57 protein-coding genes and 1 tRNA gene (2 of these 58 cut by a window edge) are annotated in these 57671 nt (G+C 38.1%); 56 read left to right on the top strand and 2 right to left on the bottom strand.

What is annotated here, in order from left to right:
- The 17 genes from O3598_RS00265 to O3598_RS00345 form a co-directional block, all read left to right on the top strand.
- Positions 1-87 carry the end of a prepilin peptidase gene (locus O3598_RS00265; protein ID WP_329844789.1) on the top strand. Its footprint begins 417 nt before the window's first position, so the window shows 87 of its 504 coding nt (coding positions 418-504); the start codon falls outside the window, past its left edge; the stop codon is at positions 85-87.
- The gene (locus O3598_RS00270; protein WP_118353977.1) at positions 45-503 is read left to right on the top strand and encodes a hypothetical protein; all 459 of its coding nucleotides are present in this window, start codon (positions 45-47) and stop codon (positions 501-503) included. The genes O3598_RS00265 and O3598_RS00270 overlap by 43 nt, the downstream gene beginning before the upstream one ends.
- A gap of 2 nt (positions 504-505) precedes the next feature.
- Positions 506-931 (top strand): hypothetical protein, encoded by a 426-nt coding sequence (locus O3598_RS00275; RefSeq protein ID WP_371451662.1) that lies wholly within the window; start codon positions 506-508, stop codon positions 929-931.
- Between the two features lie 100 nt (positions 932-1031).
- Positions 1032-1481 (top strand): hypothetical protein, encoded by a 450-nt coding sequence (locus O3598_RS00280; protein WP_259334833.1) that lies wholly within the window; start codon positions 1032-1034, stop codon positions 1479-1481.
- Positions 1482-1596: 115 nt separating this feature from the next.
- A complete protein-coding gene (locus O3598_RS00285) occupies positions 1597-1869 on the top strand; it encodes a hypothetical protein (protein ID WP_371451366.1) in 273 nt (90 codons plus the stop codon).
- A gap of 13 nt (positions 1870-1882) precedes the next feature.
- A complete protein-coding gene (locus O3598_RS00290) occupies positions 1883-2737 on the top strand; it encodes a hypothetical protein (protein ID WP_371451368.1) in 855 nt (284 codons plus the stop codon).
- Between the two features lie 235 nt (positions 2738-2972).
- Positions 2973-3293: a hypothetical protein gene (locus O3598_RS00295; RefSeq protein ID WP_371451369.1), complete on the top strand. Its 321-nt coding sequence runs from the start codon at positions 2973-2975 to the stop codon at positions 3291-3293.
- A 519-nt stretch (positions 3294-3812) separates the two neighbouring features.
- On the top strand, positions 3813-4511 hold the full coding sequence (locus O3598_RS00300; RefSeq protein WP_005376271.1) for a shikimate kinase: 699 nt from the start codon (positions 3813-3815) through the stop codon (positions 4509-4511).
- Positions 4468-5382, top strand: coding sequence for an ATP-dependent 6-phosphofructokinase (locus O3598_RS00305; protein WP_005379222.1), 915 nt, complete (start codon positions 4468-4470; stop codon positions 5380-5382). Before O3598_RS00300 ends, O3598_RS00305 begins: the two co-directional genes overlap by 44 nt.
- 92 nt (positions 5383-5474) lie before the next feature.
- Positions 5475-6557: an efflux RND transporter periplasmic adaptor subunit gene (locus tag O3598_RS00310; RefSeq protein WP_118353972.1), complete on the top strand. Its 1083-nt coding sequence runs from the start codon at positions 5475-5477 to the stop codon at positions 6555-6557.
- A gap of 13 nt (positions 6558-6570) precedes the next feature.
- The gene (locus O3598_RS00315; protein WP_005375997.1) at positions 6571-7293 is read left to right on the top strand and encodes an ABC transporter ATP-binding protein; all 723 of its coding nucleotides are present in this window, start codon (positions 6571-6573) and stop codon (positions 7291-7293) included.
- Positions 7286-8497: an ABC transporter permease gene (locus O3598_RS00320; protein ID WP_060807774.1), complete on the top strand. Its 1212-nt coding sequence runs from the start codon at positions 7286-7288 to the stop codon at positions 8495-8497. Before O3598_RS00315 ends, O3598_RS00320 begins: the two co-directional genes overlap by 8 nt.
- A gap of 128 nt (positions 8498-8625) precedes the next feature.
- On the top strand, positions 8626-9090 hold the full coding sequence (locus O3598_RS00325) for a PaaI family thioesterase (RefSeq protein ID WP_005379184.1): 465 nt from the start codon (positions 8626-8628) through the stop codon (positions 9088-9090).
- Positions 9091-9126: 36 nt separating this feature from the next.
- Positions 9127-10149: a phenylalanine--tRNA ligase subunit alpha gene (gene pheS, locus O3598_RS00330; RefSeq protein ID WP_105084580.1), complete on the top strand. Its 1023-nt coding sequence runs from the start codon at positions 9127-9129 to the stop codon at positions 10147-10149.
- A gap of 9 nt (positions 10150-10158) precedes the next feature.
- Entirely contained in the window at positions 10159-12603 is a 2445-nt protein-coding gene (pheT, locus tag O3598_RS00335) for a phenylalanine--tRNA ligase subunit beta (protein ID WP_371451371.1), read from the top strand.
- Between the two features lie 79 nt (positions 12604-12682).
- Complete coding sequence (locus tag O3598_RS00340; RefSeq protein WP_287528306.1) at positions 12683-15130, top strand: U32 family peptidase; 2448 nt, start codon at positions 12683-12685, stop codon at positions 15128-15130.
- A gap of 14 nt (positions 15131-15144) precedes the next feature.
- The gene (locus tag O3598_RS00345) at positions 15145-17523 is read left to right on the top strand and encodes an endonuclease MutS2 (RefSeq protein ID WP_316705718.1); all 2379 of its coding nucleotides are present in this window, start codon (positions 15145-15147) and stop codon (positions 17521-17523) included.
- Between the two features lie 122 nt (positions 17524-17645).
- Here O3598_RS00345 and O3598_RS00350 read toward each other — a convergent pair whose 3' ends face one another.
- Positions 17646-19733: a transglycosylase domain-containing protein gene (locus O3598_RS00350; protein ID WP_005379154.1), complete on the bottom strand. Its 2088-nt coding sequence runs from the start codon at positions 19731-19733 to the stop codon at positions 17646-17648.
- A gap of 157 nt (positions 19734-19890) precedes the next feature.
- Between O3598_RS00350 and tyrS the strand changes: the two genes are divergently transcribed.
- From tyrS to O3598_RS00385, 7 genes are all read left to right on the top strand, one after another.
- Positions 19891-21099, top strand: a complete 1209-nt coding sequence (gene tyrS / locus O3598_RS00355; protein ID WP_227041500.1) for a tyrosine--tRNA ligase — start codon at positions 19891-19893, stop codon at positions 21097-21099.
- 169 nt (positions 21100-21268) lie between these two features.
- A complete protein-coding gene (locus O3598_RS00360) occupies positions 21269-21877 on the top strand; it encodes a hypothetical protein (protein ID WP_227041501.1) in 609 nt (202 codons plus the stop codon).
- Between the two features lie 22 nt (positions 21878-21899).
- Entirely contained in the window at positions 21900-22493 is a 594-nt protein-coding gene (locus tag O3598_RS00365) for a hypothetical protein (RefSeq protein WP_227041502.1), read from the top strand.
- Between the two features lie 165 nt (positions 22494-22658).
- Positions 22659-25040, top strand: a complete 2382-nt coding sequence (gene ppsA, locus O3598_RS00370) for a phosphoenolpyruvate synthase (RefSeq protein ID WP_287509889.1) — start codon at positions 22659-22661, stop codon at positions 25038-25040.
- Positions 25041-25146: 106 nt separating this feature from the next.
- The gene (locus O3598_RS00375) at positions 25147-25794 is read left to right on the top strand and encodes a helix-turn-helix transcriptional regulator (RefSeq protein WP_005379155.1); all 648 of its coding nucleotides are present in this window, start codon (positions 25147-25149) and stop codon (positions 25792-25794) included.
- A gap of 3 nt (positions 25795-25797) precedes the next feature.
- Complete coding sequence (locus O3598_RS00380) at positions 25798-26619, top strand: pyruvate, water dikinase regulatory protein (protein WP_156931333.1); 822 nt, start codon at positions 25798-25800, stop codon at positions 26617-26619.
- A gap of 66 nt (positions 26620-26685) precedes the next feature.
- Positions 26686-27675 (top strand): deoxyguanosinetriphosphate triphosphohydrolase, encoded by a 990-nt coding sequence (locus O3598_RS00385; RefSeq protein ID WP_156931332.1) that lies wholly within the window; start codon positions 26686-26688, stop codon positions 27673-27675.
- A 69-nt stretch (positions 27676-27744) separates the two neighbouring features.
- Here O3598_RS00385 and rpmB read toward each other — a convergent pair whose 3' ends face one another.
- Positions 27745-27933, bottom strand: coding sequence for a 50S ribosomal protein L28 (gene rpmB / locus O3598_RS00390; protein WP_005386334.1), 189 nt, complete (start codon positions 27931-27933; stop codon positions 27745-27747).
- 230 nt (positions 27934-28163) lie between these two features.
- Between rpmB and recG the strand changes: the two genes are divergently transcribed.
- From recG to O3598_RS00550, 32 genes are all read left to right on the top strand, one after another.
- On the top strand, positions 28164-30206 hold the full coding sequence (gene recG, locus O3598_RS00395; RefSeq protein ID WP_371451376.1) for an ATP-dependent DNA helicase RecG: 2043 nt from the start codon (positions 28164-28166) through the stop codon (positions 30204-30206).
- A 126-nt stretch (positions 30207-30332) separates the two neighbouring features.
- Positions 30333-30518 (top strand): 4-oxalocrotonate tautomerase, encoded by a 186-nt coding sequence (locus O3598_RS00400; RefSeq protein ID WP_005376374.1) that lies wholly within the window; start codon positions 30333-30335, stop codon positions 30516-30518.
- An 84-nt stretch (positions 30519-30602) separates the two neighbouring features.
- Positions 30603-32060 carry an IMP dehydrogenase gene (gene guaB, locus O3598_RS00405; RefSeq protein WP_005376173.1) on the top strand — a complete coding sequence of 486 codons (1458 nt, stop codon included), beginning with the start codon at positions 30603-30605 and terminating at the stop codon, positions 32058-32060.
- Between the two features lie 12 nt (positions 32061-32072).
- Positions 32073-32795: a WecB/TagA/CpsF family glycosyltransferase gene (locus O3598_RS00410; RefSeq protein WP_005376335.1), complete on the top strand. Its 723-nt coding sequence runs from the start codon at positions 32073-32075 to the stop codon at positions 32793-32795.
- Between the two features lie 12 nt (positions 32796-32807).
- The gene (locus O3598_RS00415; RefSeq protein ID WP_005376228.1) at positions 32808-33449 is read left to right on the top strand and encodes a phosphatidylserine decarboxylase family protein; all 642 of its coding nucleotides are present in this window, start codon (positions 32808-32810) and stop codon (positions 33447-33449) included.
- Positions 33442-34113 (top strand): CDP-diacylglycerol--serine O-phosphatidyltransferase, encoded by a 672-nt coding sequence (pssA, locus tag O3598_RS00420; protein ID WP_005376193.1) that lies wholly within the window; start codon positions 33442-33444, stop codon positions 34111-34113. Before O3598_RS00415 ends, pssA begins: the two co-directional genes overlap by 8 nt.
- An 18-nt stretch (positions 34114-34131) precedes the next feature.
- Complete coding sequence (locus O3598_RS00425) at positions 34132-35394, top strand: glycosyltransferase family 2 protein (RefSeq protein ID WP_009661087.1); 1263 nt, start codon at positions 34132-34134, stop codon at positions 35392-35394.
- Positions 35395-35411: 17 nt separating this feature from the next.
- On the top strand, positions 35412-36173 hold the full coding sequence (surE, locus tag O3598_RS00430) for a 5'/3'-nucleotidase SurE (protein ID WP_009661258.1): 762 nt from the start codon (positions 35412-35414) through the stop codon (positions 36171-36173).
- Positions 36174-36227: 54 nt separating this feature from the next.
- Positions 36228-36311, top strand: a tRNA-Leu gene (locus O3598_RS00435).
- A gap of 91 nt (positions 36312-36402) precedes the next feature.
- Positions 36403-37167: a hypothetical protein gene (locus O3598_RS00440; protein WP_316593637.1), complete on the top strand. Its 765-nt coding sequence runs from the start codon at positions 36403-36405 to the stop codon at positions 37165-37167.
- Between the two features lie 83 nt (positions 37168-37250).
- Positions 37251-37619 carry a holo-ACP synthase gene (gene acpS / locus O3598_RS00445; protein ID WP_303938539.1) on the top strand — a complete coding sequence of 123 codons (369 nt, stop codon included), beginning with the start codon at positions 37251-37253 and terminating at the stop codon, positions 37617-37619.
- 3 nt (positions 37620-37622) lie between these two features.
- Positions 37623-39191: an NAD(P)H-hydrate dehydratase gene (locus O3598_RS00450; RefSeq protein ID WP_371451379.1), complete on the top strand. Its 1569-nt coding sequence runs from the start codon at positions 37623-37625 to the stop codon at positions 39189-39191.
- A 4-nt stretch (positions 39192-39195) separates the two neighbouring features.
- Positions 39196-40134 (top strand): ComEC/Rec2 family competence protein, encoded by a 939-nt coding sequence (locus O3598_RS00455; RefSeq protein ID WP_302942928.1) that lies wholly within the window; start codon positions 39196-39198, stop codon positions 40132-40134.
- Positions 40135-40302: 168 nt separating this feature from the next.
- Positions 40303-41394 (top strand): N-acetylmuramoyl-L-alanine amidase family protein, encoded by a 1092-nt coding sequence (locus O3598_RS00460; RefSeq protein ID WP_005378716.1) that lies wholly within the window; start codon positions 40303-40305, stop codon positions 41392-41394.
- 2 nt (positions 41395-41396) lie between these two features.
- A complete protein-coding gene (locus O3598_RS00465; protein ID WP_005380484.1) occupies positions 41397-41957 on the top strand; it encodes a GerMN domain-containing protein in 561 nt (186 codons plus the stop codon).
- Positions 41958-42055: 98 nt separating this feature from the next.
- On the top strand, positions 42056-43033 hold the full coding sequence (gene thiL, locus O3598_RS00470; protein ID WP_371451381.1) for a thiamine-phosphate kinase: 978 nt from the start codon (positions 42056-42058) through the stop codon (positions 43031-43033).
- Entirely contained in the window at positions 43026-43517 is a 492-nt protein-coding gene (gene tsaE / locus O3598_RS00475) for a tRNA (adenosine(37)-N6)-threonylcarbamoyltransferase complex ATPase subunit type 1 TsaE (RefSeq protein WP_005378694.1), read from the top strand. The genes thiL and tsaE overlap by 8 nt, the downstream gene beginning before the upstream one ends.
- Positions 43501-44256, top strand: a complete 756-nt coding sequence (gene tsaB / locus O3598_RS00480; protein ID WP_281741411.1) for a tRNA (adenosine(37)-N6)-threonylcarbamoyltransferase complex dimerization subunit type 1 TsaB — start codon at positions 43501-43503, stop codon at positions 44254-44256. The genes tsaE and tsaB overlap by 17 nt, the downstream gene beginning before the upstream one ends.
- A gap of 2 nt (positions 44257-44258) precedes the next feature.
- The gene (rimI, locus tag O3598_RS00485; protein WP_005378736.1) at positions 44259-44708 is read left to right on the top strand and encodes a ribosomal protein S18-alanine N-acetyltransferase; all 450 of its coding nucleotides are present in this window, start codon (positions 44259-44261) and stop codon (positions 44706-44708) included.
- Entirely contained in the window at positions 44705-45739 is a 1035-nt protein-coding gene (tsaD, locus tag O3598_RS00490; RefSeq protein WP_016475649.1) for a tRNA (adenosine(37)-N6)-threonylcarbamoyltransferase complex transferase subunit TsaD, read from the top strand. Before rimI ends, tsaD begins: the two co-directional genes overlap by 4 nt.
- Position 45740: 1 nt before the next feature.
- A complete protein-coding gene (locus O3598_RS00495; protein WP_371451383.1) occupies positions 45741-47108 on the top strand; it encodes a sensor histidine kinase in 1368 nt (455 codons plus the stop codon).
- Complete coding sequence (locus O3598_RS00500; protein WP_371451384.1) at positions 47109-47678, top strand: ANTAR domain-containing response regulator; 570 nt, start codon at positions 47109-47111, stop codon at positions 47676-47678.
- A 227-nt stretch (positions 47679-47905) separates the two neighbouring features.
- A complete protein-coding gene (groES, locus tag O3598_RS00505; RefSeq protein WP_004696047.1) occupies positions 47906-48187 on the top strand; it encodes a co-chaperone GroES in 282 nt (93 codons plus the stop codon).
- Between the two features lie 99 nt (positions 48188-48286).
- A complete protein-coding gene (groL, locus tag O3598_RS00510) occupies positions 48287-49912 on the top strand; it encodes a chaperonin GroEL (RefSeq protein WP_005378685.1) in 1626 nt (541 codons plus the stop codon).
- Positions 49913-50141: 229 nt separating this feature from the next.
- Positions 50142-50561, top strand: a complete 420-nt coding sequence (locus O3598_RS00515) for a DoxX family protein (protein ID WP_105084559.1) — start codon at positions 50142-50144, stop codon at positions 50559-50561.
- 56 nt (positions 50562-50617) lie between these two features.
- Complete coding sequence (locus O3598_RS00520) at positions 50618-51874, top strand: diaminopimelate decarboxylase family protein (RefSeq protein ID WP_287516160.1); 1257 nt, start codon at positions 50618-50620, stop codon at positions 51872-51874.
- 273 nt (positions 51875-52147) lie between these two features.
- Positions 52148-52891, top strand: a complete 744-nt coding sequence (sufC, locus tag O3598_RS00525; protein ID WP_005378715.1) for a Fe-S cluster assembly ATPase SufC — start codon at positions 52148-52150, stop codon at positions 52889-52891.
- A gap of 8 nt (positions 52892-52899) precedes the next feature.
- A complete protein-coding gene (gene sufB / locus O3598_RS00530) occupies positions 52900-54309 on the top strand; it encodes a Fe-S cluster assembly protein SufB (protein ID WP_005379968.1) in 1410 nt (469 codons plus the stop codon).
- A gap of 9 nt (positions 54310-54318) precedes the next feature.
- Positions 54319-55365 carry a SufB/SufD family protein gene (locus O3598_RS00535; RefSeq protein ID WP_371451387.1) on the top strand — a complete coding sequence of 349 codons (1047 nt, stop codon included), beginning with the start codon at positions 54319-54321 and terminating at the stop codon, positions 55363-55365.
- 11 nt (positions 55366-55376) lie between these two features.
- Positions 55377-56606, top strand: coding sequence for a SufS family cysteine desulfurase (locus tag O3598_RS00540; RefSeq protein WP_285416390.1), 1230 nt, complete (start codon positions 55377-55379; stop codon positions 56604-56606).
- 11 nt (positions 56607-56617) lie between these two features.
- A complete protein-coding gene (gene sufU, locus O3598_RS00545) occupies positions 56618-57043 on the top strand; it encodes a Fe-S cluster assembly sulfur transfer protein SufU (RefSeq protein ID WP_005378700.1) in 426 nt (141 codons plus the stop codon).
- Positions 57044-57045: 2 nt separating this feature from the next.
- Positions 57046-57671: the 5' portion of an HAD hydrolase-like protein gene (locus tag O3598_RS00550; protein ID WP_285416387.1), read on the top strand. Its footprint extends 58 nt past the window's final position; 626 of the gene's 684 nt are visible here — the first part of the coding sequence; its start codon is at positions 57046-57048; its stop codon lies beyond the right edge, outside the window.

Below are 57671 nucleotides of genomic sequence, written 5' to 3' on the forward strand. Positions count from 1 at the left end.
GCATGGAGTGCTTTGCATTTTGCTAATGTATGGGAGGCGATATATTGGTCGGTGATAAAACACATTATTGTAATGGCTCTATATTAGTAGAGTGGCTTGTGGCGATTACCATTCTACTATCCTTGATTGGTATAGGCCTAAGTAGTATCGTTACCATACCATCACGTCATGAGTTGAATAGAAGTACTGAAGAAGTCGTATTAGCTATTAAGAAGGTTCAATTATGGGCTATGTTAGGCCACCGAGACGAGCGGATGGCACAAGGTGAATTTATTTTAAAGAAACATTCCTATTCAATTCAAGAAGGGCTTATGCAGCATCATGTAGAGATAGAATTACCAGAATATATAGAAAGTGCTCATACTATGAAGCGCGTTTATTTTTCTGCTTATGGATTGCCTTATGATGGGACAGAATTTATTTTACAAGACTTACAAACCGGTGCGACAAATCGCATATGGATCTCTGTACAAACAGGGCGTATTCGGTGGGAATCATTGTGATTATGACATGTGTACAAATAAGAACGTATCCAAACTACAAACATAGATTACGAACAGAACAATCTGGATTTTTATATGGTGATGCACTTATGGCAGTAACCTTAGTATTACTCATATTGCCAATCATACTTTATGTCTTGAGTAGTACCTTATCGATAGTAAAGACTACGTATACTCATGACTATATATTGCAGGATTCATTATCTTATATAGAAGCAGGGAAAGCGGTATATGATTCTGGTGGTGTACCAACAACAGGAACTATCTCATCATCGAATGGACATAATTTATCCAATATAACATTTAAACAAAGTGTTACAGAAGAAGTGGTAAATGGTGTATCTATACTACGATTTAGCGTACAAGCCGTTGATAATGGAGTTACTATTTATGAAATATCTACGTTTCTTGGACCGAGTTATCGTTGAAAAGCATAGGACAAAATCATTCAATGGATTTATATTACCATCTTTACTTATTAGCGTTTTGATTAGTTCTTTCGTGATTCTCGTAATCATGACAATATGTATGACGTGTTATATATGGACCGAGCGAATTGATGATAGCCTGGCCATGTTAGAGGATGGCCGTTATACAAGACGCGCTATCGTATCTCATATTATTTGGAATCATTCTATGGTATCCATCAATGATCAGGGAGACCTGTTATCTATCAATGATACAAGCCGTACTGCGTTTACCGTTACTAGAAGGGCCTTATATAGAAAATTAAGTGATGGTAGCTTACAACCCTTGAGTGGAAGCCGCATCATAGGTACTGATGATAAGCGTAAACTGGATGCTACCAAACCGTTTTCTATGAATCCTAATAGATTGGTTACTTTTAAATGGTCTATAAATAACCGGTTTAATAGTCAAACAGAGTATGCAAAAGGGTATGGAGGCATAGCACAGTATGAGGTGGCAACGGCGGTATCAACACATTCAGATTGGTTTAAAAAAACGAAGCATCTCTGACTATTCTTCTGGCATGGTTAGCTATGTAGCCATATATATTATGCTCATTTTATTAGTACTTATTTTAGGAATGAATAGGCTTGCGACCCTGTCACTAAGTAATACAACGGATGAAATGAGACTTATTGCATCTCATTATGCAGCAGAGCGTGGTGCACGATGGTTCTGTACGTATTGCAATAACGGTGGCCGTTGGGATTATAGCGAGGCTATTGATGTGGAAAAAAGCGATACTATCCATATATATATTAAGGCGGACCCAAAGGTTAGTAATCCTAAACATGTGATGAGCTGTGCTGTTTTAGATGGTGTATCAAGTCGTGTTCACATATATGTAAAAGAAAAAGAAAATCATACATTAGAGGTTATTAGTGTAAAACCATATTAAGGAGGACATCACTATGAAAGAGAAAAAACAGATACATACAGGGCTTTGTATTACGGATGATAGAATTGTTGCCACTACAGCACATATTGAAAATAAAACTATGATTATTACTGATGCAATGGAAATGAAACGGTCTAGTACAATTGATGAAGATATAGCTGAATTTATCAATACTTATAATTTAGAAGAGGGTGAATATAGTATTGTTGCTTGTATACCTACGGAAATGACGATGGCTAGTTTTGATCCTCATGATTTTGATGTAAAGGAATTTATAAAGTGGAATATAGAAGATACATTTAATTTTGGAGAACATGAATTTGAACTTGATGCTTGCCGTAGAGAGTATCCACGACATAATTATTATTTGTTTTTAGCCGCCGTAGACCGGCATGAACTTGAATTACTACGCCAAGGTATACGCGATACATGTGCACCTGTCGATACTATTGACTGTTGGCCATTACCAGTTACGTATGGATTGATGCATAGAACAGGAACGGTTACGGGTATCGTAGAACCAGCCGGTATGCATTTATGGGCTTGGTGGAAGGATACTTGTGTGAAGGAATGTATTGTAAAGATAAATGGTGCAGATATTAGTACCGCATTGATTGAAATGGAAGAAATGTTGCAGCGATTTGGCGTAGAAGAAATTCAAGGTATACATTTTTATAATACTGATGATTTAAATGAAGAGCTGCGTATCGATATAAGCGCATTACAAGAGGTATACGGAAATACCGAATATATACCTATGATGTTTCTTGGACGAGGTCGCACGCGTTGCACATTAGGTGAATTAGATTGGGATATGGCGATTGGAATGGCTACGCGGGGGTTACGGTGGATTGGACAAGGATGGTAATGAAAGATTAATAAATTTTATGCCCCGTTCATTACGATGGTATATTTGGCTATGTAAATATAAGTTGTATATATATGCTACTGCAGGAGTGATTATATTACTCAGTGCTTTTTGTCTTGGTATGGGGGTCTATTCTTATAAAACTTATACTGAACAGGTAGCGAAGTACGAACAAATACAGATGGATGAACATTCCAAGCATATACGAGATCAATATCATGCTATGGAGGATACCATGTCGCGGTTGTTACAACATGGCGCACAATTAGACAATCAATATTGTCTTGTTACATTATTGGATGGAGCTATGACAACAAGAGGAACCATTACGTTACGACATATAGAATTTTCTGATGGAGGATTTACTGTTGATGGTGATGCAACAAATGATGAAGCTTATCATTCGTATGTTCAATATATTCAAGCTCATATGAAACAGGTGATTTGTGATGGGAAACAACAAGTGGAAAAAGCAGATGGACCTTGTTCATTCCATTTGGATGGACATACAAAACAGCATGACACCAAACCTAAGGAGGATATTCCTAGCGTGTAGTATAAGCATTATAATTGCTTTTTCTTCGTTATGGATATATAGATATTATACAGAGCAATATGAAGCGGTGGTAGAGAACATTGAATATTACCAAGTGGAAACTACAGTAAAAGAGCAATTTTTATCTTCTAATACATATGAGTTGATTTCATCCTTATTGCTGCATGAATATTGGGTAGATGATATATATCAAAGTATAAATAGAGAACCTTTAATTATAACGAGTAGTTCTCATCATGATGATGCATTAGATCTGACTCTGGTTGGAACCAGTCAGTCCTTTTTATCTTGGTATAATATGGTGCAACAGAAGATAAAGTATTGTCATATACAGATTATGTCTATTGATACAAAAGGAAATAGTATATTTTTTACATGCAAGGTTACGCCATTAGTGATGTAAAGAAAATGAACATACAATAATGAGTAATAATTCTCATTATTGTATGTTCATTTTTGTTTTTATGCCAATTTTATAGTAAAATAAATTTTAACGTAAGAATAAGGGGCAATAGTAACATGATAGTAAAACGAAATATTATTCTCATTGGGTCCATGGGAAGTGGAAAAAGCCATTTTGGACGTAATCTGGCAGATTTAAAAGGATGGCAATTCGTGGATACCGATCGAGTATTAGAAGGTCGTTTTGGGTTGCCCATTGCAGAAATTTATAAAAAGATTGGTGAAAAAGCATTTCGTCGTGCTGAATTAGAGGTTCTAAAAAAAGTTTCCCTATATCACGAGGCGGTTATTAGTGTAGGTGGAAATTTTCCTATAGAGCATAGAACGCTTAGATCGCTTAAGAAATTTTCTTTTATTATAGGTATACGAGCGGCACAATACCGAATTGTAAGCCGCGTCAATCGTCGTGTGGGCAAACGACCAACGATGGATTATACCAATGTTTCTGCCTTTGTTCATAATATGATTCAGGCATGGAAGCCAGTATATAAACAGTGTGATTATGTATTGGATACGACTAATGGACGTACCTATGATTTTATGAAAGCAATTGAGCGTCAATTGGATGCTATAGGTGTTCAATTTAAGGCGCGAAGACAACCCAAAACAACTGAAATTGTGTCTAAAGACATACAAGCTGAACCAAAGCAGCAGAAGGGAAATAGACATGAAAAAAATAGCATTACTAACAAGCGGCGGAGACGCACCAGGAATGAACGCAGCCATTCGCGCCATCACAAGAAAAGCAATCCATGAGGGCTTTAGCGTATATGGTATAGAACGAGGATTTGAGGGCATTATTAATAGTGAAATAAGGCCTTTACACGCTCGTGATGTGGGCGGTATTATTACCACTGGCGGTACAATTCTTAGAACGGCTCGCTATCCAGAGTTTAAAAATTTAGATGTGCAGCAACGAGCCTATCGAATATTACAAGATTTTGGTATCGATCATTTAATCGTTATTGGCGGTGATGGATCACAAGCTGGTGCAGAGGCTTTGATGCGGCTCGGTCAATCTACGATAACCATTCCTTGTACCATTGATAACGATATGAATGGTACTCAATATACGATTGGTTTTGACACCGCACTTAATACTGTAGTTGATGCGGTAGGACGTATTCGGGATACATCAAACTCTCATGAACGAGTGGCTATAATCGAAGTTATGGGGCGTCATGCAGGACACATTGCATTGCAAGCTGGGTTGGCGAGTGGTGCAGAGCTTGTATTAGTACCTGAATACCCAATGCCATTAGATGAGGTATGTGAACATATTAATAAGACTCATCAGTTAGGTAAAGAATATAGTATTATACTCGTTGCTGAAGGGGCCTACTCTAGTGGTGAGGTTAAAGAGTATATTAAACAACATACATACTTTGATCCAAGTTTAACAGTTCTTGGATATTTACAACGCGGCGGTGCACCATCTGCATTAGATGCCATTTTAGCTGCTCGTATGAGTGAGTTGGCAGTGGATTGCTTAGTACGTGGAGAGCATAATTGTATTACTGGGTATGTTGATGGTCAGATTCGAGCTATACCCTATGAAAACGCTAAAACAATGAAGTTTGGCATTGATAAAAGTCAGTATGAATTAATCTCTATATTGAGTCATTAAAATGAATTCGTAAAATTATATTGTATAATCGGTAAAATTCTAGTACAATATGGTAAATAATAATGAAATGACTCATTTATTAAGGAGTATATATGAAAGAATTATTTCAGAAGCACCGTAAACGTATTATTGGTGGTGTTATTGCTATCTGTTTATTAGGTGGTGGTGGCTATTATTATGTTCATACAAATGATAGTGCACAGACCCAGCAGAAATATACAACCGGCAAGGTTGAAAAGGGCGATGTAAAGACTAGTATTAGTGCTACGGGTACTATTAACCCTGTTAATTATGTAGACGTATCCACAAATGTGGCTGGTAAACTTGAAAAAGTATTGGTCAAGGAAAATGATCATGTTACGCAAGGTCAAGTGATCGCCTATATAGATACAAGACAATTACAAGCACAAGTTGATAATGCAAAGGCTGCTCTCGATAAAGCGCGTTTAGATATGAATCGCTATAAAGCGCTAATCGATCAAAATGCTGTAGCAGCGCAAACTTATGATGATGCTGTGACTGCATATGAACAAGCTCAGTCAACTTATGATAGAGTATCTGCTGATTTAAATGATGCTACTATCACTGCTCCTATGTCGGGTACAGTAGTAGGGACACCTCTTAAGGCCGGGCAAACGATTAGTACAGGCATTTCGACACAAATGATCATTGCGACCATTGCGGATTTATCTGATTTAGAAATTTATTTGACAGTTGATGAAACTGATATTGGCAATGTAAAAAATGGCTCTAAGGTAGAATTTACTGTTGACTCTAAGCCAGGTCAAACTTTCACAGGCTATGTATCTGAAATTGCAAAAGGTACTAAAGGGAATATGGGTGTTACAAGTAATAGCGTAGTGTACTATACTGTGAAAGTATCGATTCCAGCTGATATTTCCTCGAATTTCTTGCCATCTATGACCGCACGTGCCACAATCTTTGGCGATGATATTAAGAATACCCTTGTTGTACCATTAACAGCGGTACGTACTGATAAACAAGGTGAATATGTATATGTCATCAAAGATGGTCAACCTGTTAGAACTGCTGTATCTACAGGTGTAACGGGTGATACAAATGTTCAAATCTTAAGCGGCGTTTCCGAAGGTGATGAAATTATTGTTAGTGGTGATGTAACGGGCCCTAAGAATAACTCTCATGGACCATTTTAAGCGTAGGTGAACTATGAATCAGTCAGTTATTGATATTCAAGGTATTACAAAGACCTATGTAAATGGTAAGTTAACGGTTCCCGTTCTACATGGTATAGATTTACAGGTACAAAAAGGTGATTTCGTGTCTATCATGGGGCCTTCTGGTTCTGGTAAGTCTACCTTTATGAACATTTTAGGTTGCTTAGATAGACCTACATCTGGATCCTATCGCTTGAATGGTAATGAAGTAGCTAATCTCAGTGATGATGAATTAGCGTATGTACGTAATAAAGAAATAGGCTTTGTATTTCAAAGCTTCAATCTATTAACGAAACTAACGGCTATTGAAAATGTGGCGTTGCCCATGGTTTATGCAGGCATCGATAAAAAAACACGTACTGCTCGTGCAGAGGCTTTGCTTACATCTGTAGGCTTGGGTGACCGTATGGATCATTTACCAGCAGAACTATCCGGTGGTCAACGTCAACGTGTGGCGATTGCCCGTGCATTGGCCAATGACCCTGCTATCATCATGGCCGATGAACCGACAGGGAATTTGGATTCTAAATCGACTATAGATGTTATGAATATCTTTAGAGGCCTCTATGACGAAGGGCGTACCATAATTCTTGTTACCCATGAACCTGAAATTGCAACCTATGCAAGTCGAAACGTTGTATTGCGTGATGGCTTAATTGTGGAGGATAAGAAAAATGTAAATATGACTCCTGTTCAGGAGGTGACACATGTATAAAGAAAGTTTCTTAATGGCCTGGGCATCGTTGATTGCCAATAAAATGAGATCTATTTTAACGATGCTAGGTATTATTATTGGTGTAGCTGCTGTTATTGCCCTTGTGTCAATCGGTAATGGTGTTAAACAAGATATTCAGAATTCCATTTCTAGTTTAGGTTCCAATCTATTGATGGTTATGCCTGGTGCTCCACGTACACCGGGTGTGCGTCCATCACAGGGATCTATGAAATCTTTGAAGGTTTCTGATTATCAAGCTATTAGCAAATTAGATGGCGTCAAGGCAGCAAGTCCATATACAGCTAATTCTTATGTAACTATATACCAAAGTAAGAACTGGACTACTACTGTTAGTGGTGTAAGTAGTAATTTTCAAGATGTAAATAATTGGACCATGGCTGAAGGTCGATTTATCTCTAGCAAGAATGTAGAAAATCGTGAACGCGTAGCTGTTGTGGGACAAACCGTAGTTAAGAATTTATTTGCTGGTGAGGACCCAGTGGGTAAGGAAATTCGTGTTAAAAATATTCCGTTCCGCGTTATAGGTGTTCTTAACAGTAAAGGGAATGGTACTATGGGGAATGACCAAGATGATACTATCTTCATTCCTTACACGACGGCTATGGAGCGGGTAGAAGGTGTTGACTATCTTCGTATGGTCTACGTTGTTGCTAATGATGATAACGGTATTGACCGTTTGCAATCGGATATAGAAAATCTATTGCGTGTACGTCATAGCATTAAGGACACAAACCTTGATGATTTCAACATTCAGAATATGAAATCGATTATGGAAACGATGGAGCAGACGACAGGAACCTTGACCTTGTTCTTAGGTGCTGTAGCTGCTATTTCTCTTGTTGTAGGTGGTATTGGGATTATGAATATCATGCTCGTTTCCGTTACCGAACGGACTCGTGAAATTGGTATTCGTAAGGCCTTAGGTGCTACATACTTTGTCATTGTTACACAATTCTTAATCGAAGCTGTTGTAATCAGTCTTATGGGCGGTCTCATAGGCATTGCTCTCGGTATAGGTGCGTCAAAATTGATAGGATTGGCATCTGGTATGAGTACGGTTATTTCGGTACCTACTATCGTGTTATCCTTTGCATTCTCCATGGCCATCGGTTTGGTATTCGGTATTTATCCTGCGCGAAAAGCGGCTAAATTAAATCCAATTGATGCGTTACACTATGAATAGTATTGGTAGATGCGGATATTTGAGAGATCTCACATTCATATAATGTAATAGACATATTCGCATACAGTGCGTTGCATGATACAATTAAGTATGATGTAACGCACTATTTTTAATTTAGTGAGGAAATTATGGCAACAACATTATTGGAATATTTTAATGAATTACGTACACAGAATCCTTTTTCCTGGGTAAAAGATTCTGAGGTGACAACTGTAGAACCTGGTCATGCAGAAATGACGTTGCAAACAAATGAAACGGAGTACTGCAATTTTAGAGGGCACTTGCATGGTGCTGTTTGTATTGGCTTTGCAGATAGCTTGATGGGAACGGCATGCTTTACACTAGGAAAATCGGTGAGTACCATTGATATTAATGGTAACTATTTGAAAGCTGTCAAAGGTGGCACAGTATTGCGTGGTGTAGCGAATGTGGAACACAGTGGTAAAACTACGATGGTGGCTACTGCGCGTATTTATAATGAGTTAGGTGAAGTGGTACATATAGCAAGAGGTACGTTTTTTGTGGTAGAAGAGCGTCCTTTACCGGATTTACCTTGGAGATTCATTGAAGAAGATGACCCAAATTTGGTATAATGGGGGTTGAACTTTGTAATTTAGGAGGACGGTTGTATGGAACAAGAATTACAACGCATTAAAGAAGAAGCGTTATCTGCTATTAAAAGCGCTTCTGATGAACAAGCGTTGCAAGACGTACGCGTAAAATATTTAGGTAAAAAAGGTGAAGTAACGGCATTGCTAAAAGGGTTGGGTAAACTTTCCCCCGAAGAACGCCCTAAAATGGGGGCTCTTGTTAATGCAGTTCGTCAAGCATTAGAGGAAGAAATCGATGCATTGAAAACGTCTATGGAAGTAGCGGCTATGAACGCTCGCTTGGAAGAGGAAAAAATCGATATCACTCTACCTGGTAGAGCTCCAAAAACAGGTCATATTCATCCATTGACAACAGTAAACGAAATGATTGAAGATTTCTTCATGAAAATGGGCTATACCGTTGAAGAAGGTCCTGAAATCGAACAAGATCACTTTAACTTTGAGTGTCTTAATTTACCAAAAGATCATCCAGCACGCGATATGCAAGACTCTTTCTATATTACAGAAAATTTCTTGCTTAGAACTCATACATCTCCTGTACAAGCACGTACTATGCAACGTCATGAGCCGAACAGTCCAATTCGCATGATTGCGCCTGGTAAGGTATATCGCTGGGATTATGATGCTACGCATTCTCCAGTATTCCATCAAGTAGAAGGCTTGATTATTGATGAACATATTACATTTGCTGATTTGAAAGGCACTATCGAAACATTCCTACGTCATATGTTTGGCGATGACACAAAGGTACGTTTCCGTACAAGCTTCTTCCCATTCACAGAACCATCTGCAGAGGTTGATATTTCCTGTGTAATGTGCGGTGGTGAAGGCTGTCGTGTATGCTCTCATACAGGCTGGCTTGAAATCCTTGGCTGCGGTATGGTACATCCTCGTGTACTTGAACTTAATGGCTATGATCCTAATAAGGTGAAAGGTTTTGCCTTTGGTATGGGCGTAGAACGTATTGCTATGTTGTTATATGGTATTGGCGATTTACGTCTATTCTTTGAAGATGATATCCGTTTCTTGGAACAATTTTAGGAGGTAGAAATGAAAGCAAGCTTACAATGGATGAATGAATACGTACCTCTTGATCTAAATCGTCCTGCCCAAGAATTAGCGGATGAATTAACACAAGCAGGTATTCCTGTAGAAGAAGTACTTTCTATGGATCCAGGTTTGAAAAAAATCTATACTGGTAAAATCGTAGAAATTACAAAACACCCAGATGCAGATAAATTACAAGTATGCCAAGTACAATGCTTATCTGAAGATGGGGAAGAAATTACTAAACAAATCGTTACCGCTGCTACTAATGTAGCTGTAGGTCAAATCGTACCAGTTGCGTATCATAAATCTCGTTTGGCAGATGGTACAGAAATTAAAAAAGGTAAATTACGTGGTGTTGTATCAGAAGGCATGTTTTGCTCCGTTGCTGAATTCGGTATTTCTAGTGATTTGGTAAGACCGGAAGAAGCACAAGGCATTTATATTTTCCCTGAAGGCACACCAATCGGTTTAGATATTAAAGAAGCACTCATGCTTGACGATACTGTGTATGAATTTGAATTGACAGCTAATCGTGCAGACTGCTTCTCCATGGTTGGTTTGTCCCGTGAATTCGGTATCATGACAAATCAAAAGGCTTTATTCCCAGTTATTATGGTGAATGAAAATGGTGAGTCCATCGAAGGTAAAGCATCTGTAGCTATCGAAGCGCATGATCTTTGCACGCGATTTACATCCCGTCTTGTTACGAATGTTACCATCGAACCATCTCCATTGTGGATGCAAAATCGTTTGCGTAATAGCGGCATTCGCCCTATCAATAACGTAGTAGACGTAACAAACTACGTTATGCTTGAATTAGGTCAACCAATGCATGCTTACGATTATGATTGTGTAGCGGACCATACCCTTATTGCACGTCGTGCAAAAGCCGGTGAAACACTTACTACACTAGACGGTAATGAACGTGAACTCAATGAGTCCATGCTTATCATTGCAGATACAAAGGGCCCAATCGGCGTAGCTGGCGTTATGGGTGGTCTTACTAGTGAAGTAACAGATAAAACTACGAACGTCTTGTTCGAAGCTGCTGTATTTAATGGACCATCTATTCGTCGTACATCCAAAGCATTAGGTATGCGTTCCGAAGCATCCGGTCGTTTTGAACGCGGTGTAAACCATAAATATACAGCATATGCTATCGATCGTGCTGCACAATTGTTACAACAAATCTGTCCTTCCTGTAAGGTGAGTGTTGGCGTTATTGATGTATATCCAGAACCAGTAGAACAACGCACTGTAACTTTCACAGCAGAACAAATCAATGACTATCTTGGCACTTCTATTGAAAAAGATAGAATGGTAGATATTTTAACGAAGCTCGAATTTGGCATTACAGAATCTGGTGATACTATTGAAGCACTCGTTCCAACATGGCGCGATGATGTGACTGGTATGCCTGATATTGCTGAAGAAGTGGCGCGCATCGTAAGCTATGATAATATTGCGCCTACAATTCCTGTAGCGATACTATCCTCCGGCGGTATGACACCTAAGAAAGCGTTAACAAAAGAAGTAACGCATTACTTAGCTCATGCAGGTCTTAGCCAAATCATTACATTTAGTTTCATGCACAAAGATGGCCTTACGAATATGATGTTACCAGAAGGTGACAGTCGTTATACTGCTATTCCAATCTTAAATCCTATTTCCGAAGAGTTCCCATATATGAGAACTACGTTGGTGCCAGCTGTTATTGAAGCAGCTAAACGCAATATTGCACAACAAAACAAAGATTTGTGGTTATTTGAAACGGCTAATGTATATGAACCAAAGTCATTGCCATTAACAGAAGTACCGCATGAACGCCCTATGGCATGTGGTATTATGATGGGTAAGGTTACAGAGGCCGCATGGAACCAAGCGCAACGCGATACTGATTTCTATGATGTAAAAGGTGTAGTTGACGGTTTACTAGCTAAATTAGGATTGACTCAATATAATATTCAACCATCTAGTGAAAGCTATTACCATCCAGGCGTAAGTGCACATTACACAGTCAATGGTGTAACGATTGCTAACTATGGTGAATTACATCCACAAGTGGTTAAAAACTTCGATTTGTCTGGTAAAGTGTATATGTTTGAAATCGATTTGGAAGCTGTTTTATCCATTACAGTACCGCCATTTAGATATCAATCATTCAGTAAATTCCCAGGTACAAGTCGTGACTTGGCTATTGTAGCACCAGTATCTGTTACAAGTGGTGACATTGTAGCGCTTATTAAGGAACATGGCGGAGAATACTTAGAATCCGTATCTATCTTCGACGTTTACGAAGGGGAACATATTGAAGCGGGCTATCGTAGCTTAGCTTATAATTTACAATTTAGATCGATGGAAGGAACATTAAATGATGAAGACATTGATGGTGCAATTCAAGCGATTATTGATGCATTAGCAACTAAAAATTGTAAATTACGATAAATCATCGTGAAAGGGTTTACCTTATGGTAGACCCTTTTATGTCTATCTATCCCCTGTTGTATAATAGAAGGTATAGGTAATGAGTCAGAAAGGATTTATTATGGAATTATTAGCACCAGCGGGTACGATGGAAAATTTTATGGCTGCCTTGGAATCTGGGGCGGATGCTATATACTTAGGGGGCAAGGTCTTTAATGCACGGGCTCATGCAGCCAACTTTGGCATTGATGAGCTGCGTGAAGCTGTGCGATTGGCGCATATTCTAGATGTGTCTGTATATGTAACCGTTAATATTTTAATTGGAGACACTGAACTAGGGGAGCTTGAAAATTATCTTAAGGATTTAGACTCTATTGGTGTAGATGCCATCATCGTGCAGGACTTAGCAGTTGCAGAAATTGCAAAACGTGTTGCACCAAACATCCATCTTCACGGTAGTACACAAATGACGGCTGCTACACTAGATGCGGTTCGGTTTTACGAAAGTTTAGGCTTTACTCGCGTTGTATTGGCTCGTGAATTAAGTCTTAAGGAAATTCAACATATATGCAAACATTGTAAGGCAGAAATTGAAGTATTTGTACATGGTGCATTATGTGTATGTTACTCAGGTCAATGTTTGATGAGTTCTTTCATCGGTGGCCGCAGTGGTAATCGAGGTGCTTGTGCACAGCCTTGCCGCTTACCTTATGAATTATTGGATTCTAAGGGTGAAAGTGTGTTACCTAAACATGAAGCCTATTTGTTGAGTCCAAAGGATCTTAACTACAGCGAGCATATGAATGAACTTGTAGCGGCTGGTGTTACATCCTTTAAGGTAGAAGGTCGTATGAAAAAGGTTTCCTATGTACGTCAAGTGATAGGCACATATAGAGAAATATTGGATAAGGCGTCCATTCAAGAAAATCAACGTAAAGCACTAGCCTCTGGATTTAATCGTGGATTTTCCACAGCCTATTTAGAAGATACGGTAGGTCGACAAATGATGACCGTAGTGGCGCCAAATCACCAGGGTAAGCCAATCGGCGAATCGTATACGAAAAAAGGGGAAGTTTACTTATCCTTAACAGAACCTATTGAACAAGGTTCATTAGTTAAAATATTACAATCTAATGGCAGTGTTACCTATTATACGGTAGATGACGAATGGACATGTGTATCCGATACGCTGTATAAAGGGCGACCAGCAGAGGGCTTAGCAGTAGGTCAATTATATTTAGCATCTACACCAAAGAATACAAAGTCACGAGGCTTACAAGAGTTTACCCGTAAATATGATATGTCTGTATATCTCAGTGTTGGTTCTAATGGTGAAACAAATTATACTGAATTAACTGCCATCCTAGACTCTGGCCTTAGTGTGACTGTTACAAATGAGTATGTGCCAGCTATTGCTAATAAAGTGCCCACATCGTTAGAGAAGGTAACAGAACAGTTAGGTCGGTTAGGTAATACGTTATTTAGGCTTTCTTATGTAGATATTCCTGATGGCCCTTATATGTGGCCTGCTAGCGTTCTTAATGCACTACGTCGTGATGCTGTAACTGCATTAGAAACAGCGTTAATTACACATCATGTAGAATCATGGCAAGCATTGCAAGTAACAGGCGATGTAGATTATGATTTCAAGGCGCAACACGAGTTATCCTATGATACTTGTCCTATGATTTCAGCTCGTGTCGATGAAATAGAAGGTGTGAAAGCAGCAATTTCTGGTGGAGCACAAAAAATCGTTTTTGGTGGTGATAGACTGAGTCGTATACCATATGCGTTATCTATATATGATGAGGTAGCCCGTTTATGTGCTCAATCTGATGTGATTTGCACCTTTGCTACACCACGAGTTGTGAAAGATGATGAAGTAGAAGCATATAAACATACATTAGAGGCAATCGTACAGGCTCATCCAGATAGTATTTCCATTCACGTGCCACAAGCATTATTATGGCTCCGTGAATTAGGATATACAGGTGCCATTGAGGCTGATACAGGACTTAATATTTTCAATACACCTACATTGCATTTCTGGGAACAGTTACATATAAGTTGTGTAAATCCATCGCAAGAGTTGACCTTAAAACAAATTACGGAACTAGCTAAACATAGTCACGTTCCTATTGAGACGATGATACATGGCTATACGGAAATGATGATTTCCGAATATTGTGCTATTGCAAGTTTTGTTGGCACAGGTAGTAAAGTAAATTGTCCTATGCCATGTGTTAAGGAATCGTATTCGTTAAAGGATAGAAAAGGTGAAATATTCCCAATTCGTACGGATCCATACTGTCGTATGCACATCATGAATAGTCATGAAATGGATATGCGAGCCTATGTACCTATGTTATTACAAAAAGGAATTTCCATATTACGCATAGATGGTCGTCATATGAAACCAAGTTATGTGAAAGATATTGTATCCCAATATGTTGGCATAGCAACGGGTACGATGGAGGCACCACCTAAGAAAATAGATTCCCAAGGCGAATCTATTACACGGGGACATTATTTTAGAGGTATTTTATAGAACGAGGTAGTACATTGTTTAATGAAGATGTATTAGATTTTATAAAAATTAAAGAAGAGTTGGCTAGTCATTGTAGCTCTATTATTGCTAAAGAAATGGCTTTAGCATTAGAACCTATGACGAATCGAGAAAAGATTCAAGAGGCTTTAGATGAAACAGCAGAAGCACTACGCTCTTGGCAAACAGAAATCGAGCAACCTTTAGGGGGGACTCGAGATATACGTGAATCTTGTAAAAAGAGTCGTAAGGATTTTGTGCTTTCACGAGAAGCCATATGGGATGTCTATATAACTATAGGTGCCTATAAACGTATGGCGAAGTTCTTTAGAGCGAAGTATATGGAATACCCATTATTGTCTTTATGGATGCAAGACATGCCGAATATGGACCGTGTGGAACAACGGTTAAAACGTGTATTTGATGAAAAAGGGGAACTGCTCGATACAGCATCTCCTAAATTGGCGAGCCTACGGAATACGATTAGTAAGACGCGAGATCGTATTAAACACGATATTCAAGCCATATTGCATGACAAGGATAATCAGAAATATTTCCAAGAAGCGATTATTACGCAACGCAACAATCGTTATGTAATTCCTGTTAAGCAAGAATATCGCCAATATTTTGATGGTTTAATTCACGATCGATCTGCAACAGGGCAAACATTATATATTGAACCGATGCGACTTGTACAGCTAAATAATGATTTGCAAGAAGCTTTAATTGGTGAGGAGCAAGAGGTATTACGCATTTATAAGGAACTTTCAGCCCTTATCAAACAACATAGTAATGATCTGATGGATGCCTGTGAAAAGGTATCCCATATTGAATTTGTCTATGGGAAAGCAAAACTCGCTATAGCTCAAAAGGCAGTACAAGCCACATTGAGCGAAGGGCGTGACGTCAATTTGATGCGTGCTCGTCATCCGTTGATTCCTGCCAATACAGTTGTACCTACAGATATTCGTCTAGGTACGGATTATCGAATTTTATTGATTACTGGCTCCAACACGGGTGGTAAAACGGTGTCATTAAAAACACTTGGCTTATTATCCCTTATGAACCAAAGCGGTTTATTTATTCCTGCTGATCACGGTTCTATATTGCCGATTTTTCACAATATTTTTGCAGACATTGGGGATGAACAAAGCATTGAAGCTAGCTTGTCTACATTCTCTGCACATATGACACAAGTGATTTCTATTATTAAACATTGTGGTCCTAATGATCTTGTGCTACTCGATGAACTCGGCTCCGGCACAGATCCGGAGGAAGGTAGTGCTTTAGCTGTATCCATACTTGAATTCTTCCGCCAAAAAGGAACACTTATGATGGTAAGTACTCACTATAATGAGTTAAAGAACTATGCGTACCATACGGCAGGTATCGAGAATGGTCACGTTGAATTTGATGAGCGCACCTTAAAGCCTACCTATCGATTACATATTGGCGTAGCTGGTAGTAGTCATGCATTGAGCATTGCAGCGCGTTTAGGGCTACCAAAGGATATTGTCAATCGTGCACGCGATTACAAGTCTAAATTTGGCAGTAGTGAAATGGAAAATGTTCTAACCGATTTGAATGAACAATTACGTAAATCATCGGAACGCGAACGGGCACTCAAAAAAGAATTAGATGAAACACGTCGTATGCGCGGTCAATTAGAAAGAGAAAAGAAACAGTTTAATGAAAAACGCAAACAGATGTTAGCGAAGGCTCAAGCTGATGCGGAATCGATGAAACGTAGTCTCCGCGTAGAAGGGGAAGCCATCATTAAACAGTTAAAGGCTCAATTCTCTGAGACAAATAAGGATAAGCGCCTATCCGCTATCAATGCAGCTCGTAAAGGAATCTCTAATGTTCACGTGCCAGAGGCACCGGTGAACGATGATCGTAAGACATTATCTATTGATGCAGTTGCTATTGGTCAAGTTGTATATGTCACATCTTTGCGCTCGTTAGGGACGGTTTTATCCATTAAGGGCAATCGTGTTACTGTAGATATCAATGGTTTATCTGCTACTGTGAAAGTAAATGAATTGCAAACTACTACGAGAGAAGAATCCAATAAGATTCAACGAGATAATCTTAAGGCCCAACCTAAAACACGCAAAAAAGCAGGTGGCTCTGCCGTACAACGTCAAAAAGAAGTGCGTACAGAGATTAATATTCTCGGTCAAACCGTAGATGAAGCTGTTGTTTCTGTAGGTCGATTTATTGATCAAGCCCTATTAGGCGGCATCAACCAAGTTCGTATCATTCATGGTAAAGGGACTGGTGCATTGCGCGAAGGCGTACATCAGTATTTACGAACCTTGCCACAAGTAGCACATTTTGAAACTGCTGGCTATGATGAAGGTGGCGCAGGTGCTACAAATGTAGTGTTAAAATAATATACAATCCTTATGATAGTGCTAGATAAGAAGCAGACAACTATGAGTCTGCTTCTTTTTTTGTAATAGAAAAGAGGCAAAACCATGTGGTTTTGCCTCTTAGTATGTTGCTTCGCTAGTGGTTAGCGATCTTTTTTCTTCTCTTTTTTAGACTTCGATTGACTTGGTTTGGAATCTGTAGATTCTACCTTGGATGATGAGTCATCATCTTTTGAGATTGCATCATTCTTATCCTTACCATCCTTTTTATCTTTGTCATCTTTTTTGTCTTTGTCGTCCTTTTTCGGAGCTTCTTTTACTGGATTATAATGGCCCTCGCTGACAGCCGCTTGAGCACTAGCAGGTACATTAAAGTCAGAAGCAGGGGTATTAGCTAATGCGGCCGACATAAATTGTCTCCACATTACTGCCGGCGTTGAACCACCGGTAATACCTAATGTTTCAGATCCGTAGTCATCGCCTATCCAAACCGCAGCAACTAAATCAGGTGTATATCCAACGAACCAAGCATCTTTTTCATCATCTGTTGTACCTGTTTTACCAGCTGCAGGTCTACCGATAGCAGCATTGCCACCAGTACCACCAGTGATAACAGACTCTAACATATCTGTAATAATAGCCGCATCTTTTTCTTCAACGACGCGTTTTTCTTGGATGGAATTTTCTTCCACCACTTGTCCGTTTCGATCCACAATTTTTATGATTGCTGTAGGTTGAACCTTGACGCCACCATTAGCCAGTACGCCATAGGCTTCTGCCATTTCTAATGGTGAAACACCATGAGTTAAACCACCGAGTGCTGTTGATAAGTTGTTATCTTCATCAGTTAAGGTAGTAATACCCATCTTTTTAGCTAAGTCGATAATCTTAGACATGCCCACTTCATCAGCAATTTTTACAGCTGGTACGTTACGAGAATGTTGTAATGCATAACGGTAAGTAATATTGCCTTCATAGTTTCGTTCATAGTTTTGAGGACGCCATCCATTAAAATCAACAGGGCTGTCATCAACAATGGAACCTGGAGTTTTACCAGATTGAATAGCAGCTAAGTAAACAAATGGTTTCATAGCAGAGCCTGGTTGACGTTCCGCTTGTGATGCACGGTTAAAGGCATCATCTCCACGACCACCGACCATGGCAACAATATAACCGTTATGTGGATTCATTGCTACAATAGCACCTTGTGGTTGGTGTAGACCATTTTGGTCAGTATACATAGTTGGTAGATTTTGCATTGCTGCAACTGCAGCATTTTGAGCATCCATATCGAGAGTGGTATAAATTTTTAGACCATCTTTATAGATTGCATCATCACCATATTTTTCAGAAATTTGAGCAATTACGTAATTGATAAAATAAGATGCATTGTTGTTTTCGTGAGTTTGCTCTTGCTTAGCAACTAAACCTAAATCTGCTTCGCGAGCTGCATCGGCTTTATCTTGTGTGAGATAACCATACTTAACCATTTGGCCCAATACAACAGCCTGGCGTTTTTTACCGGCTTCTAAGTTGTTGAATGGGGAGTAGTAGTTCGGACTTTGAGGTAACCCAGCAAGCATAGCACATTGAGCTAATGTTAAATCGCGTACATCTTTACCAAAGTAAACATGAGCTGCTGATTGAACACCATAAGCACCTTGACCAAAATAAATTTGGTTCATATACATTTCAAGAATTTCTTGTTTGGTATAGTGCTGTTCGATTTTAAGTGCTAATAAAGCTTCGGAAATCTTACGTTTAAGAGTTCTGTCTTGGGAAAGAAATGCATTACGAGCCAATTGTTGTGTGATTGTAGAACCACCTTCGGATACACCACTATGTACAACATTAACCCAAATAGCACGTAAAATACCGATAGGGTCGATACCGTGATGGCTATAAAAACGGGAGTCTTCAGTAGCTACAAAAGCATCTTGTAATTCTTTTGGTACTTCATTAATTGGGACTGGCAAACGATTCTCTGTGGAGTGAACCGTAGTAATTAAATTGCCATGTACGTCATAAATCTGAGACGATGCAGATGGTCGTACGTTAGATACATCTGGAAGATTAGACATGGTAGCGCTTATAAAACCACAACCGCCACCGGCTACAATAAGAACAAGTAATAATACAATCATCCAAATCGTCTTTTTAGTTGATGCCTTTGGATTGCTCGGGTTAGGAGCTGGCTTACGACGAGCTCTTATATTTGAGTTATTACCCATAGAGTCACCTCTTTTTTAAAGTAAATATAACGTAAAATATATTACGCAGTTATAAATAGTATACCATAAAAGACATAAAACAAACACTATATATAATTGTGAAAGCCTATTTATAATGGTATACTATAAAGAACAGATTTTATGTAGGAGGATTTCCATGATTACAGCACAAGAACAAGTGCGCCAAATTACACATGGCGTATCTGGAATAATTAATGAAGAAGACTTAGTCAAAAAAATAGAACGTTCCATTAAAGAGAATAAACCATTGATCGTAAAATTGGGCCTCGATCCTACGGCTCCTGACATTCATTTAGGTCATACCGTACCACTTCGTAAGCTTCGTTTGTTTCAAGAATTTGGCCATCAAGTGGTTATTGTAATCGGCGGTTTTACAGCTCGTATTGGTGACCCTACTGGTAAAAGCGTAACACGCCCACCACTTACTAAGGAAGAAGTATTAAAAAATGCGGAAACCTATAAGACACAAATCTTTAAGGTATTAGACCCTGAAAAAACAATTGTACGCGATAATAGTGAATGGCTTGAATCCATGAACTTCGCTGATGTACTTCGTTTGGCAAGTTCGTATACAGTAGCACGTATGATGGAGCGCGATGACTTTGATAAACGTTACAAAGAAGGTCGTCCTATTGGTGTACATGAATTTATGTATCCATTGATGCAAGGTCAAGATTCTGTAGCATTGCATGCAGATGTTGAATTTGGTGGTACAGATCAAACTTTCAACTTACTTATGGGTCGTCACTTGCAAGATTTGGCAGGACAAGAACCTCAAGTAGTTATTACTATGCCATTGCTCGAAGGCCTTGACGGCGTTCAAAAGATGAGTAAATCCTTGGGAAATTACATCGGTATCGATGAAGCACCAAAAGATATGTATGGTAAAGCCATGTCTATTCCTGATGAATTGATGATGCGTTATTTCATGCTCGTTACGGATATGTCTATCGAAAATCAAGACGACATGGAAGAACGTTTGGAAAATGGCACATTGCACCCACGTGATGCAAAAATGCAATTGGCAAAAACTATCGTTCGTTTATATCATGGGGAACAAGCAGCGCAAGAAGCGGAAGATGAATTTAAACGCGTATTCCAACAACATGCATTGCCAACCGATATTCCTGAATATGCTATGGATAAACCTAGCGAAGCAATTTTCGTACCACAATTCTGTACGGATGCTGGTTTGACTGCTTCTAATGGTGAAGCACGCCGCTCCATTAAAGCTGGTGCATTCAAAGTCAATGGTGAAAAATACGGCGAAGAAAACCTAGTTCTTGAAGACGGCATGATCGTTCAAGTAGGTAAGCGTAAATTTATCAAAATTAAATTTAATTAGTTGATAATTTTTTGAGTAAATAATATTAATATAGAAATAATAGGGAGCTGATATAATTAGCTCCCTATTATTTTGATAGAAGACTATTTTAATATTTTTACCCTTAAAAAGCTTATAATTTAAAAATGTCTAGTATTAAGTGGAGTATAGCCTTGGAGAAAGATAATAAATGAAGAAATCATTACAATTATTGCTATTTAAACCGATATCTTCTGGTGCCACATATTTAATAAAAAATGAAACTATAAAATCAGCACTAATGTTGTTTTGTATCGCTTGGATTACAGTGCGTGGATTATATTTAATAAATGGAATTCATGTTAAAGCTTGGCAAAGTATTCATATTTTATATCTTGATACATTTGTTGGCTTTAATTTATCACCCTATTTAATTGATTTTTCTTATCGATTATTTCTTTCTATTTTGATTGCATTTATATGTTGGATTGTTATGCGAATTTGGGTTAAAGTAGACTTTTTAAAAGTTTTCATGGTAACCCTAGTAATATCTGCATTAAATTTTTTTGTTACTATTCCTAATATTTTAGTTTTTAATCTGGTTAAGAAGCTTTCAATTGATAGTCCTTTTTGGGGAAAAACTATATATGATTTTGTTCATTTTTTAGTAGGGCTATTTGAAATTTATGTATACTTTCTATTTACTGTACTCTTATACAGATTAACTAATTTAAACAAATGGGGCATAGCGATATTCTTATCGTTATTGTTGGTAGGTATATCAATCGTTTTCAAGCCTTTGGAAGCTTTTTTCAGTTGACTATTAAATAAAGAGGAATTTAATGTTTCGAGATTCAATAAGATTATTAGTACATCCTAATAAAGAGACGATACTAGATATAATTCAAGGTATTACATTTAAAGGTGCAATATGTTTATATACTCTGGCTTGGGTTATCTTGCGAATCATTATGGGGAATGCCGGTATTGATGTTCTTCATATTTTACCAATTCTTGATCATAAGCTAGTTTATGTTAATTACATAATAGTTTTTATTGTAGACTATATTTACATAATGTTTAAAACTATAATATTAGCATCCTTGTTATGGTTATTATTAAAATGGTGGCATTCAACCTCATTAAAAAGTTTTATAGTAATGACAATATATTCAATGGGGCTTTGCTTTTTATTTGCTAGTATAAAATTTTATCTTCAGTCTTATTTTTTGAGTTTGAATTACTTAGATAATAATTGGAGTTTTATAATGTGGAATATTGCCGGTCTATTTGGCAATATTTTAATTTTCTATTCTTGGATATTATACTTAATGATATTGTATCGCTTAACAAATATTAATAAGTATTTATTAATCGTTTGCACTGCGTTAATTTGTTATGTATTTTATGCAACGCAAATAACTATATCCATATAGTAGTTTTTAGAGATGGCCGTTTATAATTTAAATGGTCATCTTTTTGTTTTTGTAGTATATATTTGAAAATATGCCTATAAAAATTGACATAATTTTGATTAAGGTATACTATTTATATGTAAAAGGTTTAATGTGTTGCACTAATTACAAACAGGAGGTTCTCACATGAATCGCGAAACAGCTTATGTATTATGGTTTGATGAATTAAAACGTGAAGATGTAAATTTAGTAGGTGGTAAATCCTCATCCTTAGGTGAATTAACTTCCTCTACAAATGTACCTGTACCTTATGGTTTTGCAACAACTGCATATGGGTATCGTGAGTTTATGAAAGAAACTGGCCTTGAAGATCGTATTCGTCAAGAGTTAGATGATTTAGATGATGTAGAAAACTCTGCATTACTTCGCGAAGTTTGTACAAAAATTCGCCGCATGATTTGTCAAGAAGAAATGCCTGCTGCATTGGCTGAAGCTATTCGCAAATCGTATGAAGAACTAGGTGAAAAGGTAGGCGAAAAAGATCCGTTCGTAGCTGTTCGTTCTAGTGCAACTGCAGAAGACTTACCAGATGCTAGTTTTGCTGGTCAACAAGATACATATTTAAATGTTCGTGGTGCAGATACAATCATTGAAAAAGTAAAAGAATGTTATGCATCTACATTTACAGATCGTGCAACATATTACCGTGTAAAACAAGGCTTTGACCATATGACAGTAGCGTTGAGCGCAGCTGTTCAAATGATGGTATTCTCCAAAGCTGCTGGCGTTATGTTTACGGTTGACCTTGTAACAGGTAATGATAACAACATCCTAATCGAAGGTTCTTGGGGTCTTGGTGAATATGTAGTACAAGGTACAGTTACACCAGATAACTTCCGTGTAGATAAACAAAAAATGGTTATCACTGATCGCATGATTAATGATAAAAATATTCGCCTTGTACGTAAAGCTGATGGCGATTGCATAGAAGAAATCGTACCTGCTGATGAAGCTAATAAACAAGTTATTTCCGATGAACAAGTATTGGAATTAGCTGAATACGCCAAAGCTATTGAAAAACATTATGGCTGCTACATGGATATGGAATGGGGCGTAGATGAAAGAAATGGTAAAATCTGGATTCTTCAAGCTCGCCCAGAAACAGTATGGTCCAGAAAAGATAAATCTGAACAAACTGCAGAAACAAGCGCAGCTACTACTACAGATCGTGAAATCGTAGTTAAAGGTTTACCAGCATCTCCAGGTAAAGCTGCTGGTAAAGCACATGTTATCATCAATCCTGAAGATATTGATGAATTCAAAGAAGGCGAAATCCTTGTTACAGCTATGACTGCACCTGACTGGGTTCCAGCTATGAAAAAAGCCAAAGCTATCGTTACAGATGCTGGTGGTATGACTTGCCATGCGTCCATCGTTAGCCGTGAACTTGGTATTCCTTGTATCGTTGGTACTAAGAGCCGTAGCCATGAAGCTACAACTTCTATTAAAGAAGGCCAAATGATTACTGTTGATGCAACTAATGGTATTGTTTACGATGGTGTGTTAGAAGATGTTGTTAAACCAGCTGCACCACAAGAACAAGCTGTGGTAGCAAGTGAATATATTCCTGTAACTGGTACTAAGATTTACATGAACTTAGGCGATCCAGATTTGGCTGAAAAATACGGTGTATTGCCTTGTGATGGTATCGGTTTGATGCGTGAAGAGTTCATTTGGACTACATTCATCCATGAACATCCATTGCACCTTATCGAAACAGGTCGCAGTGATGTAGCTGTTAATACATTGGCTGAAGGTATGCGTAAAGTGTGTCAAGCGTTAGCACCTCGTCAAGTAGTAGTTCGTTTAAGCGATTTTAAATCTAGTGAATACCGCGACCTTAAAGGCGGCGACAAATTTGAACCACATGAATCCAGTGCATTACTTGGCTGGCGCGGTGCTTCTCGTTACTATGATCCTAAATACACACCTGCTTTCAAATTAGAATTAGAAGCAATCAAAAAAGTGCGTAATGAATTTGGTTTCAAAAACTTACAAGTTATGATTCCATTCTGCCGTACTGTTGAAGAAGCTGAACTCGTAACCAACTTGATGGCTCAAGAAGGACTTGTACGCGGTAAAGATTTCAAAATCTGGCTCATGGCTGAAATTCCAGCAAATATTATCCTAGCTGACCAATTCAACAAATACGTAGATGGTTACTCCATTGGTTCTAACGATTTGACAATGCTTGTTCTAGGTTGTGACCGCGATAATGAAACAGTCCAACACATTTATGATGAACGTAATTTAGCCGTTCGTAGAGCTATTCGTCATCTTATCGAAGTGGCTCATAAAGATGGTAAAACTGTATCCATCTGTGGCCAAGCACCAAGTGTTTACCCTGAACTTTGTGAATTCTTAGTTAAGAGTGGTATTGATTCCATCTCTGTTAACCCAGATGCGGTTAAAAATACTAAGAAAATGGTGGCTCAAATCGAGCAACGCATGATGATGGATGCACTTACAGGTCGTGGTCGTCAAGATGTAGAAGACCTTGAATGGTAATAAAGATATACTTTATTTGATGATGTAAAGAGGAGGCGAGAGCGCCTCCTCTTTTTCTAAAATGATACATAGGATATAATATTTATATGCGAAAGGAGGGACGGGTGTGAAACTTTCAAAACGACAAGAAGCAATAGCCCATATTGTACGTGAAAAAGGACCTGTTACGGGAAGTGCTATAGCGGAACATTTGGATGTGACACGATCTGCATTGCGTTCGGATTTAGCTGTGCTTACCATGATTGGCGTTCTCGAAGCAAGGCCTAATGTAGGATATTACTATGTTGGCTTGTCGCCTAAGGACCAAACTGCTGAAATTTTAAGGTCTTATAGCGTACATGATGTGCTTTCACAAGCCGTTATCGTATCGCCAGAGACTAATCTATATGATACAATCGTAACCATTTTTACAGAGGATGTGGGAACGATTTTGGTTTGCGAAGGTTCCTATTTACAAGGTGTTGTATCACGCAAAGATTTATTGCGTGCCTCCATAGGTCAAACCGATGCACATACAATGCCTATCTCAATGATTATGACACCCGTTAGCAAAGTTATCACCGTAGAACCATCGGATTCGTTGGCTGTGGCGGCGCAAAAAATGATTGACTATGAAGTTGATTGTTTACCTGTTATAGTTAGGGAAGACGATGAATCACAAGATAGTCCTAAGAAACGATTAAAGGTCGTAGGACGTGTATCTAAAACAACCGTTACTAAAGCGTTTTTAGAATGTAGTACTCAAGAGGTATAAAGAATGGCAGAAAAAATTATTTATGCGATATCTGACTCCTTAGGCGAAACTGCAGAGGCCGTTGCGAGAGCAACAGCAAGTCAGTACGACAAGGAACAAATTGAAATTGTTCGCATACCATATATCGAAGATAAGGCTCAAATTGATGAAATTATACGAGATGCTAAAAATGGCAATCACGTAATTTGTCATACCATTGTATCTTTAGAATTGCGCAATTATTTACATGAAAAAGCGGCAGAAAATAATATTCCTGCTGTTGATATTATGGGCCCTGTATTGGATGCCGTAGGTACAGTAGCATCTACGAAGCCACGCATGACGGCTGGCATGGTGCATAAGCTAGACCAAGAATATTTTAAGAAGGTAGAGGCTATCGAGTTTGCCGTTAAATACGATGATGGTAAAAATCCATCAGGCTTCGAAAAGGCTGATGTTGTGATTATCGGTGTATCTCGTACAAGTAAAACGCCGTTATCTATGTTTTTAGCGTATAAAAAAATTAAGGCAGCTAACTTACCACTAGTTCCAGAGGTACCATTGCCAGAGGAATTATTTAAGATTCCACCTAAAAAAATTGTGGGATTAATTATTGATCCATATAAATTGAATAATATCCGCAGTGAACGTTTGCGTGCTATTGGCTTAGAAGATGAGGCTAATTATGCCTCTATTGAGCGCATTAATTCTGAATTAGAATATGCAAAAGCCATTATGCGCCGTCTACATTGCCAAGTACTTGATGTTTCCAACAAATCCATTGAAGAGACAGCATCTCTTGTTATGCAATTAGTAGATAAAAATCGTATGGCTGCCGGAAAATAAATAGGGGAGGCGCGAGCCTCCCTATTGTTAAATATATGTTGTTAGCATTTGTATTAAAGAGGTACTATGAATATTAGAGAACGTATAGAAGAACGTGAGGATATGATCTTATCTCCTTATGCGGCAAGAAGTAGTATGGCGTTGCGCGATATTGATGAAGAACCAGATCCACTACGTACCGCATTTCAACGAGATCGGGATAGAATTATACACAGTAAATGTTTTCGTCGTTTAAAACATAAAACACAAGTATATATTGCACCGGGTGACCATTATAGAACAAGAATGACGCATACCCTTGAAGTAGGGCAAATCGGACGTACTGTTGCGCGTGCTCTTCGACTCAATGAAGATTTAGTGGAAGCCATTGCAATGGGGCATGATGTGGGGCACACGCCATTTGGCCATGTTGGAGAATATGCATTGCGCGATATGGTGGGACATTTCAACCATAATGAACAAAGTTTGCGCATGGTCGAAGTTTTGGAGAAACATGGAAACCGACAAGGTCTTAATCTGACAAAAGAAGTGCGAGATGGGATTTTAGGCCATACAGGACCAACCATACCATCTACATTAGAAGGGCAGATTATACGTATTGTGGACCGTATTGCGTACTTGTGTCATGATTATGATGATGCACAACGGGCTGGCATGCTAGAAGCTGACGATTTACCAGAAGAAGTGCGATTCTACTTTGGCGATACTCCGTCTAGTATGATTACGGCTATGGTGAAAGATATGGTTGAACAATCTCTTGATAAACCGGCAATTCAGATGTCTGCTGATATTGAAAGCACGATGAATGTTTTTAGACAGTTTATGTTTAAAAACGTCTATTTAGCACCTGCATTAATTCCTGATCGAAATAAGGCGGCTCATGTAGTAAAAAATTTATTTACACACTTTATGGAGCATCCAGGTGATATAGAAACCTATGTAGAACGAAAAGGTGTGTATTCCACTGTTGATATTGTTGACTATGTAGCAGGATTAACAGATCAATATGCTATAAAGCTATTTAAAGATTACTTTATTCCAAATATTACTTTGTAATAGGGCAACAAAAAGACCGTTACCAAATGGTAACGGTCTTTTTGTTTAAGAGTACATGTACTATTTATTTTACGCGCGTGTAATTTTATTAGAACGAAGGCAGCGAGTGCATACATTTACTTTTTTTGTAGCACCGTCTACAACCGCCCGTACTCTTTGAATGTTCGGTTTCCAAGTTTTTCTTGTGCGAATGTGAGAGTGACTCACGTTCATACCGCTAGATGTGGATTTGCCACATACTTCGCAAAGGTTTGCCATAGTTTCCACCTCCAAGCTTAATCTATAACATAACAAAAGTATATTATCATAAAGCCAAGGTTTAAGCAAGTGTTTTTACTACATGCATTGATATTTTATGAAATATACTACAATATTTGGTATACTATAGCTAATATTGTAGTCGAAATCTATGAGATATGGCAAGAGAAATATAAAAATGGATATATTTTCACTATATTCATTAATTATGTTATATGTGAGGCATTATAATGAACGAAGCACTGACCTCTATTAAGGGAATTGGACCAGGTCGAGAAAAACAACTTCATAAATTAGGCATTGATACTGTATCCAATTTATTGGCTTATTTTCCACGCTCCTATGAAGATAGACGTAAAATTTATTCCATCAAAGAATTGGAAACTGGTATGACCGCAGGGGTGGTAGGTACTGTCGTATCCATTATGGAAAAACGTCCACGGCCTCGCTTATCTATTTTAGATATTACCATTACAGATGGCACTGGTCCGATGAAGATTGTATTATTCAATCAAGGATATAAAAAGAACTTTTACAAAAAAGGACAACGCCTCTATGCGTACGGTAAAGCCGAATTTCAATATGGTTCTATGCAGATGAATTCTCCGCAAATTGAAAATCTTGGGCCAGATGCTGTGCCAGATACGGGGATTGTCCCGATTTATCCCTTAGTGGATGGCGTTTCCCAATATGTTGTGCGCGGGTCTATTCGAAATTGGTTCGAAGCGCATCATACAATGGATGAAATTTTACCGCCTGAAATCTTGGATCATCATGCAAGTATGAATCGATATGATGCATTTAAGGAGATGCATTTTCCTTCGAGTAGTGAAAGTTATGAAAAAGCACGGTATCAATTAGCTTATGAAGAATTATTTATCATGCAGTCTGGCTTGGCTCTGCTTAGAAATAAAGAGCAATGTCATGTAGGGCCTAAGATGGAGCCCGATGGTACATTGATGGAACAATGTAGGGCGAATTTACCCTTTCAGCTGACGGGTGATCAAGAACGGGCGGTAACAGAAATTTCACAGGACATGCAAGATGAACGGCCCATGCAACGATTATTACAAGGTGATGTGGGCTCTGGCAAAACTGTTGTAGCAACATTGAGCCTTGTGAAAGCCGTAGAAAATGGATATCAAGCTGTTATCATGGCACCTACAGAAATCTTAGCGACTCAACATTTTGAAGGCATAACTGAATTTTGTAACAATTTACCTATTAACATTGCATTGCTTACAGGATCCACACCTAAAAAAGAAAAGGATAGAATCTATGAGGAGTTAGCCAATGGAACCATACAATTGATTATCGGTACCCATGCGCTCATTCAGGACAAGGTTCAATTTAAGAACTTAGGATTGGTTATTATCGACGAGCAACATCGTTTTGGTGTTAATCAGCGTGCCGCATTACAACATAAGGGCGTATATCCTCATGTTTTGATTATGACAGCCACACCGATTCCAAGAACGATGACCCTATCCGTATATGGTGACTTAGCGGTATCCCTTATTAAGGAAATGCCTCCAGGTCGTAAACCTGTTAAGACCTATGTAGTAGATAGCTCATATAAAGAACGATTGCGCGTGTTCTTTGGTAAGGAAATGGCGGCAGGTCATCAAGTATATGTGGTTTGCCCTCTTGTAGAGGAATCTGAAAAACTTGATTTGCAAGCAGCAGAAGAACTCTTTTTGGAATTGAAAGACTATTTTTATAAAAGTTTTGAAGTGGGCCTTGTTCACGGGCGTATGAATCCAAAAGAAAAGGACGAGGTGATGCAAGCCTTTCATGATGGCCGTATTCAATTGCTCGTGTCTACAACCGTTATCGAGGTTGGCGTCAATGTTCCTAATGCGACGATTATGTGCATAGAAGGGGCTGAGCGTTTTGGATTATCCCAATTACACCAATTACGAGGTCGCGTTGGACGTGGTGACATTCAGGCGTATTGTATATTAGTTAGCGATTCCAAGGGGGATGTCAGTCAAGAACGGTTGCGGTTGATGGAATCCACGCAAGATGGATTTGAATTAGCAGAACAAGATTTATTACTGCGTGGATCTGGCCAATTGTTTGGACTTGCGCAATCAGGATTACCTGATTTACGGGTCGCTAATATCATAAAAGATATAGATATACTAGTTACGGCACGTAATGATGTACTGTCATATATCCGAGAATTTGGCATCGATCAACTAGAAATTCAAATGAAAGAAGAATTATCAAAAAGATTTGGTGAAAAATTTCTTAGAATATTGTATAATTAAGAGGTAGGACTAATAATTTTATAAGGTGCGATAATACTAGGTTTTATCTAGGTTTTCCCCTTGTATATAACGGCCTATTCTCGTATAATATAAAAAACAATATTTTTGTATCTATGGAGGTGCCATATGCCATTAATTCATGTTGAACTCGTTGAAGGTCGTACAAAAGAACAAAAGAAACAATTAGGTGAAGCTATCACTAAGGCTACTGTAGACATCGTAAAGGTTCCTGCAGAAGCAGTTAAGGTTATTTTTGTTGATATGAAAAAAGATGAGTTTATGGAAGGCGGCATTTTGCGGTCTGAACGCTAATGAAAGCTACGATTATCCGTTCTAGCCCACTGGGCTAGAATGGGTCGTAGTTTTGTTTTTTATTATACGAGAAAGGAAAAACAAATGAGAGACGATAAATTCGGTATGCGTGGATTGACTTTTGATGATGTATTGTTAGTACCGGCAGCATCTGATGTATTACCATATCAAGTAGATTTAAAGACACAATTAACACGTGATATTTCACTAAATATCCCAATGATTAGTTCTGGTATGGATACTGTTACTGAGTCCCGTATGGCCATTGCCATGGCTCGTGAAGGCGGTATGGGTGTTATTCATAAAAATATGTCCATCGAGGAACAAGCTCATGAAGTTGATACAGTTAAACGTTCTGAGCATGGTGTTATCGTTGATCCGATTTTCCTAAGCCCTCAGAACCTTCTCTCTGATGCAGAAGAATTGATGCGTAAATATAAAATCTCTGGTGTACCTATTACAGAACATGGTAAACTAGTAGGGATCATTACAAATCGCGATATGCGATTTGAAACTGATTTATCCCGTCAAATTGGCGAATGTATGACCAGTGAAGGTTTAGTTACCGCTCCTGAAGGTACTTCTTTGGAAATGGCTAAATCCATTTTGAGCAAACATCGTATTGAAAAATTACCATTAGTTGATAAAGATGGTAATTTAAAGGGCTTAATCACCATTAAAGATATTGAAAAAGCTACAAAATATCCTAATTCTGCAAAGGATGCTAGCGGCCGTCTATTAGTTGGTGCTGCTGTTGGTGTTTCTAAAGATATGTATGATCGTCTAGATGCTCTCGTAGCAGCTAAAGCCGATGTTATCATCGTCGATACTGCTCATGGTCATTCTGCAGGTGTATTGCGTACATTAAAAGAAATTAAACAAGCATATCCACATATTCCAGTTATTGCTGGTAATGTGGCAACGGCAGCTGGTACAGAGGCTCTTATTGAAGCTGGTGCAGATGCTGTTAAAATTGGTATTGGACCTGGCTCTATTTGTACAACACGTGTCATTGCTGGTATTGGTGTACCTCAAATCACTGCTGTCTATGAGTCCGCTCAAGTAGCAAGACGTTATGGTATTCCAATAATCGCTGATGGTGGTATTAAATATTCTGGCGACATTGCGAAAGCGATTGCAGCTGGTGCCAATGTTGTTATGATGGGTAATATTCTTGCTGGTACTGATGAAAGCCCAGGAGAAACTGTTATTTACCAAGGCCGTTCCTATAAAGTATACCGTGGTATGGGTAGCTTAGGGGCTATGAAGCTTGGTAGTAAAGATCGTTATTTCCAATCAGAAGCTAAAAAATTAGTTCCTGAAGGTATCGAAGGTCGTGTACCTTATAAAGGTATGTTGGCAGATACTATTTTCCAAATGGTTGGTGGTTTACGTGCAAGTATGGGATACTGTGGTTGCCATAATATTAAAGAAATGATTGAAAACACTCAATTTATTCAAATTACGGCAGCAGGCTTGAAAGAAAGTCATCCACATGATGTAAGTATCACCGTAGAAGCACCGAACTATAGTGGTTTATAATGGAGTATTATTTTGAGTAAACGTATTTCGGTATTATCCGTCCCTATTGATTGCATCACTATGGACGAAGCAGTTTCAAAAATTATAGAGATGACGAAGCAATCAGGGCTACATCTTGTAGCAACTGCCAATGCTGAAATGGTTATGCTAGCCAATCAGGATCCCGTGTTACACGGGATCTTGAATTCCGCTAGTCTAGTTGTTCCTGATGGAGCTGGTATATTATGGGCAGCGGAACGCATGGGTGAAAGAGTGCCTGAACGCGTTACTGGTGTTGATATTACCAAAGAATTGTTTAAACAAGCTGTAAGCAATCAAATCCCCATATATTGTTTAGGTGCTGCGCCTGGTGTAGCACAACAAGCAGTTTCTAATTTACAAGCAATGTATGGTACTATTAATATAGCTGGCATCCATGATGGGTTCTTTGATGAAGCAGAGGAACAACGTATTATTAACGATATTAAAACTTCGGGTGCTAAGCTCGTATTTGTTGCATTAGGTGTGCCAAAACAGGAACAATGGATTTCAGAAAAACTATCCTCTTTACAAGGCGTTGTAGCCATTGGTATAGGAGGGTCTTTTGATGTATTGGCTGGAAATATTCCACGCGCACCTCATTGGATGCAACGTAATCGTTTAGAATGGTTATATAGATTATATCTGGAACCTAAACGTATAGGCCGAATGTTGGCTATACCAAAGTTTATGTGGACTGTTATTAAGAATAAATAGGGGAGTTTAGTTGTGCCTACAGGACCAATAATAAAAGAAGGATTTCCTTTAATCGGAGTGATGCTCTTCATTACGATTATAGCGGTGTATTTTGGATATTATAGTATCGCAATCATTACATTTATTTTGGCATTATTTTTTGTGAACTTTTTTAGAAATCCAAAACGCAACATTCCTACTGACCCAGATGCTATTTTATCTCCAGCTGATGGCAAGGTAATGGAAATTGAAGATGTATATGAAGATTTGTATTTACATCGAGAATGTAAAAAGGTAACAATCTTTTTATCTGTTTTTGATGTGCATGCCAATCGAGCTCCTATTGAAGGCAAAATTACATATCGTCATTATACGATGGGAAGTTTTTTACCTGCTTTCAAAGAAGATGTGGGGTTTGAAAATGAACGTCATACAATTTGTATAGAAAACGATAAAACAGAAGTACTCGTCACACAAATTGCAGGTTTATTAGCTCGTCGTATTGTTTCTTGGACAGATCTTGATAGTGTATTAAAACGTGGCCAGTTATATGGTATGATTAAGTTTGGTTCATGTACTGAAATTTACATGGATAAAAATGTAGAGATTTGCATTGAAAAAGGTCAGCATATTACTGGTGGGGATACGATTATCGGGAGGCTTCGTCATGAATAAATCAGTTATTCCAAATTTATTTACTAGTTCTAATTTAGCATTTGGTGTTATCGGCATTACATTGTCTGCTACGGGCAATACCTTTGGGGCGGCTATTTGTGTGATACTATCACTGATTGCAGATGGTTTAGATGGGCGTGTGGCACGTGCATTAGGCGTAGCAGGTCCTATGGGGCGTGAATTAGATTCCTTATCCGATGTAGTCGGATTTGGCGTTGCCCCTGCTTATATGCTGTATGTTAATGATTTGCAAGGACTAGGCTGGCTCGGTTATATTCCGTTATTAGCCTTTGCTGTTTTAGGCGCTTTTCGTTTAGCTCGTTTTAATATTAAAACTGATGAAGTTCACGGCTATTTTGAAGGTCTTCCTATTCCAGCAGCAGGTTGTTTAGCGGCTACCTATATTTTATGTGGTGTGCAAGTCCCACAGCTAGTTTTGTTTGTGTCCATGATTCTTGTTGGTATCTTAATGGTTAGTGAAGTAAAATATCCTGACTTTAAAGGTCACAGTGCAGTTCGCATTAGCAAAATTGCTATCGCATTGGTTGCTCTCATCATCATTGCTGCATTGGTATATGATTGGCATACATGGGCTGTTATGATTTTTACTGGTTATGTGTTGTTTGGTCTGTTTAATACGGCGTTGAATATAGTGCGCAAATAGACTGTGGAGGTTTGTCTTATGGATTACCTACTGGATCTGATATTGATCCCTATGCAGGTAATAATCGTAATTTATACGGTTTATTATTTCGTACTTGCCGTTATAGGTATGTGGCGGTCTCGAGTTCATAAAAACTATACGCCAAAAAATTCATTCGCCATTGTTGTGTGTGCTCATAATGAAGAGGCTGTAGTAGGAGAGCTCGTAAAAAACTTAAAAGGTTTAGATTACCCAGACGATTTGTATGATATTTTTGTTGTAGCGGATAACTGTACTGATAAAACGGCTGAAGTGGCCAGTGCCGCAGGAGCTAATGTTCACGAACGTTTCAACAAAGAAGAGGTTGGTAAAGGGTATGCCATGGGGTGGATGTTTGACCGCGTGGATAAAATGGATAGGAAATATGATGCATTCCTCATCTTTGATGCTGACAACTTGGTACACCCTCAATTTATGTTAGAAATGAATGATCACCTCGAAAAAGGTGAATCTGTTATTCAAGGGTATCTTAACTCCAAAAACCCTACAGATTCATGGGTTGCGGGCACTTTTTCAATCATGTTCTGGATGGTTAACCATATGTGGCATTTAGCCAAATATCGTATTGGTTTATCAACGGCACTTGGCGGTACGGGTATGTGTATTCGTACATCTATTATTAAAGAATACGGATGGGATTGTACAAGCTTAACGGAGGACATGGAGTTCTCTATGAAGTTATTAACACATGGTATTAAGACGACATGGGCTCATGATGCTATCGTGTATGATGAAAAAGTAACAACTATGATGGCTTCTTGTAAACAACGTTTGCGTTGGGCACAAGGTCAATTTGATTGTGCAGATCGTTATATTCCTAAATTATTTGCAGCGGGTATTAAGCAAGGTAATATTGTCATTTTAGATGGTATTTTGCAAGTGAGTCAGCCTTATTTCTTATTGTTGACGACCGTATATTTGGTATTTTCTTATATCAATGCATATGTGCCAATTTACACCAATATTTTGTACCAAATTATGCCTATGTCCGTATGGCAAATTATTGGTATTGGGCAATATCTATTCCCATTAATTGTATTGTTGAAAATTAAGGTACCACCTAAAATTTGGTTTTACTACTTGTTATATCCAATTTTTGTATATTCATGGGTTCCAGTAAATATTTTAGGATGGTTCCGTCGTCATAATAAGGAATGGTCTCATACGGTGCATACAAGAGCTGTTGGCTTGGGGGATGTTAAATTAACTCGTATGGGAGATATGAATAAGAATAAAAAATAGAATCTATAGGAGTGACTATGCATATCTTAATGTGTAACGATGATGGCATTTTAGCTGATGGCTTACGCCAATTAGCGACGTATTTAAGTCAATATTATCGTGTTACCGTTGTAGCACCAGCTACTGAACAAAGTGCTAAATCCCATGCATTGACGACTGAGATTCCTTTAAAATTAGATGCGTACAATGGCGAGGATGAAAATCCTCGCCTTTATGCACTTACAGGAACTCCATCTGATTGTATGAAATTTGGACTCAGTTATTTATTAGCCGATGACATGCCTGATCTTGTTATTTCAGGTATTAATCATGGCTTTAATTTAGGTTCTGATGTATTGTATTCAGGAACCGTATCTGCAGCCATGGAAAGTGCTTTTTATGGAATCCCTGGCCTTGCTTTATCTGTAGAGCGATATTCGATTGAGCGTGGTCATGAAATGCATCCATTTATTCATGAATTAATTGAGAAAATTTATGTAAATGGTAATTTTGAAGGCCTATTAAATGTTAATTTCCCATTGCGCGGCATTTGTGATTGGGATCATTTTAAATTGGTGAGCCAAGGGCTTCAAACCTATAGTAATATAATTGATGCTAGAATTAATTCACGAGGTCAAGATTATTATTGGTTGGCTGGAGACTTGGATTGTGGAAAGGAAGACGTACCAACGGATGTTGAATACGCTCGAAAAGGTTATATTACAGGTGTTACTTTGACCTGGAAACAGCAAGATGATGTGGCGATGCATACACTCACAAATATTTTAGAAAAAATATAAAAAATTTGTTGACAGACATTTGTTATTCCTATATAATTACAAATGTTCCGAGACGCCGGAGTGGCGGAATGGCAGACGCACTTGACTCAAAATCAAGCGGGTAACACCGTGTGGGTTCAAGTCCCACCTCCGGCACCAACTACAAGCGGAAACGCTTGAACAGGTGATAAGAGTAATCTTATCACCTGTTTTTTGTTTATACGATTCAAGTAAAATGATAGAGGTCTCTATGGACATACAACATATTATGGATTATCTACCAATAACATATGCACTGCAACAACAAGATGTTAGCAAGACAATGGTTGATTTAAAACTGTTAAAAGAGATACCCATTGATAGTTCCGTTAATCAATGTCAAGGATTCTGCTATAACTCAAAAAAAGATGTATTTGTATTAGCTTGTATTAATTCTGAAAATACGCGACAAGTTATATATGAGCTAGATCCAAGAACATTTGATATTGTTGGTACCTATAAATTTCGTGATGCTTATGTATTAGCACATATGAATACGCTTACCTATAATCCAGACACTAATTTGTTATACACTACGAATGCTATGATTGATGGCCATCGCATTACTACAATAGATGCAGATACAATGAGTATTGGCAATACTATTACGATTCCTGAACGGGTATTTAATTTAGCCTATGATAAAAAAACGAATCAGTTTATGTCGATTGTTCCTGTAGATGCAACAATGAGACGTATCAATTACTATACATCACAGTTTCAACTCGTTCAGTCTAAAGATATAGATGCTAATTATGATGATTATAATAATAATGGTGCCTTTGCTAATGATGGTAAAACTATATTTGCAACGTTATCCACTGTTATTACTGTAGATAAAACAGGAAACGTTACTAAGATTGCTTCTTTTCCAAAAAATCTTGAAATTGAAGATATGGATATGCGTCATAACATAATGTACGCTGCTGTAAATATGAATCATAAAGTTTTTATTTATACTATGCTTAACTATTAATAGACTGTGCTTTCATCAATGATTAATCTAACAAAATTGTGTATAATAAAAAGATAGATAATCGACATATAAGAGGTTATGATATGAGATTAGGCACAGATATAATAGAAATTGATCGAATTAAAAAAGCCATAGACCGTTCAGAGCGCTTTCGACAGCGCGTATATACGGAACGTGAAATTGCTTATTGTGAAAGTAAACGCACAGGGATCTATCAATCCTATGCAGGTATTTACGCAGCAAAAGAGGCTTTTTTGAAAGCATTGGGGACTGGATTGCGTTACGGCTCATGGCATGATATTGAGGTGTGCCATGATGAATTCGGGGCTCCATCTCTAAGCATAACGGGGGCTTTCAAAAAAATTATGCAAGAACGAATGTATACAGAATCTATAGTTTCTATTAGTCACTGTCGGTCGTACGCTATGAGTACGGTCATCATAAAGAGGTAATTTATGTACAGTTTAACGAGAGAAGCATCACAACATATTGATGCCTATGTACCGCGTCATCTACACGTGCCTTTGGAGTTGCTCATGGAAAATGCAGGTCGAGGTATAGCCGATGCGTTGGTAGATGTAGAAGGAGAACGTTTTCACGAGGATCCTTTTACAGGTATGGTTCTATTGGTGTGTGGTGTTGGTAACAATGGAGCCGATGGACTGGTAGCGGCTCGTCATTTAATAGAACAAAGAATTCCCGTTACCATTGCATTAGTAGGCAATGTATCACATGGTAGTGAGCTATTTAATAAACAACTGACCATGGTGCGCGCCATGAGAATTGATATTGTTCCTTTTGAAAGTTTTAGTGATTGGTCCCGTGTTCATGTTGTCGTAGAAGGTTTAATGGGAACAGGTTTTCAAGGTGAATTACGAGAATCTGTAATATCTGTACTACATGACATCGATGTGGAACGCAACCAATATGGATTTTCTCTATGGGCTATCGATGTGCCCGCTGGTGTTGATGCCACTACGGGGCAGGCTTCGGATTATACATTATCCTATGATGCGACAGTGACTTTTGGATCTATTAAAGAGGGGCTATTGTTATATCCAGGCAAATCCTTGGCAGGCACAGTAATCATCGCACCGTTAGGGGTACCTTGGGAATTAGCATTAGAATCAGAGGCGCCGTTTAACACATCTCATTATGTTTTATATGATCGTTTAGCTTCATTGGAACTTAGTGATCGAATGCCGCAGGCCCATAAGGGTGTTAATGGTAATGCTTTAATTGTGGGCGGTTCTGAATCAATGGTAGGAGCACCTATCATAAGCGCAGAGGCGGCCGTACACGGTGGAGCCGGTAAGGTTTCATTAGCCGTTCTTAATAGTGTGCGATCTATCGTACAGTCTAAATGCATACCAGAAGTCATGGTATTGCCATTAGAAAATATAGGTTCCATCAATTTACAATCCTATGATGTCGTTGCCGTTGGCCCTGGATTAGGACGCACAGATGAAGCCAAAGTATTGGTAAATTCTTTGTTAGAACGACAATCGGGACATATGGTTATCGATGCTGATGGATTATATGCTCTTGGCACCATAGGACATGTTTATGCACATGGGGATAAGACTATTACTTATGAAGGCAATATGCAGTTTAAAAATTGTATTATGACACCTCATTTAGGCGAGTTTAGCCGTCTTATTGATACATCCATTAATTTTATAGAGAAGCATTATGTAGAGTTAGCGATTCAATTTGCTGTAGCTCATAATGTAGTGCTAGTTTTAAAAGGAATTCCTAGTTTAGTTGCCTTTCCTACCGGTGAAGTATATATCAATATGATAGGCAATCCTGGTATGGGAACAGGAGGAATGGGTGATAGTTTAACGGGGATTATAGCCGCCTTTGTAGCACAAGGTTATTCTTTACAGTCTGCGGCCTTATTAGGTGTCTATGTACATAGTCGAAGCGCTGATATATTGGCTGAAGAAAAACCTTGGGGCTATACACCAAGTGATGTAAGCCAATCCGTTGGTTTGGTACTACAAGAGTTATTGAAAGGATAGGTATATGACGAGATTACAACGAATACTACTATGCTTCATAACTTTATTAGTGCCACTGTTTGTGCTAGCAGGTTGTTCGAATTCAGATGTTTCCAAAGCGGCTACACAAGCCGTGTCGGCATCATCCAATTATTCTATTGATACAAAGCAGACTAATGCAGAAGGGCATGTTGATATCTATATGCTAGATATCGGCCAAGGGGATGCAATACTTCTTAAAGTTGGTGATGAGTATAGCATGATTGATACGGGAGATATAGAACATCGTGAAAATATTGTAGCCCAACTACATAATCTCGGTGTTACTAAGCTTAAAAATGTCATCATCACACATCCTCATGCAGATCATATGGGTGGTTTTTTAGCTATTGCAAAAGCAATGCCTATAGAACATGTATATGATGATGGTATTTCTGTTGACAATAATATGTATAAAACATATGAAAAATGGATTGAGAAAAAGAATATTCAACGCACTACGTTAAAAAAAGGTGGTACTGTTGATTTTGGTCATGGTGCAGTATTTGTAGTATATGCGCCTTGGGATGATATATTAGTAGATAAAAAAGGGCAACCGGATTTAAATAATAATTCTATTGTTGGTAAATTTATATTTGGTAAATTTTCTATGCTCTTTACAGGTGATGCAGAATTACAAGAAGAACAACGGCTTATAAAAGAGCAAAATAGTAAGCTCTTTGCTCGTATTTTGAAGGTGGGGCATCACGGATCGCGAACAAGTAGTTCTGAAGATTTCCTAAAATCCGTCAAACCAGAGAGTGCATTAATCTCTTGTGGGTTATATAATAAATATGGTCATCCTCATGATGTGACATTACGTCATTTGAATGAACACAATATCGCCATTTATCGTACAGATACGATGGGACGTATTCACATTAGTACGGATGGGAATGAATGGCAAATTTCTACAGAACGATGATAGATATGTATAATCCGTATACCTATCTTCATGTTTGTATGAAATAATCTATCTATAATCTAACATTAGTTTATGGATAGATTGGAACGATGAGACGAAACATTAGTATCATCGGCTCATCTCTATGGTTTGGACAAAAAGTATGTCAGTTAGATTGGAGTGAATGTATTGCGTAAACTATTTTTAATTTGCTTTGCTTTTCTCATGGCTGTACCACTGTTGTTAAGTCAAGCAAAGGCTGCTAATTTACAGGATGCTCGTTGGGTAACGAGAACTGATGCACCTGTTCCATATGTACGTATGGTTATGGATTTATCTACTCCTGTAAACGCGGCAGCATCCATCAGTAAAGATGGAAAAACGACAACGGTTACTTTGAAGAATACGAAGCTAAAAACGGCGAAGAATACTATTTATATGGATTCTTCCATTGCTAGCGTAGCTCAACTTTCACAAGTAGGCAAAGATGTGGCAGTTACGATTAAAACTCCATCCGCATTGGATACTAATGATGTGAAGGTTTTCTCTTTGAAGAAGGATACAGTCAATCAAAAGCCGTATCGAATTGTTGTAGATGTACAGAAAAAAGGCGTGGCTCCAAAACCTATCAATTATGGTAAGAAACCATCCCCAGCTACAGCGCCAGCAAGTAGCAAAGGGTCCGGTATATACTCTGTATCAGGAGGATTATCCGGTAAGGTGATTACTATTGATCCAGGTCATGGTGGTAGCGACCCAGGTGCTATCGGCCCTACAGGGTTCCAAGAAAAAAGTGCAACATTACCGATTGCTAAATATTTGAAATCAGCTTTAGAAGCTCGCGGTGCTAAGGTATTCCTGACTCGTACTACAGATGCCGATGTATATGGTCCTAATGCGAGTGGTGTTGATGAGTTGGGTGCTCGCGTTAATATAGCAAACTCCCATAATTCAGATGCCTTTGTAAGTGTTCATATTAACTCTTTCAACAACCCAAGTGTAGGTGGCATTGCTACATACTACTATTCTAAAACTGGTAATGACGCTCGCTTAGCACAAAAAGTACAAAATCAAATTGCTAATGTACCAGGCTTTAATGGTGACAGAGGTATCCAAGAAGGTAATTTGTATGTATTAAGACATACAAATATGCCGGCTATTCTCGTAGAATTAGGCTTTATTTCTAACCCTAATGAAGAACGTGCATTGAAGAGCGACCAAACAAAACAAGACTTTGCTAATCGCATTGCTGCTGGTATTGCTAGTTACTTTGGAGGCTAAGGATGAATATTCGAAATCAAATAACAGTGATTGCTTGTATCGGCATCCTAGCTTTTACAGCGGGCTGTAATTCCAATCAAATGCAAAACACAGGTTCTACAAACGTAAGCCAAGAGGTCAAGGTCAATAAAGATGCTGAAACTGCTAAGACTTCTAGTGAATCCGTTAAAATGGTATTCTTTGTTCCTACTGAAGATGGTTCCGGTGTTAAACAACAATCCGTGGATATCGCAGCAGATAAGGTGACGCCGAAGGCGGCATTGCTTGCCATGTTAAAAGCTGATCGCCAACAAAAGTATCCTATCTTTGATAAAGCGATAAAAATCAACTCTGTAACAGTTAAAGATGGAGTTGCTTCTGTAGAGGTAAATAAAGCTTTTGTTGATGGTAAAGGTGGCGACTTAACTGTTAAGTTGCAAATGGCTGCTATTGTTAACACATTGACCTCTTTTGATAATATCAATGGAGTGCTCTTTGTATGTGATGGCAAAAAGGTTCCTATTGTAGGTGCATTTGATACGAATAGCCCTATTAAACGGATGGAACAACTCATAAAAAAATAATGTACGAATCGACCTCATCAGTATGATGAGGTCGATTTTTTTTGCATTCTTATATATGTTACAATACATATAGTGTATAAGATAAAAAAGGTGATATAGTGGAACTTAAAACTCTTGGTGAATTTAATTTCATACATAGTATTGAATCGGATACAATATATGACAATAAGACAGTGGTGCAAGGCATTGGCGATGATTGTGCCATTTATAAAGCTAGTGAAGGGTATGATCAGCTCATAAGTACGGATACCATGGTGGAAGGTGTTCATTTTAGCTTTCATTATATGGCGCCCTATGATGTAGGATATCGTTTGATGACGGCTAATTTGAGTGATATTGCTGCTATGGGAGGTATACCACGTCAGGTTGTATTATCTGTATCTGCACCAGGTCATATTGACACGCAAATTTTAGATGAAATTTATAGAGGGATTAAGGATCAGTGCCAACGATATCATGTAAATCTTATTGGCGGTGACACGGTCAGTATAGATGGCCCCATGGTGTGGACCATTACTATCATAGGCGAAGTGCCTAAAGGTAAAGCGATACTACGAAGTGGTGCTCGACCTGGGGATGTGGTGGGCGTCACTAATTATATTGGTTATGCTGCAACAGGGTTAGGATCCTTATCGTATAATCTAGATGGCTATCCAATGACGAGAATTGGGCATCAGCGTCCAGAACCACAGATTGAATTAGGCCAAAAATTGCGAGATCTAGGCATTCATAGTATGAATGATATTAGCGATGGACTTAGTAGTGAGTTGAATGAAATTGCAAAGGCATCACATGTTTCAATCGTCATTGATGAAGCACTTATCCCATTGCATGAAGAAACATATAAACTAGCTGCTGTATTACATACTAATCCTGTTGATTATGCATTGTTGGGCGGTGAAGATTTTCAGCTCGTATTTACGGCGCCTAAGGAACTTTCACAGGCATTAGAACAGTTAGGTTCTATCACGCTTATTGGTGAGGTTATAGAGGGAAAACCGATGGTACAATCGGTGACTAAGAATAAAGAGATACGCTTATTAGAAGCGAAAGGATATAATCATTTTCATGAGTAAAAATAAAGTTACATTAGAAACATATTCTGTAGAGGATACGCAATGTTTTGGTGAACGCCTAGGGCAGTGGGTCAAAGAGTCTGCTAGTCCACTATGCATGGCATTAATCGGTGATTTAGGGACTGGTAAGACTCATATGTCTCAGGGTATAGCAAAGGGTCTTGGCGTGTCGGAGGATATTACAAGTCCTACATTTTCTCTTATGAATACCTATATGACATTGGCTGGTGAAATATACCATTTTGATTTATATCGCATGGATGATGTAAGTGAATTAGAAAATATTGGATTTTATGAATTTACAGAGGATCAAGTTGCCATTGTAGAGTGGGCGGATAAGTTTGAAGATGAATTGCCCGATGAAACGTTATGGATACATATTGATTCGATTGATACTCACTCTAGACGGATTACATTAGAGAGCGATGTACTTGACGCTGAAACATTGAATACTTTAGGAGGTATGTATGTGGTTGGGAATTGAAACGAGTTCTGTCGTTTCTAGTGTTGCTGTGATGAATGAAAGTCAGTTACTTGGTGAAATTACTATACAAGCAGGATTGACTCATTCTGAGCAGTTGGTACCACATATTCAATCATTGCTAGAGATGACGAGGGTAGAAAAATCTGATTTAAAAGGAATCGTTGTTGCTAGTGGTCCCGGTTCCTTTACAGGTTTGCGCATAGGAATGGGAACAGCAAAGGCGATGGCCTATGCATTACATATACCTTTATATGGAGTTATGACTATGGATGGATTAGCGCGTAATATTCCATACACTACTGATACGATTTGCACGGTTATTGATGCGCAAAAGAAACATGTCTATGCGGCTCTGTATGCATATGATGGAGAGCGTTTACAGGTTAAAGAAGAGCCATTCGTAGTGGAAGCTGCTTCATTAGTAGAACGATTACGAAACCAACATAAACGCGTCGTATTTGTGGGCGATGGTATTAAGCGGATTGCTCCACTAGTAGCAGATGATGAGTTATTAATCATTGGTGATCCTATCTATCGCATACCTAAGGCTAGCTCTTTATTATTAAGCGCCCGCCCTTTGATTGAACGAGGTGAAAGTGCTGATCCTATGGATATGGTACCGTACTATATTAGACGGTCTGAAGCAGAAGTATTGTGGGAAGAAAAGCATAAAGATAATCCTGCTATGTTAAAGGAGAATCCTACAGTCACTGTAATCGAAGCGGCAGGTGAAAAATAGACATGACAGTCCGTAGAGCAACGATTGAGGATGCAAAGGAAATTTTTGCTATTGAAATGGAATGCTTTTCTGTTCCTTGGAGTTTAGATTCCATAGAAACAGAATTGCTGAATGAAGATAAGAAACTCTATTATGTTGTAGAAGATGCCAATGGTGTTGTAGGTTATGCAGGGGCGTGGCTCGTATATGATGAGGGGCAAATTACGAATATTGCGATACGTCCATCTGCAAGACGCCAAGGCTTTGGTGCTAAACTTACGAGTGCATTGATAGAGGAATGTTTTAAACGAGGCATGCATGAAATCTTTTTAGAAGTTCGTATATCTAATTTGTCTGCTTTATCTTTATACCGACAATTGGGGTTTACTGTAAAAGGTATGCGAAAAAATTATTACTCGGAGCCTAAAGAAGATGCGTATATCATGTCTCTTATTAAAGAGGAAGGAAAATGAGTGTATATACATTAGCATTAGAAAGTAGCTGTGATGAAACATCGGCAGCTGTACTTAAGGATGGCCGTACAGTACTTTCTAATGTCATATCGAGTCAGGTGCCAATTCACCGAAAATTTGGTGGTGTAGTGCCAGAAATTGCATCCCGTCATCATATAGAACAAGTTATCCCTGTTATTGATAAGGCTTTAGCGGATGCTCATGTCACATTGGATGACATTGATCATATAGGGGTTACCTATGGTCCTGGATTAGTAGGGGCCCTATTAGTTGGTGTAGCAGCTGCAAAAGGATTATCCTTTGCTACGGGGATTCCTTTAGTACCTGTTCATCATATGGAAGGTCATATTTTTGCTAATTTCTTAGCTAATCCTACATTAGAACCACCATTTTTAAGCCTTGTTGTATCCGGTGGTCATACTATGCTAGTTCATGTGAAAGGCTATGAAGAATTCGAGATTTTAGGACAAACACGGGATGATGCGGCCGGTGAAGCTTTTGATAAAATTGCCCGCGTTATGGGGTTTCCATATCCAGGAGGACCTCATATTGATGCATTAGCAAAAGAGGGCAATCCAGATGCTATTGAGTTTCCGAAGGCCCTTAGTGAGTCGGGAAATTTTGAATTTAGCTTTAGTGGTTTAAAATCAGCTGTTTTGAACTACTTAAATAGTAAATCTCAAAAGGGTGAAGACATACATAAGGCTGATGTGGCGGCGTCCTTTCAAAAGGCTATCGTAGATGTTCTAGTAGAAAAAACTAAGGATGCAGCTCATACACTAGGGGAAACTAAAATAACCATTGCTGGTGGTGTATCTGCTAACCAAGGCTTACAAGTAGCATTAGAGAATATGTGTAATGAAGAAGGATTTACGTACTATAAACCAGGTAAAATTTTAGCTACTGATAATGCGGCTATGATTGGATGCCGTGCTTACTATATGGCACAAGCCGGAAAATTCTGCGATTTACATTTAAATGCTAAGCCTAGTGTGCCAATTGGTACCGTTGCATGGGTAGAAGGTAACTAGTATGACTGTACATATATATGATGAACTTGTTAAGGAAACAAATCTATCTAGTTTGCAAGCAGCCCTACTAGTTCATATTAGTCATATGATTCGCTTTGGCCAATCGGTGAGTAAACATAAGATTGTTTTGTTTACAGAGATTGCGAATGATGACATGATGTGTATATATGAGTCTAATGACTCATTAGTTACATCACGCATACCTAGTTCTGATATGTGGAAAAAACTAATCACCACCGGTGAAAGCTTTCAACAATCCACACAAAATGGATTTGAATATCTATTTCCTATTGTCGATAATGGCGGTAAGACTATAGGAGGCATTTCCTTCTCTTATATAGCACCTGCCAATGGTGTGGAAGGAAAACGAGGATTTATCATAGCCGATACAATGCAACGATTGATGTTGACGGCCACAGATGAACAAATTAAAGAATATGAGCCTATATCGTATTTGGATGGGCTCATCATTTTTGACCAAAATGGGACTATCTTGTACGGCAATGATACGGCGTTACACTTGGCGGATATTGTCGGTGTTGATCGGCGGTTGGTGGGCACATCTATTTTTGGTAGTTCTTTAAAAATATCTGCTATTCATCGTGTCATAGATGAACGAAATGATTTTGTATCCGAAGAAATCTATCATAATATGGTACTAAGACAGCATTTGATTCCTATTCCGATGGGACGCAATGAATGTCGTTGCTTTTTAATTCTTCACGATTGTACTCGTGAAAGTAAACAGCAACAAGAACTACTAGTTAAAAATTCTATTATTAAAGAGATACATCACCGTGTTAAAAATAACTTACAAACAGTAGCAGGCTTACTACGGATGGAAGCGCGGCGCTCTGATTTACCAGAGGTAAAATCGGCATTACAAGAGGGTATTTCCCGTATTGAAAGTATGGCCCTTGTCCATGATTTAGTATCTCACTATGATGAAGACTATATTTCTATACGATCCATATATGATGAATTGTGCCGATTATTACGCCAGAGCATGGTAAATCGTAATCAACATGTAGAATTTCGCTATCACGGAGACGATTGTATTATTTCATCTCATCAAGCCAGTTATATTTCTCTTGTATTCAATGAACTGATTTCTAATAGTATTGTGCATGGGTTGGATGGGACTGATGGTATAATTTCATTATCTGTATCCAGTATGAATGATACTATTGCACTAGTATTTACAGATTCAGGTAAAGGTTTGCCTCGTGATTTTGATATGGCTAAAAGTAAGCGATTAGGCATGCAAATTATTAATAATTTGGTGACTCACGAGCTACAAGGTCATATGACGATTGAAAATGGTGATGTTGGGGTTATTGTTACAATTCATATTCATAAGGAGCAATAAATGCGTATTTTAATCGTTGATGATGAATCTTTAATCCGCATGGATTTGCGAGATATTATAGAATCTGAACAACATGAAGTGGTTGGGGAAGCATCGAATGGTGTTGAAGCTATTACGATGTGTAAAGAACTAAAACCTGATGCGGTGTTAATGGATGTGAAAATGCCTGAGCTAGATGGTATAGAAGCAGCTCGTCAAATTGGATTTAACCACTTGGCACCTGTTGTACTTCTAACTAGTTATAGTCAACAGGATTTAGTGACAAAAGCTCGTGAATCTGGTGTATATGGATATTTAATAAAACCTGTCAGAGAAGAGCAGCTGATTCCAACATTAGAAATGGCATGTGGTCGATTTTTAGATGATTTAGAATCACGTCAACAAATGGCTGATTTAGAGAAAACTCTAGAAGAACGAAAAATAATACAAAAAGCGACAGGCATTCTTATGGATTTATATAAAATTACGGAGGACGAAGCATATAATCGAATTCGGCAATTAAGTATGAAGAAACGAGAGTCTATTGTCAATATATGTAAACTAATCATTCAACAAGCATCGTCTAATTAATAAAAACTATAGGGCGATACATATAACCTTCTATATAAGATATAAAAGCTTATATAGAAGGTTATTTTATATGAATTAGTACTTGTAAAAACTAAAAAGTCAAAAAATCAAAATTAGTACTTGCAATTATTTTGACATAGGTTATAATAATACATGTGATTAGCACTCGATAAGTTAGAGTGCTAATGAATTATGAATAATACATAGTAAATAAGGAGTGACATCATATGTTAAAACCATTAGCTGACCGCGTTCTTATCCGTTTAGAAGCAAAAGAAGAAAAAACTAAAAGTGGTATCTTCCTTCCTGATACAGCAAAAGAAAAACCTCAAGAAGGTGTTGTTGTAGCAGTAGGTGCTGGTAAAGTATATGACAATGGTCAACGTGTAGCTCCAGAAGTTAAAGTTGGCGATACTGTTATGTTTGCAAAATATGCTGGTAGCGAATTAGAAATCGATGGCGCTACTCACTTGATTATTAGCGAACGCGATATCTTAGCAGTATTATAATAGCTTTCAAGGCTATACATGTTAATGATACATTCTATATTGCCTTAGGGCATATATTTCTTTACATTGGATAGTGTTACTATCTAGGAGGTAATACATATGGCAAAAGAAATCTTGTTTAATGAAGAAGCTCGTCGCGCTTTAGGTCGTGGCGTTGATCAATTGGCAAATGCTGTAAAAGTTACATTGGGACCAAAAGGTCGTAATGTTGTATTGGATAAAAAATTCGGTTCCCCAACGATCACAAATGATGGTGTAACTATTGCTCGTGATATCGAACTTCCAGATCCATTTGAAAACATGGGCGCTCAATTAGTTAAAGAAGTTGCTACTAAAACTAACGACGTAGCAGGTGATGGTACTACTACTGCAACAGTATTGGCACAAGCTATGATTCAAGAAGGTATGCGCAACGTAGCAGCTGGTGCTAACCCAATGATCTTGAAAAAAGGCATTGAAACAGCAGTAAAAACTTTGGTTGAAGAAATTAAAAAACGTTCCATTAAAGTTTCTGGTAAATCTGAAATTGCTCAAGTAGCTAGCGTATCTGCTGCTGACGAAGAAATTGGTGGTTTGATTGCTGAAGCTATGGAAAAAGTAGGTAACGATGGCGTTATCACTGTAGAAGAATCCAAAGGCTTGCAAACTGCATTAAACGTAGTAGAAGGTATGCAATTTGACCGCGGTTACATTTCCCCATACATGGTAACTGATCCTGACCGTATGGAAGCTGTTATGGATAACCCATACATCTTGATTACTGACCGTAAAATCAGTGCTATCGCTGATATGTTGCCAACACTTGAAAAAGTGGTAAAAGTAGGTAAAGAACTTCTTATCATCGCTGAAGATGTAGAAGGCGAAGCATTGGCTACATTGGTAGTTAACCGTTTGCGTGGTACATTCAAAGCTGTAGCTGTTAAAGCTCCTGGCTTCGGCGACCGTCGTAAAGCTATGCTTGAAGATATCGCAATCTTAACTGGTGGTACTGTAATTACTGAAGATATGGGCCGTAAACTTGATTCTGTAGAACTTACTGATCTTGGTACAGCTCGTCAAGTTCGCATCACTAAAGATGAAACTACAATCATCGATGGTGTAGGCGATAAAGACGTAATTGCTAAACGCGTTAGCCAAATTCGTGCACAAGTAGAAGAAACTACTTCTGAATTCGACCGTGAAAAATTACAAGAACGTCTTGCAAAATTATCTGGTGGTGTTGCAGTTATCGAAGTAGGTGCTGCTACAGAAGTTGAAATGAAAGATAAAAAACTTCGTATCGAAGACGCATTGAACGCAACTCGTGCTGCTGTTGAAGAAGGTATCGTAGCTGGTGGTGGTACTACATTCATCGATATCATCCCTGCATTGAACACATTGGAAGCTACTGGTGATGTTCAAACTGGTATTAACCTTGTTAAACGTGCAGTAGAAGAGCCACTTCGTCAAATTGCTTACAATGCTGGTCTTGAAGGTTCCGTTGTAGTAGAAAAAGTTAAAAATACAGAAGCTGGTGTTGGTTTCAACGCATTGACTGAAGAATATATCGACATGGTAAAAGCTGGTATCGTGGATCCTGCAAAAGTAACACGTTCTGCTCTTCAAAATGCTGCATCCATCGCTTCTCTTGTATTGACTACTGAAACAATCGTAGCTGATAAAGTAGAAGAAAATGCTGCTGCTCCTGCAATGCCTCCAATGGGTGGCATGGGCGGTATGATGTAATCAACTGCTTTAGCGATACATAGATAATATATTAAAATCCTAATGAATGTAGATTGCTACATTCATTAGGATTTTTTATTCTTGGAATGGGGCTTGATAAATTGATTTCATAAGCCATTTATGGTATAATTCTATAGAATTTCATATAAGAGTCTTGGTTTGACAGACACTAGTATATAGCATATAATTTTTATATCTAAAAATATCTATATAATAAAGAGGTGTTACTATGTTGAACTTTTTATTTAAAAGTAAACCTGATTATATTAATTTTGGGCTTTTATTCTATCGCCTTGCATTAGGTATTTCCATGTTCTATCATGGATACTTAAAATATGTAAGTGGTGAACAAGGTCTTTATAAGGTAGGGGCCATGTTGTCCGCCTTAGGTGTGCCAAGTGGCTTTGAGGTTATATTAGGTACCATCGCATCTTATGCAGAAATGGTCGGCGGTATTCTTCTTATTATAGGCCTGTTTACACGTATTGGCACGCTTCTAGTTGTAGGTACCTTGGCGGTAGCGACCATATTGAATCTTAACGGCAATTTCTTTAGTTGGGATTATCCATCGCAAATGGGCTTTGGTGCTATCATGCTGTTCTTTGCTGGTGCAGGTCGCTATAGTTTAGATAAGGCATTATTTAAATAATCAGTTAATTAGAAGACTCATCATAGATGAGTCTTTTACTATGTAGAGAGGTTATTATGAATCAAAAAACAGTTCCATTTACATCTGAACAATTAGAAGCAATTATTGCTAACTATCCGACTCCGTTTCATATTTATGACGAAGAAGGCATCGTTAATAATATGAAGAAATTCATCTCCGCATTCTCTTGGAATAAGGGATTTAAACAGTATTTTGCTGTGAAAGCTACTCCAAATCCATATATTATGCGTGTATTACAAAAACTAGGAGTAGGTGCTGATTGCTCTTCCTTAGCTGAATTACTTCTTTGTGAAAAGGTAGGTATCACTGGACATGACATTATGTTCACATCCAATGACACACCTTATGTAGAGTATAAAAAGGCGTTAGATTTGGGGGCTATCATCAATTTAGATGATATTACTCATATTGAATACTTAGAAAAACATCACGGATCTCTACCAGATACATTCTGCGTACGTTATAATCCAGGTCCTTTGAAAGAAGGGGGCAATACGATTATCGGCCTTCCAGAGGAAGCAAAATACGGTATGACTCGTGAGCAAGTATTTGAGGCATATAAGCAATTACAAGCAAAGGGTGTAAAACATTTTGGTTTACATACTATGGTTGTATCTAATGAACTTGATATTGATGGATTGGTAGGTACAGCTGAAATCTGCTTTAACCTAGCTGTAGAAATTAAAGAAAAATTAGGAATCGATGTTGAATTTATCGATCTTGGTGGTGGTGTAGGCGTAGCATATAAACCAGAACAAACGCCTGTTGACTTTGAAAAATTGGGCGAACGTGTTCATGAAGCTTATGATCGAATCATTAAAGGCAATGGTCTTAAGGATATTGATTTGGCCTACGAATGTGGTCGTATGGTAACAGGCCCATTTGGATATCTTGTTTCCACAGCTATTCACAAAAAGGACATCTATCGTCATTACATCGGTTTAGATTCTTGCATGGCGAATTTAATGCGTCCAGCATTGTATGGTTCTTATCATCATATTACAGTAATGGGAAAAGAAAATGCTCCTCAAGATCATGTGTATGATGTAACTGGTTCCTTGTGTGAAAATAATGATAAATTTGCTATTCAACGAGAATTGCCAAAAATTGATATTGGTGACCGTATCATCATTCATGATGCAGGTGCACATGGTCATTCGATGGGCTTTAACTACAATGGTAAATTACGTTCTGCTGAATTGTTGTTGCACAAAGATGGATCTGTTACACAAATTCGTCGTGCTGAAACATACGATGATTTGTTTGGTACATTAGACTTCTCTAATTTATAATATTGAGAATTAAATAGAGTTGAGAACTACTATTAATAAACTATAAGATATACGGATATATAGGGATTTTTTCTAATTCCTGTATATTTTAGTAGGAATATCTTGCTATCATTTAGATAAGAATGTATAATGAGTATAGATTGTTATGCACATACTTGCTAAAGTGGCGAGAGAATACGGCGGTATCACCCTTGTGCGTACCGCCGTTTTTCTATGTGACTATAAAGTTTTAATCATATAATCAGATTATCTGATACGAAGGAGTGAAATATTTTGGCTGAATTACTTCAGATTAAAGATTTGGAAGTGTCTGTAGAAGAGAAGAAAATTCTTAAAGGCATTAATTTAACAATAAATAAAGGTGAGATTCACGTAGTAATGGGTACGAATGGTGCTGGTAAATCCACATTGGCAAATGCTATTATGGGTAACCCATTGTATACAGTTGATAAAGGTTCTATCGTATTTGATGGCAAGGATATTACAGAAGATGCTGTAAATGATCGTGCAAAAGCAGGTATCTTTATGTCATTCCAAAGCCCAATTTCCGTTCCTGGTATTACTGTAGAAAACTTCATCCGTACTGCAAAATCTACAATTACAGGTGAAAATGTACGCGCGTTGGCTTTCAAAAAAGAATTGAAAGAAAAAATGGATGAATTGTCCTTTGACACATCCTATGCACAACGTTATGTAAACGAAGGTTTCTCCGGCGGGGAACGCAAGAAAAATGAAATTCTTCAAATGTCTATTTTAAATCCTAAATTGGCTATTCTTGATGAAACTGACTCTGGTCTTGACGTTGATGCTGTTCGCATTGTATCCGAAGGTGTTAATCGTTTCCACAATGAAGATAATGCAGTATTAATCATCACTCACCACAATCAAATTTTACAAAAATTAAAACCTGATTTTGTACATGTTTTGATCAACGGTAAAATCGTTAAAACTGGTGATGCTTCATTGGTTCGTGAAATTGAAGAAAAAGGTTACGACGCATACAAAGCATTAGCATAGGAGGCAACATGGAAGAAAGAAAGAAAACCCAAGTTGCGGATATGGACCGTGGTGTCTATGATATAAAGAATAATTTTGAGTATTCCTATATTGCTGATGCTGGGTTAACAGAAGATATTATCCGTGAAATTTGGTCTAATAAAAATGAACCGGAATGGATGCTTGACTTCCGTTTGAAATCCTTAGAGATTTACAATCGTATGGAAATTCCTAATTGGATTCCTGATATTTCTGGCTTAGATATGGAACATATTTACACATATGTAAAGCCTAAAGTAGATATGAAGGGCGATTGGAATGAAGTACCTGACGATATTAAGAGCACATTTGATCGCCTCGGTATTCCAGAAGCAGAAAAAACATCTCTTGCAGGTGTAGGTGCTCAATATGACTCCGAAGTCGTATATCACAGCATTCAAGAAGATCTTGTAAAACAAGGCGTAATTTATACTGATATCGAAACAGCACTTCATGAACATGAAGAAATCGTAAAAAAATACTGGATGACATTGATTCCTCCTACCGATCATAAATGGGCAGCTCTTCATGGTGCCGTTTGGTCTGGCGGTTCCTTTGTCTATGTTCCTGCAGGCGTGCAAGTGGATATTCCATTGCAATCCTATTTCCGTTTGAATGCACCAGGTGCTGGTCAGTTCGAACATACGATGATCATCGTAGAAGAAGGTGCTAAGGTACATTTTATCGAAGGTTGTTCTGCTCCTAAATACGATGTATCCAATCTTCATGCAGGCGCAGTAGAATTGTTCGTTAAGGATAACGCTACGTTGCGTTATTCCACAATTGAAAACTGGTCTAAGAATATGTACAACCTCAATACCAAACGTTGTGTTGTAGGTAAAGGCGGTACTATTGAATGGGTATCTGGTTCCTTTGGTTCTCACGTATCCTGTTTGTACCCAATGAGTATTCTTAATGGCGAAGGTGCTCATGCTGAGTTTACAGGCGTAACATTTGCCGGCGAAGGTCAATTCCTTGATACTGGTTGTAAGGTGGTTCACAATGCACCATATACAACAAGTAATGTAAACTCTAAATCTATCTCCAAATCCGGTGGCGCTGCTATTTATCGTGGCCTGTTGAAAATTGGTCCTAATGCGGAACATGCAAAAGCAACTGTATCCTGTGAATCCTTGATGTTGGATGAAATTTCTCAATCCGATACAATTCCAGCTATTATTGTAGAAAATGATAATGTCGATTTAGGTCATGAAGCTAAGATTGGCCGTATTTCTGATGAAGCTATTTTCTACCTTATGACGCGTGGTATTAGTGAAGAAGAAGCTCGTGCAATGCTTGTTCGTGGTTTCGTAGAACCAATTTCTAAAGAATTGCCATTGGAATATGCTGTTGAAATGAATAATCTAATCAATCTTGAATTAGAAGGTTCTATCGGGTAAGGAGGTACTATGAGCGAATTACTATTTAATGAACTTCCTAGACCTACCTTTAGATGGTTGCGTGTTAACCATACTCCAGCAAGTCTTTGGGGAGAATCAGACAAAACTACAGCTGTATTGGTAAAAGGTAATGATGCCATTATAAGCCCATTGCCAGCTGGGACAGCTTTGATGAATACAAACTATAAAGGTGCTAATGGTGAGGCTGTATCTAAGCTTGTAAGCGAAGCTGAAGGCTATCGTATTCATGTGCCTGCTAAGGCAAAAGAAGTGGTAGGTATTCGCATTGATGCGAGTGCACGTATTGCCAGTCGTTTCCAATTTATCGTTGAAGAAGATGCTGACGTAGAAGTACAATTCTTCTTGGATGGTGGTACAAAAGAGGCGACTAATATTCAATATCTTAATGAATACGATGTAAAATCTAATGCCAAGATTGTCGTTAAAAAAGTAAATCTTTTAGACGAAACTGTACAGCATATCGAACATCGCTATACAAAACTAGAGGATAATGCCGATGTGGAATACATCAATGTAGAAATTGGTGGCAAAGAAAACTTCCTAAACTATGAACATGATTTACAAGGTGAATCTAGTAAAATCGTTCATGACATTGCTTATTTAGGCAATAAGGAACAAAAATTTGATATTGCTATGCTCATGACACATGGTGGTAAAAAATCTTTTAGTGATATTCATACATTAGGTGCCTTAAGCGATACATCTAAAAAATCCTTCCGTGGTACATTGGATTTCCTTCGCGGTGCCGTTGCCTCTGAAGGTGCTGAAGAAGATACATGTTTATTGTTAGATCCTACTGTTAAATCTATTTCTCTACCATTGTTATTGTGTAAAGAAGATAATGTAGTAGGTAATCATGCAGCTAGTGCAGGACAAATTGATCAAAATAAATTGTTCTACCTCATGAGCCGTGGTTTTAGTGAAGTAGAAGCTAAACATATTATTGTAGAATCAATGATTCGACCAATCATCGATCGCATTGGTGATGACGTGATTGAAGAAGCTGCTTTGATTGCAGTACGTAATAAGATTTAAGAGGATTGACTATGAGACCTATTACAGAAGCATATAAGGATTTTCCTATTTTACATAAAGAGCATAATGGTCATCGCCTTATCTACTTAGATAGTGGTGCAACGGCGCAAATTCCTCAAATGGTAATGGATCGCCTTACAGACCATATGCTTCACCATAATGGTAATCCACATCGCGGTTCTCATATCCTCGCTATTGAAGCGTCGGAAGCGTATGAAAATGCACGTGACCGCGTTGTTGAGTTTATTAATGCCCGTGAGCGAGAAGAGGTTGTCTTTACCCGTAATAGTACGGAATCGATGAACCTAATCGCTCATAGCTATGGCGCTAATTTTGCTACAAAAGGTGATAAGATTGTCATTACTGTTGCAGAACATCATGCCAATCTTGTTACATGGCAATATGTTGCTGAGAAAACAGGTTCTACATTAGAGTATATGTACTTAGATGAATCGGGCCATTTGAAAGATGGTGAAATCAATAAGATTGATGAAAGTACTAAAATTGTGGCATTTGCTCATGTGAGCAATGTTCTTGGCATGGAATTTCCTGTGAAAGAATTGACTGAAAAAGCTCATTCTGTAGGGGCTATTGTCGTTCTTGACGGAGCTCAATCTACACCTCATATGAAGGTAGATGTACAAGCCTTGGACTGTGATTTCTTCGTATTCTCTGGTCATAAAATGTGTGCTTCTCAAGGTATTGGTGTGCTCTATGGGAAACGAGAATTACTTGAAAAAATGCCACCATTCTTACTCGGTGGTGATATGATTGAATATGTAAAAGAACAATCTACTACATTCAATGAATTACCATATAAATTCGAAGCTGGTACACCAAATGCTCATGGTGCTGTAACATTACATGCCGCTATTGATTATCTTGAATCTTTCGGCATGGATGCTATTGAGGCACATGAAGAAGAATTGGTATCCTATGTATTGCCTAAGATGCTTGAAATCCCTCATGTTCACGTATTGGGATCTCAAAACCCTCGTGAAAAACATGGCGTTATCGCTTTTACAATAGATGATGTACATCCTCATGATGTAGCGACTATCCTTGATTCTAAAGGTATTTGTGTACGCTCTGGACATCATTGTGCACAACCTTTGGGCGCATTCTTTCACGTAGCTGCATCTACACGCCTCAGCATGTATTTATACACGCGTAAAGAAGATTTAGATGCATTCTTAGAGGTATTAAAAACTGTCCGTTCGGTAATGGGCTTTAAAGATTAGGAGACATTCACATGGAAATGGATCAATTGTATACGGAACTTATTTTGGAACATAATCAAGATAAGCGTAATAAACGTGAGTTAAGTGAGTTTACTGCTTCCGAACATGGCCACAATCCAAGTTGTGGTGATGATTTGACGCTACAAATTGATGTACAAGATGGCATTATTAAAGATGCAGCTTACACAGGCTCTGGTTGTGCTATCAGCCAAGCTTCAGCATCCATGATGATTGATATTATCAAGGGTAAATCTGTAGAAGAAGCATTGCGTTTGGTAGAATTATTCTTGGGTATGATTAAAAAAGAGGTTACCGACGAATCTAAACTTGAAGATTTGGAAGATGCTATGGCCTTACAAAATATTTCTAATATGCCTGCTCGTGTAAAATGTGCTGTATTAGCATGGCATACATTAAAAGAGGCTTTAAAGAAATAATTATGAATAAGACCATTATTTTTGACTTGGATGGAACCTTAACAGATTCAGAAGAAGGAATTTTGAAGAGTGTCACATATGCACTTGAATTCTTTGGATATGAAATTCCACCTCATGAAACATTGTTATTATTCTTAGGCCCTCCACTTGTAGATTCATTTCAAGAACACTGTGGCATGGCATTAGAAGAAGCAGAAAAAGTATATAAAAAGTTTGGTGAACGCTATGGTACCATTGGTAAATTCGAAAATCAATTGTATCCTAACATCATCGACCTATTGGACAAGGTTAAAAATGAACATTATACTGTGGCCTTGGCTACGGCTAAGCCAGAAGTTTATGCACGCGAGATTTTAGATCATTTTTCTATTACACAATACTTTGATGTCATTGTAGGAGCCAATTACAAAGAAGGCTTGGTTCATAAGAAAGAGATTCTTCAAAAGGCCATCGAATTGTGTGGTAATCCTTTAACTGATGATACGGGACGTCGTCTCGTATACATGGTAGGGGATAGAAAATACGATGTTGAGTCAGGCAATGAATTAGGTTGTATATCTATAGGTGTTACCTATGGATATGGTACCGAAATAGAGTTAAACGATGCAAATGCAGAATATCTTTGCGA

Origin of the sequence: Veillonella atypica (assembly GCF_041431435.1) — a bacterium.
In the GTDB taxonomy this organism is placed as follows: domain Bacteria; phylum Bacillota; class Negativicutes; order Veillonellales; family Veillonellaceae; genus Veillonella; species Veillonella atypica.

Excerpts from the sequence above, each read along its gene's own strand:
- O3598_RS00275 (WP_371451662.1), top strand. The coding sequence starts at position 506 with ATGACATGTGTACAAATAAGAACGTATCCAAACTACAAACATAGATTA.
- O3598_RS00280 (WP_259334833.1), top strand. The coding sequence starts at position 1,032 with ATGACGTGTTATATATGGACCGAGCGAATTGATGATAGCCTGGCCATG.
- O3598_RS00285 (WP_371451366.1), top strand. The coding sequence starts at position 1,597 with ATGAGACTTATTGCATCTCATTATGCAGCAGAGCGTGGTGCACGATGG.
- O3598_RS00290 (WP_371451368.1), top strand. The coding sequence starts at position 1,883 with ATGAAAGAGAAAAAACAGATACATACAGGGCTTTGTATTACGGATGAT.
- O3598_RS00295 (WP_371451369.1), top strand. The coding sequence starts at position 2,973 with ATGTCGCGGTTGTTACAACATGGCGCACAATTAGACAATCAATATTGT.
- O3598_RS00300 (WP_005376271.1), top strand. The coding sequence starts at position 3,813 with ATGATAGTAAAACGAAATATTATTCTCATTGGGTCCATGGGAAGTGGA.
- O3598_RS00305 (WP_005379222.1), top strand. The coding sequence starts at position 4,468 with ATGAACGCAGCCATTCGCGCCATCACAAGAAAAGCAATCCATGAGGGC.
- O3598_RS00310 (WP_118353972.1), top strand. The coding sequence starts at position 5,475 with ATGAAAGAATTATTTCAGAAGCACCGTAAACGTATTATTGGTGGTGTT.
- O3598_RS00315 (WP_005375997.1), top strand. The coding sequence starts at position 6,571 with ATGAATCAGTCAGTTATTGATATTCAAGGTATTACAAAGACCTATGTA.
- O3598_RS00320 (WP_060807774.1), top strand. The coding sequence starts at position 7,286 with ATGTATAAAGAAAGTTTCTTAATGGCCTGGGCATCGTTGATTGCCAAT.
- O3598_RS00325 (WP_005379184.1), top strand. The coding sequence starts at position 8,626 with ATGGCAACAACATTATTGGAATATTTTAATGAATTACGTACACAGAAT.
- pheS (WP_105084580.1), top strand. The coding sequence starts at position 9,127 with ATGGAACAAGAATTACAACGCATTAAAGAAGAAGCGTTATCTGCTATT.
- pheT (WP_371451371.1), top strand. The coding sequence starts at position 10,159 with ATGAAAGCAAGCTTACAATGGATGAATGAATACGTACCTCTTGATCTA.
- O3598_RS00340 (WP_287528306.1), top strand. The coding sequence starts at position 12,683 with ATGAGTCAGAAAGGATTTATTATGGAATTATTAGCACCAGCGGGTACG.
- O3598_RS00350 (WP_005379154.1), bottom strand. The coding sequence starts at position 19,733 with ATGGGTAATAACTCAAATATAAGAGCTCGTCGTAAGCCAGCTCCTAAC.
- tyrS (WP_227041500.1), top strand. The coding sequence starts at position 19,891 with ATGATTACAGCACAAGAACAAGTGCGCCAAATTACACATGGCGTATCT.
- O3598_RS00360 (WP_227041501.1), top strand. The coding sequence starts at position 21,269 with ATGAAGAAATCATTACAATTATTGCTATTTAAACCGATATCTTCTGGT.
- O3598_RS00365 (WP_227041502.1), top strand. The coding sequence starts at position 21,900 with ATGTTTCGAGATTCAATAAGATTATTAGTACATCCTAATAAAGAGACG.
- ppsA (WP_287509889.1), top strand. The coding sequence starts at position 22,659 with ATGAATCGCGAAACAGCTTATGTATTATGGTTTGATGAATTAAAACGT.
- O3598_RS00380 (WP_156931333.1), top strand. The coding sequence starts at position 25,798 with ATGGCAGAAAAAATTATTTATGCGATATCTGACTCCTTAGGCGAAACT.
- O3598_RS00385 (WP_156931332.1), top strand. The coding sequence starts at position 26,686 with ATGAATATTAGAGAACGTATAGAAGAACGTGAGGATATGATCTTATCT.
- rpmB (WP_005386334.1), bottom strand. The coding sequence starts at position 27,933 with ATGGCAAACCTTTGCGAAGTATGTGGCAAATCCACATCTAGCGGTATG.
- recG (WP_371451376.1), top strand. The coding sequence starts at position 28,164 with ATGAACGAAGCACTGACCTCTATTAAGGGAATTGGACCAGGTCGAGAA.
- O3598_RS00400 (WP_005376374.1), top strand. The coding sequence starts at position 30,333 with ATGCCATTAATTCATGTTGAACTCGTTGAAGGTCGTACAAAAGAACAA.
- guaB (WP_005376173.1), top strand. The coding sequence starts at position 30,603 with ATGAGAGACGATAAATTCGGTATGCGTGGATTGACTTTTGATGATGTA.
- pssA (WP_005376193.1), top strand. The coding sequence starts at position 33,442 with ATGAATAAATCAGTTATTCCAAATTTATTTACTAGTTCTAATTTAGCA.
- O3598_RS00425 (WP_009661087.1), top strand. The coding sequence starts at position 34,132 with ATGGATTACCTACTGGATCTGATATTGATCCCTATGCAGGTAATAATC.
- surE (WP_009661258.1), top strand. The coding sequence starts at position 35,412 with ATGCATATCTTAATGTGTAACGATGATGGCATTTTAGCTGATGGCTTA.
- O3598_RS00440 (WP_316593637.1), top strand. The coding sequence starts at position 36,403 with ATGGACATACAACATATTATGGATTATCTACCAATAACATATGCACTG.
- acpS (WP_303938539.1), top strand. The coding sequence starts at position 37,251 with ATGAGATTAGGCACAGATATAATAGAAATTGATCGAATTAAAAAAGCC.
- O3598_RS00450 (WP_371451379.1), top strand. The coding sequence starts at position 37,623 with ATGTACAGTTTAACGAGAGAAGCATCACAACATATTGATGCCTATGTA.
- O3598_RS00455 (WP_302942928.1), top strand. The coding sequence starts at position 39,196 with ATGACGAGATTACAACGAATACTACTATGCTTCATAACTTTATTAGTG.
- O3598_RS00465 (WP_005380484.1), top strand. The coding sequence starts at position 41,397 with ATGAATATTCGAAATCAAATAACAGTGATTGCTTGTATCGGCATCCTA.
- tsaE (WP_005378694.1), top strand. The coding sequence starts at position 43,026 with ATGAGTAAAAATAAAGTTACATTAGAAACATATTCTGTAGAGGATACG.
- tsaB (WP_281741411.1), top strand. The coding sequence starts at position 43,501 with ATGTGGTTGGGAATTGAAACGAGTTCTGTCGTTTCTAGTGTTGCTGTG.
- rimI (WP_005378736.1), top strand. The coding sequence starts at position 44,259 with ATGACAGTCCGTAGAGCAACGATTGAGGATGCAAAGGAAATTTTTGCT.
- tsaD (WP_016475649.1), top strand. The coding sequence starts at position 44,705 with ATGAGTGTATATACATTAGCATTAGAAAGTAGCTGTGATGAAACATCG.
- O3598_RS00495 (WP_371451383.1), top strand. The coding sequence starts at position 45,741 with ATGACTGTACATATATATGATGAACTTGTTAAGGAAACAAATCTATCT.
- O3598_RS00500 (WP_371451384.1), top strand. The coding sequence starts at position 47,109 with ATGCGTATTTTAATCGTTGATGATGAATCTTTAATCCGCATGGATTTG.
- groES (WP_004696047.1), top strand. The coding sequence starts at position 47,906 with ATGTTAAAACCATTAGCTGACCGCGTTCTTATCCGTTTAGAAGCAAAA.
- groL (WP_005378685.1), top strand. The coding sequence starts at position 48,287 with ATGGCAAAAGAAATCTTGTTTAATGAAGAAGCTCGTCGCGCTTTAGGT.
- O3598_RS00515 (WP_105084559.1), top strand. The coding sequence starts at position 50,142 with ATGTTGAACTTTTTATTTAAAAGTAAACCTGATTATATTAATTTTGGG.
- O3598_RS00520 (WP_287516160.1), top strand. The coding sequence starts at position 50,618 with ATGAATCAAAAAACAGTTCCATTTACATCTGAACAATTAGAAGCAATT.
- sufB (WP_005379968.1), top strand. The coding sequence starts at position 52,900 with ATGGAAGAAAGAAAGAAAACCCAAGTTGCGGATATGGACCGTGGTGTC.
- O3598_RS00535 (WP_371451387.1), top strand. The coding sequence starts at position 54,319 with ATGAGCGAATTACTATTTAATGAACTTCCTAGACCTACCTTTAGATGG.
- O3598_RS00540 (WP_285416390.1), top strand. The coding sequence starts at position 55,377 with ATGAGACCTATTACAGAAGCATATAAGGATTTTCCTATTTTACATAAA.
- sufU (WP_005378700.1), top strand. The coding sequence starts at position 56,618 with ATGGAAATGGATCAATTGTATACGGAACTTATTTTGGAACATAATCAA.